The following is a 57,671-nucleotide window of genomic DNA, read 5'->3' as shown; positions in this document are numbered from 1 at the left end:
ATTTTTCCATCGCGTATGATTCGTGCCCTCCCATTTTCGAAAGGCTGAATATCCTGATAAACGGGTGGGGCGATGACCTGTCCTCCGGTGGAAACAAAACCGGTCATCCCGTTTCTAATCACTTTGATTCTTCCATCAAGAGGAGGCCAGACATGCTGATATTCACAAGGCACGACCATTAATCCATCCTTATCCACAAATCCAAATCTCCGGTTTTTCATCACCTTCGCCAATCCATCTTCAAAGTCCCAAATCTGATCATATTCGGCAGGTAAAATGATGCCCTTATCGAGATGATAAAGCCCGGTCTTCATATTCTGCAACACCCGTATGTAATTGTCCTTGTTTGGTGTCCAAACCTGGTCGAAACGACAAGGAACCACTATCCGGCCGTTTTTGTCCACCACCCCGATCTGTCCCTCATCCATCACCCGATAAAGACCGGGTTGCATTTCCCAGAAACGGTCGTACTTCCGTAAAACCGAATCGGCAGGTTCGCTTTGTCCCCAGGTACCAGTGACCACAAGCATCATCAGAAGAAAAATAATAATTCGTCTCATACACTCATTTTATAATGAATTCAACGTCAGCAATAGCAGAAGTGTATTTCTCAAAAATGAACCACTGTAACACCAACGGTCCACGGATATACCTCAGGACCTCTTCCCGATTCAATAAGTGGAGTCAGGTCGCATTTGGCAAACAGATTTAGCCATTTATACCCGGCCTTGGCCATCACCCCGTATTTAAATGTATTGATGTTATAATCGTCACGGCCTTTTTCCTTTTCCCGGTCTCCATTTTCAGTGTAAACAACCTTGGTGTGCGATCCAAGTCTAAAACCGCCGTAAACACCTGCCGAGATGAAGAAGTCTTTTTCACCGGAACGTGCTGGCAGCTGTAACTCCAACAATACGGGAACCGTGAGGTAACTTGTCACCAGTTTGTTTTTTTCCACATTTCGGTCTGTAACGCTAAAAGTGGTGATTCCATCATCATCCCTAACCAAAATATTCTGACTATCGAAACGATAGTTGTTTATGGTCCAGCCCAACCCGGTTACAATCCCAAAATTATTCTTTTCCTCTTGAAGTCCGATGCTATACTGCAGCAAATTCATGCCCACAGATACAGATTTCCCGGCATTCAGATCCATCCAACGTCCGTCTTCAGGCAATTCCGAGTCAAACGGGGTAGAAAAAAAATTGGTCAAACCAAGATTGAATCCGGCCCAGTGACCTTTAAAAGATTTACGTGGCTCACGAACCATCTGGATTCGTGTGTGATGCCCGGGCTTATCAATCACCTCGTAACGTCGTCTTCCGATGGTGATTTTGGTAATGGTATCACTCATTTCATCCACCTCTACATCTCCTCCGGGAAATTTCACACGGGTACGGTTAGGTTCCTCCTCGACGGATACAATTTCTTTGAATTTACCTGCCCGCTTTGTAGTATCTTGCTGTGCAGTGACGCTTCCGGGTAGAATCAATAAAAAAGCCAATGCAATGACACTGTATTGAACTATTGGTTTCATATTTTTAATTTTTAGTTTTATTAAAAGTTGTCTTCCTCCCTCTCTATTGCTTTAACTTATCCTATATATAAGACAGGTAAGATGTAAACAGGCTGAAAGCCTGAGAGCAATAGCTCAGGGCAACGCCCTGGGTTTTGAGGCATCCCTCCCCCCTCTCATTATTGGTCGCGTCGCGACCAATAATGAGAGGGGGCAATTGTTACAATTTCCCTGGGGCGTTGCCCCTGGCTATTGCTTAAAGACCTTCGGCCTTTTAAAAATACATCCGTTTAAGAAACACGAAATGATGAACATCTTTAGTTTATTGTTTGCAAACAACGATAAAAACAGGAGTCCTTCAGATCCGTTCTGTTTTTGAGACGAAGAGAAACTGTGAATTGTTACAGGAGAAAAAAATTTTAATGCTTTTAGTATCGCTGACGAATGCTGCGGTAAAGACTTTTGGCTTCTTTTATCTCATCACGACTGATGTGACCGGTTAGAAACAAGATAAATACAAACACAGCCACCACGCCGAGTTTAAGTAACATCCCGCTGAAAAACGGAAGCGCAAACAACTGCATTCCGCCCCATACCATGAGGCTCCAGATGGCAATAAGAAGAAGGTTCCGACCCGGAGAGAATTTAATCTCCTCCACTTTCCCCGCTTCACTGAAAAACCATATCAGTGCAAAAAGCTGGGCCACAACTGTAGAAACGGAAGCTCCCATTTTCCCGATCCAGGGCACCAGAACGAAATTGCCTGCCACATTAATCACTGCACTTAAAATTAAGATCAGGGATATTTTACGAGTGCGCTTATGTTTATTCAGGGGCAGTGTAAAAAGCTGCCGGAGTCCGGAGAAGATCATCCCCAACATTAATACCGGAACTATAATTACGGAAGTCTGAAAAAAGGCACTTCCCATGGATACAACGTAAATAATTTCAGGAGAAAACAATACAACACCCAGGCCTCCGACCGTTATGAGCACAGTAAAATAACGGACGATTCGCTGGTAAAAAAAGCTGCTATTTTCATTGTGCAGGGTTTTAAAATAGTAATTGGTAAACCCCGTAATGATGGATGCCACTACCACCACCTGAATAAGATTGGAGATTTTAAACGCCATGCTGTATCCAGCCACTTCACTTAAATTTTGATACTGATTGATGATGTGCCGGTCACTCAGCGTAAGAACGGTGGTAAGAATATTGCTGATGGCCAGTGGCAAACCGTATTGTAAAAGATTTCTGAGCACATCGGACCGGAACTTAAAGGAAAAATTTCGCCAAATAAGGGGCGTCATCGGCAAAAAAGTGAAAAAGTGAGCCACCATCTGCCCAAGGTAAATGCCTTTGAGTCCCATGTCGAAAAACTCCAGGAATACGAAAGAGAACAAAAGCACCAACACCACATTCATAGAAAACCAGCCGGTCTGTTGGGCTGCTTTCTGCTGAATACGCAACATAAAAAATGGAATATCGAAAAGTAACCTGAAGAGGGTTCCCAGCGAGAAGTAAAGGATAATATCGTTGGAGATATCGGTTTTAAAAATCGCTGAACTAAAAAAGAAGAGAGTCCCTCCAATTACTAAAACCGCCAGAAGGCTGCTGATTAAATTAAAAGAATATGCCGTAAAAAACAGCTGTTTCTGTTCCGTTCGTGATTTAAATTCATAATACCAGCGTGAAAAACCTGCCCGGATACCCCACCCTGAAAGTATCATGATAAATTGTGCAATGGTTTCAAAAAGCGAAACAACCCCAAACTCTTCTTCCGAGATGTATTTCAGATAAAGCGGAATCAGCAACACCCCGCTCAGTTTGGAGAGGATATTGCCAACACTGTAAATGGCCGACTGACGAAAAACAAAACGGGTTTGATGCTGCATAGTTCAAAATTAGCGAAGTCGCTGCAAATAACGGGCTATTTTAATTCTATTTACCAGTTGTCGATACAACGAAGGTCGGTAAAATTCACGAAACGCCTTGCTGATATAGCTGTTTTCATAAGCAGGATGCGGATTCAGTGGTCCGTCAGACAGTTGAACACGATATTTCCCGGAACTCTTCATGTGTGTTCCTGTTCCATCTGTCCCCAGATTCTTTATCAAAGATTTTACCGGATAGATATTGGTTTTCCCTTCCCTGAAACAAGCCTGGTTGAACCTTACAGCCCAGGAACCAATTTTTCCGGTTTGCTGCTTAAGCAACATCACCGGCAGGTCCTTCCCCTGAAGCGATAATTGTTTTACCGAGTTTTTATTGCTGATAAAACCATCAAAGTCTTTCACATCCCAGTCCACCCGATTCCATCGATTACGCCAGGTTCCCCAGCCCCACGAATTGATACGCGGAAAACGAAACGCTTCGGCCGGATAATCATCAGGAACGGAAACAGGCGGACAATAACCGGACACAGAAAAAACATCCGGATCATCAGCATACGAAGAAAGCCCACGGTTGATGAAATCAAGAAAAAATGGTGCTGCTTCCAAATCGTCTTCCAAAACGATACAGGCATCATTTTGTTCCAAAACAGCACTTACCCCGGCAATAACAGAGGCAGCCAGTCCTCTGTTGACTTCATTTTTAACAACCCGCACACTTTTAAAGCCCTCAACATTTTCAATAATCTTCCGAACCTCATCAACGGAAGCACTGTTACCCTCACCTGCAGGCCCGTCGGAAAAAAACCATACCTCAGTCTCTACCGCACCTGCATTTTTCTGCAAAGCCGCAATGGTCCGTTTTAAATGATCGGGACGGTTGTAACAAAATAGAGCAACAGGATAATGCATACTCATGATTTAAGAACAATTTGGTTCCAGAAACTGTCGCGTCGGATCTGGTCCAAACAGTCAGTTATTTTTTCCGAAAGAATTTCTTTTTCAGCAATCAGCCCTGACGCAAATTTATTCACATCAATGTCTTCAATCTCATGATGCTGCAAATCCATCAAATGGTGCCTGAGGTCGAAAAGCTGAACCAGGTGGCGGTATTTTCCTGCCCACCCGATAATCAACAATGGCTTGTGGCAGATGAGTGCATGAACGGCTCCATGATAACGTGCCGACACCACCATCCTGGCTTTGGAAATAATTTCAACTAAAGCTTCCACTGAATAGTCTGAATTATCCACAATCAATGAGTTGTGAGACACAGAAGCACTTATTCTTCTACACAATTCTTCATCGTCACGGCTGTGCCTCACAATTCTGACAACCATCGATTTTTCGAGAAAGCAATGAATCAACTCAGTAAACAGTCCAACGACTTTATCCGGTTCGGCAAAATTGAAAAGTTGTCTGTTGGGTATTACAATCACCTCCCGGCCTGCCTGAATTCCGGACTTCGGTTCTCTGTGCAGCACAATATCGGAAGAGAGCAGTACAGGATTCTTTCGGACAGACTGAAGGGCTTCCATACTTTCCGGCTCACGTGCAAATGCAAGAGTGGGATAATTGAGAAGATCCTGTCCCCACCATCTGAAAAGGAGTTTTTTTATTCCCCTGAAATTGAACGGTCCGAAACTCTGTGGAAGCAGCCACACCGGCACCCTGCTTTTCCGGGCAAGGTGAAACGGAAGCAAATAGGCCACACTCCACAACAATGGCTGATTATGTGAACTCAGGCCGTATCCACTAATATCAAACAATGCATCAGCTTTCCTAAACAGTCGTTTTATAGTATTTTCATCATCACTGATGGTTTTGCGACCAAAAAATATCTTTAGAAAAGGAAAAGAAATGCGGAAAAGAGTACGGACATGCATATTCACAATTCTGAAATCATAGTTCTCTTTTTCCACACCGGTTTTGACCGGAAACAAATCCACCAACACCGGATCATAATCGGAAAAGTGTTTCCGGATTCCATCCACGGTGGCGATCAACATGGATTCAGCACCCTTGTTGATGAAATTTCCTCCTATGATTAAAATTGTCTTCATTCTTATAAAACATTGATTGAAGGGCCTAATGGAATTCTCATGAAAGACTTTTACACCTGATGATTTGAGAAAATTCCCGGCAAGCTCAATCTATAAATAAATTATTCTTTCGGTTGATGAAATTCCAACAGTTCAGGGACTCCTTTCCTCACAGAACAGGCTACAAGGCCGGTCCCGGCTGCCTGCCCCATAGCTATCAGCATCACCGGCCGTTCGAACTTCTCCAGGGCAACAATCTTTCGCAAGGCTTTCTCCGGCGTCTTATTGTCAGGCCAGTTGATCGGACAGGAAGAAACACCCATACTTTCCAATGCCAGCATAAAATTCATAGAGGCCAGACTTCCGTCAATGTACATCAAATGACGGTCGCCCGGTGAGGGAGAGACGCTGGTGCTTCCCACAACTACTGCCAGTGAAGGGATACCTTCCGCAAATGAACGGGCACCTCCGGCCAATTTGCTTACTGCCACCACACTTTCCCTATCTTCCAATACGATAAACCGAAATGGCTGGCGATTACAAGAACTGGGGGCTGTGGCAGCCATACGTACGCCTTGTTGAATCTGATCCCGCGACGGGTTACTCCCCGGAACAAAGCTGCGTACAGATTTCCGGATATTCAAAAGCTTCTGAAAATGGGTAAAAGCATCCGCGTCGGGGGGTAACTTCACAAAAGGCAACTTACTTTGCCCGGGCAGACTCTTCGTATAAACAACACTACTGAAATACTGACAAGCATCGTGAATCACAGGAGATTCTCCCACTATCTTAAAGTATTCATTAAGGATGTCGAATGCCCAATCGTTCAGATCCGATGGTCCGGCTTCAGCCACAGAGGCTGAGAATTGCTGAACCGTTTGTCCAATAAAATCGAGTCCGAAAACAGGTTTCCGTTCTTCAGCCATCAGTCCCTTCTCCAAGCGGTGAACATTACGGCGCAACAAAGATTCATTAAAAACAGGTCCACGACTACGCTTCAAATAAAAATAACGCCCGTGAATATACTGACGCATCTCTGCACTAAAAGTAGAGGAAAAAAAGGCAAAATAAAAACGACGCAATAAGCCGGATTTTTTTAGTATTGGCAATACAACCAACAACTCGGCAACCTCCCTTAAATCCATCCATTTCAAATAGGCCTTTCTGGCATGCCCCAAAAGGCCTGCTTTTTGAAGAATATTCTGAAGCTGTTTTCCCATTTTCTGTTTATTCAAAAATCTCCCACAAAGATAAAAGTATTTAGTGGTTAGCGGACAATCCGTAGTACATCTCCTAAAATCCGGCTGATGTATCAAATCTCAGAAAAGTCATTTTCTGTTCAGATCCATCTTTTCCTCAATCAGGTTATAGCCTGTAACAGTTTCTGCCCCTTCTTTTATTATCGCTTCAAGTAAATTTTCGTAAAAAACTGTAACCCCATCATATTCATACTCACTCAGCCTGCAATTGTGCCACAGCAAAGTAAAAAGCCCGCCAAACTTCTGAGCTTCCCTTATGTAATGAAAAACAGATTTTCGGATCTCTTCAAAACCCTCCCGTCTGTATTGCAGCACAGAAACCTCCATCATCACCAGCGGAATCTCCAGAATATCCATCATCCGGTCGTTCTCAAAATCATACGGGAAAAAAGGAAAACAATAGCCATTGCGATAGCCGTCCTGTTCTGCAAAAGCCAGAGATGTGTCATATCTAAGCCCTGTATCCTCCTGGATTTGAAACGTTGAAGGATGAAAAAAACGCAGGTAGTGCTGACGAATGCCCACCGGAGCTTCTCCCAGAACTTTAGTGAGCTCATTCTTCTGTTTCAGCATATTAACTGCATCAGCTGCCGAGCGCATTGTGCCATGAAGTCCTACTTCAAATCCATCTGATTTAAGCCTATTAATCAGCGTATTTATCTTTTTGAAATGAAATTTATACAATGAATTATCAAACCGATCTTCCTGCTTCAGGAAAAAGAAAGTTGAGCGAATGCCCAGTCTTTTCTCCAATGCAGTAATCCAGTCAAAATTCCACCATGGGTCCTCTTTCCTGAAAGGATTGATTTGAAATAAAGCCCCTTTAAGCATCAACTTAAAAGTGACCTTACGACTGTTTTGCAAAGGGGCCAGGCCCAGCAACTGCTTTAACTTAAATAAAATACGAAACGGATGATGAAAAGAAATACGATCCACATCATGTGAAAGCAAAAATCCGAAATTTTCGAACAACCGTTCGCGATAAAAAGAGCGATTCTGCTGTTGTGCAAACACCTCAAGTCCCTGAACCATTATTTCCATATAGTAGTTCACCACCGGCAAATGAACACAGTTCATTTTTTTTTGCAAAGAATACGCAAATGGAAAACGACCATAACGGTCACGCTGAGAAACTTCCACCTCCTGTAATCCCGATAGTAAATAAAAAACTGAGGACAAAAAATCAAACCCGAAAATCAGATTCCCCCTCTCATCAATGCGATAAAGTTCCGATTCAGATGTGTTAAGTGGAAAAAGAACCGGTATCTCCTCTCCCATAAAAGAAACAAAATGCGGGGCAGGCGATTTGGCTTCAGACAGCAAAAAAACAACTTTATTTTTAATTGATCCAATGTCGCTGTCACATTCATTCAAAACGATATAAGACCCCTCTTTTAAAGCATTGGTTGAAACATGTTGTTTTAAATGAAACAATACATACTCTATTTTATTGGTAGAAAGCAACATAAAATCTCTGTTAACCGATCAATAATAACTACCTTACCCATAAGACAGGTAAGGTCTAAAAAGGCTGAAAGTCTGAGAGCAATAGCCCAGGGTTTGGAGGTATCCCCTATACCCCTCTCATTATTGGTCGCGTTGCGACCAATAATGAGAGGGAGGATTGATTTATTACAATTTTCCTGGGACGTTGCCCCAGACAATTGCTTAAAGACCTTCGGCCTTTTGTAAAACACAACAACTTTACAAAAGAAAAATAACTTACTTTTTGGAAGACTAAATTACACACAGCCACGCTATAAAACAAAGGTATGATTATATAAAAGTTATTGGTCATCTAACCAGAATATTTAATCAAAACTGCTTCACCACGCTACCAATGACCGATTAATAAAAATTAACGTCAGGATTTTAAGGGGCCTAAGGAATTAGCGTAACTTTGCAGTCAACCAAAACTTAAGCCAATGGAAATTTTCACAACGCAGTACTTCGGTCTCTTTGTCATCATCTGCCTGGGCTTCATCCTTGGAAGCATCAAATTTAAAGGCATCTCCCTCGACATATCCGCCATTATTTTTGTGGCATTAATTTTCGGACATTTCGGAATGACCATGCCACCTATTATTGGAAAACTCGGACTTATCCTTTTTATCTACACCATCGGAATGCAGGCCGGGCCCGGTTTTTTTGAGTCGTTCAAACAACAGGGACGCAATCTGGCCATCATTGCCACCATCATAGTAGCCTCTGCTTCGGCCATCGCTTTTGCTGCATTTTGGTGGACCGGAATTGAAATGCCCGTGGCCATCGGCTTGTTGACAGGAGCTCTTACCAGCACCCCGGGACTTGCAGCGGCCATTGACGCCACCGGATCACCACTGGTCTCCATCGGTTACGGTATCGCTTATCCCTTTGGTGTCATCGGAGTCATTCTGTTTGTCAGACTTTATCCCAAATTTGTGAAGGCAGACATCAAAAAAGCCGAAAAGGAGTATGAAAAACTGAGCGAATCAGGATTTCCGGACATAAAAAGCAAGACATTCAAAGTGGAGAATGAAAATGTCGAGGGCAAGTCCATTTCGGAACTTCGAATTCGCTCCATGACCAAAGCTGTAATCTCCAGAATCATGCACAACGGCGAGGCAGTAGTCCCCTCTCCGGACACCATCCTGCACAAGGGAGATCTTGTAAAAGCAGTAGGCACCGAAGATTCATTAAACAAAATCAACCTGCTGATTGGTAACGAAACAAAGGAGCAAATACCCCTGCATAAATCCTATGAGGTACAATCCATCCTTGTAACCAATAAAGAAGCCGTCAACCAAATGCTGGGAACCTTCAACCTTTGGAGTAACTACCAGGCAACCGTCACCCGCCTGCGACGAAGTGGAATTGACATTACCCCATCGCCATCCATGCGCCTGCACATGGGTGATAAGCTAACGGTTGCCAGCAGCCGTGAGAACATGAAACAGGTGGTTCGGATTTTCGGAAACAACGACAAAAAACTTTCTGACACCGATTTCTTTCCCATTGCAGCGGGAATTGTGCTGGGCATAATTTTGGGCGGTCTCTCCCTCTCATTTGGAGAAAACATCTCCTTCAACCTGGGATTAACCGGCGGAATACTCGCAGTTGCGATGATATTGAGCCGCATCGGACGTACCGGCCCAATCATCTGGAGTATGTCAGGTGCTGCCACACAGCTGTTGCGACAGATTGGTCTGATGTTTTTCCTGGTGGAAGTGGGTACCAAAGCCGGTTCCCAACTGGTGGAAACCTACAATCAATATGGCTCACAGTTGTTTGTCATTGGAGGAGTTATCACCATACTCCCTATGTTGCTTGCTGTTATATCTGCTCATTTCATGAAAAAGATGAACATACTGACCATGCTGGGAGCCATCACCGGTTCCATGACCAGCACACCCGGACTTGCAGCCGTTGACCCCATGACCGACACCAATGCGCCGGCCATTGCCTATGCCACCGTTTATCCGGTCGCCATGGTGCTGCTGATTATCTTTACGCAGCTACTTGCTGTCTTTTAAAAAGACAATATTGCGGATTAGTGCATAAAATAAGGATGAAACAAAACATAAAAAAAATAATTACCGGAAAACCCTTTCGCCGATGGATGGGGATTCCGATAATTTTTTTTCTTTTTTTATGCATTTCGCCCCCACAATTCCATAAACCATTATCCACTGTTATTTTTGCCAATAACGGATCCCTGCTCGGCGCCCACATTGCAGAAGATGGCCAATGGCGATTTCCTGCTCCCGATCATTTACCGGAAAAATACAAAACCGCTCTGCTTGCTTTCGAAGATGAATACTTCTATTATCATCCGGGAATCAACCCATGGTCACTTTTCAGGGCCACTTTTCAAAACATAAAACATAACAGAATAATTAGTGGCGGCAGTACGCTTACCATGCAGGTGGCCCGCATGTCGGCCGATGCTCCCAGAACCATCGGCAATAAATTGCTGGAAATGGTAAAGGCTTTACGACTGGAGCTGGGCCACAGCAAAGAAGAGATCCTGCTTATCTATGCCGCCAATGCGCCTTTCGGTGGGAATATTGTTGGTTTCGAAACGGCATCATGGCACTATTTCGAACGTCCACCTCAGCACCTCACCTGGGCCGAAGCTGCACTTCTGGCGGTTCTTCCAAATGCACCAGGATTGCTGCGCCCCGGACACAACAGCAACACCCTTAAAGAAAAACGCGACCGTCTTTTAAAAAAACTTCTCAAAAATGGTCACATCACCACTTCCGAATTTAACCTATCGCTTCATGAACCACTCCCTCCGGGCACACGATCACTGCCATCACTGGCCCCACATCTGGTCGATTATTACCTGAACACCCGAAAGGGAGAAATGATTTACACCACCCTGAACGCAAATTTGCAAAAACAAGCCAACGATGCGCTCCAACGTCATTCCGACCGCATGGCTTCCAACCTCATCCGCCATGCCGGAGCCATCATCGCAGATGTAGAAACCGGCCATGTGTTGGCCTATGTCGGCAACAGCGCACCTCGTAAAGACAAAACAGGCCATGCGGTTGATGTGATTAGAGCACAAAGAAGTTCCGGCAGCATACTTAAACCTTTACTTTATACTGATGCCCTTCAGGAAGGAACCATGCTCCCTCAAAGCCTGCTGCCTGATGTCCCCACCCAGTATCAAGGTTATAAACCATCAAACTTTCATCGCAAATATGATGGAGCCGTTGCGGCGGATGAAGCACTTTCCCGATCGCTCAACATACCCTTTGTACGGCTCCTGCACCGACACGGAGCAGAAAAATTTCTCAAAAAATTAAACATGGCCGGGATCACCACTATGGATAAAGGGTACGAACATTACGGTCTCAGCCTCATCCTCGGTGGAGGAGAAGTAACTCTTTGGGAATTGGCAGGAACTTATGCCTCTATGGGACGCACATTAAAGCACTATGGTGAGGACAACAGCAGCTACGGAAGCAACAACTTCCACCCGCTGCTGTTGGAACATTCAGATTCAGCCCCAACACAAACCACAGACCACCCAACTGTTTTTTCGGCAGGAGCCATCTGGTGGACGCTCGAAGCCATGAAGAGCGTGATACGCCCTCCGGAAGAGACAGGATGGGAACATTTTACCTCCGGACAGAATATTGCATGGAAAACCGGGACAAGTTATGGTTTCCGTGATGCCTGGAGCATTGGTATCAGCGGCCGATACGTAGTGGGAGTATGGGTAGGCAATGCATCCGGTGAAGGACGCGCTGGTCTGCTGGGGGGACTCACCGCCGGCCCCCTGATGTTCAGGCTTTTTGATCTCCTCCCCACATCATCATGGTATGATGTTCCGCATGATGACCTAAAAGAGCAGCAGGTTTGCAAAAAATCGGGTTACAGAGCATCACCGGTATGCCCTGAAACAGAAACGTTGCTGATTCCCCAAACCATAAAATCCAACCCTGTCTGTCCATACCATCACCTGATCCATCTCACTCCAGACAGACAATTCCAAACCCGAAAATCCTGTGAACCGGAAGGTAAAATCATCTCCGAACCCTGGTTTGTCCTGCCCCCTTTAATGGCTTGGTATTACAGCCGCCAAAAACCGGACTATCGGTTTCTTCCACCGGGGAAACCCGGCTGTTTTGAATCAGAAAATACTCCGATGGATTTTATATATCCGCCTCCCGGTGCAACCATCATGCGTCCGGTGGACTTTGATGGAGAACAGGAAAAAATTGTTTTTAAGGTGGTTCATTCCAATCCGGAGACTGAAATCTTCTGGCATCTTGATCAGGACTATCTGGGCAAAACCAGAGACTCCCATGAAATGGAACTTGAGCCGGAGGAAGGACAACATCTGCTAACTCTGGTGGATGACAAGGGCAATAAAATCATCCGAAAATTCACCATTAAAGAATAAAATCTCTATTCTCGTCAAACAAATTATTACTTATTCATCCCCTTTACTAAGTTTGCGAACATTAGTTCGCTTCGCGTACTGATATCTCACATTCATTAACCATTAAAAAACCCGTCAACATGAATTTAGTTTGTCCTAACTCACCCAAATGCCCCATCTTCAATGGCATTCTGGCCGGAAAAGAATACACCGCATCTGTGTATCGAAAAAAGTATTGTGAAGGTGGCGAAGTGGCCTTTAAAACCTGCAAGCGTTATATGGCGAATGAGAAGTTTGGGAGTTGTCCCCCCAACTTGTTGCCTAATTCCAGTCTCAGCCTGGGAGAGATCGGGGTAAAATACCATCTTGGCTGACAAGGGGCTAATCAACAAAAAACTGTAGCTCACCGCATGTCACGATGAGCCACGGTTCACATTGCTATTTTCTTTCTAAAATCAATTTGATGAAGCTTTGGTCGGTAATCGACCACCTATCTTATTTCTTAGATCTTCTCTTGGGTTTCTCCTTTTTGCGGACATAAATCAGCTTCAGCTGTCCTTTGGAGTTTTCCCGTTTTTCAATTTCAAAATTACTGATGGATTTAATCAGCGGTGTCAGCTTTTGAAATCCATAATTCCGGGAGTCGAAATTGGGCTGTTTCTTCTGGATCAGGTTCCCTACATCGCCCAGAAAAGCCCACCCATCATCATCAGCAATATCATCAATGGAGCTTGCAATCAATCGAATGACCTTTGGAGTGATCTTATCCACCGAGGCTTTAGGAGGCTTCTTATCTTCTTCTGCCTCATCATCTTCATCTGCAATATTCTTCAATATCTCGATGTAAATAAACTTATCACAGGCGACTATAAAAGGATCTGGTGTTTTCTTTTCTCCAATACCGATGACCTGCATTCCGGCTTCACGCAAACGGGTGGCCAACCGCGTAAAATCACTGTCGCTGGAAACCAGACAGAACCCGTTGACCCGCTCGGAATACAAAATATCCATGGCATCGATGATCATCGCCGAATCGGTGGCATTCTTCCCGGTGGTGTATCCATATTGCTGAATGGGAGTAATGGCATTCTCCAGAAGAATATTCTTCCACCGCGACAAATTGGGTTTGGTCCAGTCGCCATAAATCCGCTTAATGGTGGGATTGCCGTACTTGGCAATCTCCTCCATCATCTCTTTTACATACCCCGAAGGAATGTTGTCTCCGTCGATGAGCACTGCTAGTTTTAGATCCATGATGACAAATTACACATATTTTTTGAAACCTAAACGAATCTGCAAAATAGCAGGAAAAAAATTTGAAACACAACCAAGTCACACAATCTCCGTATAAACAAAAACGTTATAGATAAACTTTCTCACAACGGCAGTTCGAATACAGAACAAAGAAAGAGGGGAACGCATTACAATTATGACAAAATTTTCATTGACCAATATACCGGATTCTTTTCTGAAAAAGTGGCAGGAGATCGCAGATTTAGTTGCAGGAATCATAAACATTCCGGCTGCTTTAATCATGAGAACAGAAAACGAGATGATGGAAGTATTCATTTCCAGCCAATCTGCCGAAAATCCATATAATCCAGGAGACAAAGACCATTGGCATGGATTGTATTGCGAAACGGTAATAAAAACACAAAAGAAACTTCACATTCAGAATACACTGAAAGATAAAAACTGGGATAAAAATCCGGATATTAAACTTGGAATGATTGCATACCTGGGGTTGCCTGTCAATTTCCCGGATCAGCAGCCATTCGGCACCATCTGTGTCCTTGACAATAAGGAAAGAGTTTTCAGTCATGAAGAGGAAAAACTGTTGTGTCATTTCAAAAAAGCACTGGAACTGGATCTGGCGCTTATGGAATCCCTCCCAAAAGAAGAAAGTACTGATATAATTCAAAAACTGATTAAAAGCGCAAAAAAATATCGTGCTATTAATCAGGAATACCTGGCAACCATTCAAGAGCTGAAAGAAGCCAATGAGGAACTGATAAAAACACGACGTATCTCGGAAGAGAGCGATGAAAAAATGCGCAGCATTTATCGTGTAGCTCCTACAGGGATAGGAATCGTGACCCACCGGAAAATTAAAAAGATAAATCCCTGCATCTGTGAAATGACCGGCTACAGCATGGATGAGCTGATTGATAAAGATACACGCATCCTGTATCCGACACAATCAGACTACGATTTTGTGGGAAAAGAAAAGTACAGACAGATCAGGGATAAGGGGACCGGAGGTGTAGAAACACGCTGGCTAAGGAAGGATGGTTCAATCATCAACGTGCTATTAGCTTCTACTCCCATTGACGTCAATGATTATTCCAAAGGAGTCACCTTTACCGCACTTGACATTACTCAACGCAAAAGAACAGAGAAAGCGCTTCGCACAAGTGAAGCGATAAAAAACAAAATGGTCTCCAATATCGGAGATGTGATTGTGATTATCGATAAGAACGGGGTCAATCAGTATAAAAGCCCTAATATAACCAGTCTTTTTGGATGGAATCAGGAGGAACTTGTGGGTAAGAGTTCCTGGGATCATGTTCATCCCGAAGATTTGGCAGCCGGTAAACAATTTCTTCAAAACCTCTCCAAAGAACCAAATGCAAAAGGAACAACCGAAGTCCGATTCATGCGAAAAGACGGGAAGTATGTCTGGATAGAAATTACCCTTGTAAATCTTATACACGACACTGACATCAACGGTTTTCTGGGTAACTACCACAATGTTTCGGAACGAAAAAAAGTTGAACAATTGCTAAAAGAGAAGAATGAAGAACTACAAGCTGCCAACAATGAACTGATGACAGCCAAAGAAAAAGCCGAAGAGAGCGACCGACTAAAATCTTCTTTCCTCGCAAACATGAGCCATGAAATCCGCACCCCCATGAACGGAATACTCGGATTTGTGGATATCCTGAAAGAGCCTGAACTGGCAGGGAACCAACAACAGGACTACCTTGCGCTGATTGAAAAAAGTGGAAACCGAATGCTCAATATTATCAACGACATTATTGATATTTCGAAAATAGAAGCAGGCCTCAATACTGTCAACATCAGAGAGTCAAATATCAATGAATTAATAGAATACACCTATACTTTTTTTAAACCTGAAGTTGAATCTAAAGCAATGACGCTTTCCATAAAAAAGCCACTTGCCACAAAGGAAGTAGTCATTCAAACTGATGGTGATAAAGTATATGCCATATTGACCAACTTTGTGAAAAATGCCATCAAATACAGCGACAAAGGAACCATCGAAATTGGTTATTCAAAATCAGGCGAAACATTGAAAATTTATGTCAAAGACTCAGGTATTGGAATACCAAAAGAACGACTCAATACCATCTTTGAAAGATTTTTTCAGGGATCAGACCACCACAACGTAGATCAGCAAGGCGCGGGACTGGGATTGTCGATCTCTAAAGCATATGTGGAAATGCTTGGTGGCAAAATAGGGGTAGAGAGTGAAGTTGGAAAAGGTTCTGTCTTTTATTTTACGTTGCCTTATAAGGTGAAACCCTAAATTAGATGTAACGTTTTATGCAAAAAGCATAGAAACCACCCCCCCTTAAACAATCAAAGCCACCAATCAAATTTAGCGGCTTTGTGAAAACATCAATTTAAAGAACACTGCTAATTACTATATCATCATTAAACCGTCTTACAATCGTACTGAAATGTCTTTTTACTTTAGAATATTCATTGGGACTGTAAACTGCTTTCTTCAGAATATATTTTCCGGCAACAAGAATCTTCTTTTTCTCATTTTCCCTGTAATTCAACTGAATATCGGCCAGGTCATCAGAGATATTTAAATTGTCGGGTAAATCCTCCACTTCAAAACCTTCAGGAATAAGAATGGTCACCGTGAATGATTCCTCCCTGGCATATATCAAATCAACAGGATAATCGCGCGTCTTTTGCCGGAGTTTGTTCTCATTCATTGCCAGTTCAAGAAATGGGGAAAATACAATTTTGTCTCCTATCTTCTCAATATCCATTTCGCCCTCAACAAAAATCAGATAAGGATCCTCCGGCTTTTCATAATTTCTTGTCCGAACAGCATGTATCTGTGATATATCTTTTGTCAAGAGAAAATCCCTGATAGAGGTAGAATCGTCCTCAAATTCATCCTTAATCAGCATGGCTTCATAGCCATCGTAAAAAGATGAAATTCTTGTAGCAGCCTTTAGCGTTTCGGGGTTAGGACGAATGGTAATCTGATACTTTTTGGATGAAAGAACCGGATCTTTTAATTCCACCCAGTTTACCTCATCTTTTTCAACAACCAGTCCGGTTTCATTAATGCAACGTACAGGTATTTTAAAGAAAGGCAGGAAAACATTGGTGGCATCAACCAATATTGGTTTCTCCCGGCCAGCCATCACAACAACATAATTAAAATCTTTATCAAAGGGGTAATCGACATGAATCTTTCCGTTTTTCCGGGTACTCAGGATTACCGGCTTAGCATCAATATCAGCAGCTTTGAAAAGTGCCAGAAGAAATAGATTTATTTCGGCTGAGTTCCCTGACTTCTGTTTGACAAAATCAGCCGGGGATTTGGAAGCAAACTTAGCATTGTAGCTGTTCCATGAATAATTATCCTTCACATATTGTATGAGCGATTTTATTTTTTGAGTTTCGGTTTGTCCCTCAAGATCTATTGAATTTTTCAGGGTCCTTTTGGCAAAGCGACTACATCGTTTAATGTACTTTCCAAATTTATCATGATCGAGCAGTGCTTTATTCAACTTGGGCCAGGTTGTCATAATTTCATTATCCCCGCCACTGGGATAATAAACCTTGGAAAGCTGAAAATCAAGCTTGATAATGTAATCATTTATAGAGGTGATGAAAGACTCATCTTTAAAGGCAGGTACATTTCGCATGCAGAAAGTATGAATATTCTCATTATACTCCACGCCATTTCCTGTTGTTCCACCCAAATGCTCTGTAAGGTCACCCCAGATTCTCTTTTCACTGGACACTCTGGATGTTTGCATATCAAAAGAACCGGCCCCCTGAAGATTGAACACATATTCGTAGAAAGGTATAATTCGAACTTCATATTGGCTGAAAATCGTTGGAATTTTATCCTGGAAATTCCAGTCGGGAAGGTTAAAAAGAAACGGTGATTCCACCACATACCTCATTTCCAAAACAGAACCTTCCTGAACATCAGGAAAGACGAACTTTTTTCTCCGCCACCACTCATTTATGCGCTCCTCAAAGATATCAGACTCTTTAACCGGGGTACGGATTATCTTCCCATTTACCTTATTATAGGTATATGCTTCAATTGATTCCACAGTTTCAGTTTTCCCCTGTCCATCAACATAAAATGGGATAGAAATCTCAGCCTGATTTAACTCAGACTTATCAAATATTTTTATTCGTTTAGTTCTGGTAAAACGAATGTTGTAATCATAGTGTTCGTCAATAAAGCACGACTCCCCCTTATCATAAAGGACAACCGCTCCGGCATCCGGGGCTTTATCATAACGGGTTAAATTCATTTCAGCATCAGAAATCTCGCAAAATTTCCTGGAAAAATTCTGTGCTCCGGTCAGTTGAGTAATGACCAGAAAGAAAATAAAGAGGTAATGCTTCATGGGTTTAGTTTTTTATCAAAAAAATTATTGTTTGAGGTTTGTAATAAAGATTCTATTCAAACGGCTGAATGATGAATAAAAAATCTCCTCTGCATACAAACGGTCATTGAATGCTTATGATAATTCCTGCCTGATGGCCTGTTTTATCAATTTCGCTAAAGAAAGAGTAAAACGCCTCATAATCTTTAACAGGATACTCTCCCTGAAACAGTTGAAACTTATTGACTACAACAAGTTTTTTATTCTCTTTCAGATAGCGTGTTTCGTATTTCCCAAATGGTGTATCCAACGATGTGTCAGGAGGAAGTTGCACCTCCCAGTGATCAGGGATGGCCAGATTGTAAATGATGGAATCGGATTTGTGAACCGGAATGTGAACACGGATGGGATTTCTTCTCTTATCCGGCTTTTCAGGCGTGGAAATCTGCAGGACAGGCGGATGGATGATTTTCATATTCGCCACCTGTCGGTAAAGGTTTTTACCGGACGCTTCCACAAGAATATTAAGCTGATGGTCATCCCTGTCAGATGAGAGAAAAGAAAAGCTTTTTAGTTCCAAATAGGTCGTATTGAGACCATTTTTTATTTTCCGCTCCTGTTCCTGAAGATTTAATGACTTCTGAAGATATCTGTACATTTCAAATGTGCTTCCCCTAAACTCCTGGTCTATGGTTATTGCTCCATTCCCTCCTTCGTCCAAACGGAACTCAAAAACCCTTTCTTCATAAACATCATCAAGAGTCATCGCCGGAAGGTCAACCAGTTTGCTGCAATCTTCATCTACGAACAATGCTTTCCTGTTTTGCAAGGATGAGCCCACATAATTAAAAGGAACAGTACCGGATGTGTTTTCCAGCCAAAGAGTGTCATTTCCCGTTGGGACAGCCAGAAAAACATGGTTAAACTGTTGGGCGGGGAGTTTTTTGTTAATCCTCGGAACATCAAAACCACCACGGACAAGCACATAATTAGATGCAATGCCGACATAATTTAACAATGCCTTCATATAGGTGGTAAGTGCTTTGCAATCGCCATACTTTTTTTGGCAAACATACTGTGCCGGAAAGGATTTCAATCCACCAATATCAAGACGAACATTGACATACCTGACATTATCCTGTAGATAATGATAGAGCGTTTTCACGATTTCTTTTTTATCATGAATATCTTCAAGCAATTTATCAACAATCATCTTTTCTCTTACCGTCAACATAAGAGAACCCTCATTCAGTGAATCGAACCACGCTCCAAACGAAGCCCAGGAATCGGCCCGCCCTTCAACACCATACTTAAAATATTGCGGAAAAACAGAGACATGGGGGATAGTTTCGAGTACATGGGGGGCAAACATTTCCTTTTCAGGCTTTCTATAATCCCGGATCTCCCAAACCATCGTTTTCACATCCTCGTTCTCAGTCACCTTATATTGGAGCAGATCTGAAAAATCCATAGAAAGCGGATAATCAGAAGGGACTACTACTTGAAGTGAAGCCCTTTGAACAGAAACATCTTTGTCCACAAGAGGATACCAGTTAGCTACTGATACAAATTTATATTCAACAATCCGGTAGGCATATTTTATTTGATAAGGAAAATCGTTCCAGAAAAGCTCAAACTCCTTTACCACATCATCATTGAAGAAACTTTCATAAGAGAGATTGCTTCGGGTTTTTATGTCCCGCTTCTTTAGTTTTCGGACCTGCTCTCCATGAGAATCAAGAGCAGAAGCTTCCAACAATTTGAATTCCTGGGAGTTTTGGACCTCAATTTCTATATCCGCAAGATGTAGATCATCTCTGGAATTGATGTTAATTAAGAAGCTTTTTTCGATAATCTTCCGACCCTTAATAATTTTCACTTTAGTGTCATAACGAACAACCTGCGCCCGCGCAAAAAAACCAATACTAAAAAAGAGAAAAAGAAAAATATGAAAAAAGCTTATTCGGGGCATAGGGTTCTACATTAAAAAAAAGAAAAGCAACTAAATAGTATTTATAACTCTCTTGAAAATTCAAAATTATCATATTTTTAAACTTTTGCACATTTTTATGCAATTTTATTGGCTGGTATTTGATGAAAGGGATTAAAACAAAAAGTAACGCTATATAGCCAAATGGAAAATCGGAGATTGATGCAACCATGATTGAAGGTTGGATTCGGGATGTTGACAATGAAGGTGAGCAATCAGGAAAACTATTGCTGAAAATAGATTTCAGAATCCAAACCTTTTTCTATGCTCTTCTATTTTCCCCAAATCCGGATAATATTCGACATTCCCAGGCAGTGCTATTCTTTTATTTTTAAATTGCTTAATGCTGCAACCGGAACTCAAATCCTTCACTTGCCTATGCAGCAAAACAGTATAGTCGTCCGACAGGGCAATCATACCCTGGTCAAAGGCTCGGTGTAAATGCGGAGATAACGCAATACCGTTACGAATAGTATCGTCGAAGGATTCTGCAAAAGGCCTAATATGGCAGGCATCAATAAGGCCAGCTTTACCCTTAAAATCAATCTGCAAGCCACTTATGGCACAACGTTTATTATAGATTTCTAGAATGGCATTGCGGAAAATATAGCTTCGTACAATAACTTCTTGCTCCTTTAGGTCTTTGGGTAATTCCTTAAGTTTCTTCTTTATTTTTCGGGCATAATTCTCTGAACCGTCATAAACCATCTCCTTCCTGATATTAGCTTCGTAGGGAGATTTATGATATTGTACATTTCTGGTTTCCGGGAAGTAACGGTTAAGAATTAATCCTTTAAGCACCTCCCGCTCAACAGGATGAGAAATCGCCTTAAACAGAGAGCCGGACAAACGCGCTGCTGCCACAGAGTCCCTTAACGCCTTATAACTTTTAATAGAATTACTACGAGTCAACGGGATACTTCTCCCAGGAAATGGAATTAACTCCCAGATTCTGCTTTTCTCATTTTTTAAGTGAAAAAATGGAAGAGCAAAAGTAGGTGAATGATTCGTCTGAACTAATGTGGACCAAATGCTGCGAAACCGAACAACCAATGCTTCAGTCGGCTCTATCCAGTTTTGAAAGATCTCATTACTTTCAAACATATCAATAACAGCCAACAAAAGAACTGGTTTATGTGGAGCCGGGCCATAAACGGTTTCGCCCTGATTTAAAGATAATATGTCTTTTTGAAGTCTGTTCATTAATTCCAACCCTAAGATAATTAATTATGGGGGATTCTGATCACTCTTCGAGATGAAATTCATTGGTACATGACCTTTGTAAATAAAAAATCCACACTCAATACTCTATGGATTCCTATAGACCTCTTACTAAAAAAAGATTTCTCAGGTAATATGGGAGTACAACACTTGGTGTCAAAAAACAAAAGCACCCTGATAATCAGAGTGCCTTGTAGCCCCAACAGGACTCGAACCTGTATCTAGAGTTTAGGAAACTCTTGTTCTATCCCTTGAACTATGGAGCCTGAGTTCGGGTGCAAAAATAGAAAAATCATTCGTAATTAAAAAGGTCATTTTCCAGTTCCTTTCTTCATCTATGACCTGAAAGCTTCTTCTTGAGGTAAACGGACATTATTTATTAAATTTGAATTATGCTGCAAAACGCAGAAATCAAAAAAAATGTCCTCCATCTGAAAGGAGAAAAAAGCTATGTAAAACCTCAACTGGTAAAAAATATAGGGCCGGATTATATTGCTGAATTTGAAGTTAAAGTAAACGAGGATTCAAAACAGGAACAAGTCCTTTTCTCGTCCCATACAGGTTCTTTCAAAATAGTTCAGAACAAAACGGGCCAGGTAGGTTTCTCACGAGACGGCTTTGATTATTCCTTCAATTACACTGCCCCTGAAGATCAGTGGATAAAAATCAAGCTTATTGCCAAAGGACGCACCCTAAAGCTATTTTTTGACGGAGAAAAAATTGAAGGACCAACCCGAAACAAATATCCGGAAACAGCTCGTTTCAACACATTTATTTTACCACTTGAATACATTGGCCACAAAGACAATGCTTTAAACGGAGCATTAAGAAATTTGAAAATAAGCCGATAGAAAAAAGACTCCCGGAATTTATGCTTCCGGGAGTCTTTTTTTAAGCAATCAGGTTATAAGATTAATATGACGACAATCGCCTTGCCACTTCCTGTAGGTTTTCATCAGTACGCGCAAAATTAAACCGCAACAAATGTTTTTTCGATTTTTCGTGATAGAAAGCACTTACCGGGACTGTGGTCACTCCTGCTTCTTTTACGAGCCGGATGGCAAACTCCTTATCACTTTGGCCTGAAATATCATCATAACTAAAAAGCTGGAAAAAAGTCCCATGTGAAACGATGGGTTTAAATCTGGTTGCTGCCATCAACTCATTGAAACGATCACGCTTCTCTTTGTAAAAAGCAGCCAGTTGAAGATACTCTTCTTTGTATTCCAGAAATTCTGAAAGGGCCCACTGAAAGGGTGATGACACACTCTGCATCATAACCCGCTGGACCTTTCTTAATTCGTGCATCACATCCGCCGGACCGGCACAATAACCAATCTGCCACCCCGACACGTGATAAGTTTCCCCAAAGGAACTGATGATTACACTTCGCTCGGCAAGTTTCGGATATAGTGCCACACTCTGATGCGAATCGCCATTGAAAACCATGTGCTCAAAAATCTCATCGGAAAGAACTGTTATTCGGGTTCCGTTGATGATCTTCTGCAAACGAAGCATATCCAACTCAGAGAAAACCATTCCGGTAGGATTATGCGGCGAATTAATGATAATCATGCGTGTATTAGCAGTAATCAGCTTCTGAACCTCTTCCCAATCGATTCTAAAATCATTGCCTTTAAGCGGCACAAAAACCGGTTTTCCACCGTTTATTTCTATTGCAGGCACGTAGCTGTCATAGGCAGGTTCAAAAATCACTACCTCATCCCCCTCACGAATAAGTGCAGTTACGATTGTAAATATGGCTTGAGTTGCACCGGCAGTAATGGTAATTTCTGTCTCCGGATTGTACCTGTGACCATACAGATTCTCAATTTTTTCGGATACCCGTTCTCTCAGACTCATAACCCCATAAGCCGGAGCAAACTCATTAATTCCTTCCGAAATGTGCTTTTGTACAAGATCGATTAGCCTTGGAGAACAATGAAAATCAGTATAGCCAGTGGCCATATTTATCGCATTGTGGCTATCGCCCAACTCACTCATTGCATTTACAATACTGTTCTCAAGGGTAATAAGCTTGGGAGCTATCATGATAAAAAATAGTTTTCAAAGTCTGTTTAACCAAATATACTAATAATAGATGCAAAAATGCATCTTTTAATTCACATAGAACCTCGCCCGTGAAAAACACCCTTAAACAAGTGCTAAACAACAACTTACGCCCAATACGCTGAATCATGACTGTCAGCAAACACCTCCTTATCAGACTCTTCTCTAATCTTACAAATAGCTACTATTTTTGATATAATATCAACCTATATTTGACAGAAAGCCCTATTTAATTGACCACCTGCCCTACTGGAGAACTAACCGGCTCTATTCATAAAAAAAGACCGAAAAAACCATGCGTCATGTACTAATGAAACGAGCATGATATTTTTTAAACATAAATCACAAGAGAACATGTTTAAAAAATATTATGCGAGAGCGAAGCGGTTCCATTTGTTCTCAAATTTTTAATTAGTTTTTTATCAGATAATTACAAAATTTTAAACGAATGAAACGAGCATGGAAACGATTGTCTCAAGCCGCGTGTCACTGAAACAATAGCGGAAGCACAAGAGAATGTATATAATCAGCTATACAAATTCCATCAGACCAACAACTTAGACAAATTATCTACTGATGAAACATGCTTTGCAGCACCTCGAGGGATTTTAACGAACCAAAACTATTGGTGTGAAGCCGATAGAAATCGAGTAGTGAATTTAGAATTACATTTCTTTCAGAGGCATTTTTTGCAATCTCTTTCAGCGTAAAAACATCAACATCGAACAACCGATTAAAAAGTGCGGCTTTCCCGGGATTAAGAAATAGAGGATGGGCAGGTTCATGACCAGTGAAATCTCCGTTTTTCAAATCGAACCAATAGCGACTCCCAATAACATTATGGTTGGGATAAAAGCCCAGAAAATGCGTGAGTCGAAACAAAATAAAGAGATGAATATTTTCGACTCCTTCTACTTCAGAATCCAATAAATCCACTGAATGATCCAGAAAATCATAAAGTTCTAATGCCGGATCCTGCATTACCAGGATTTTGGATAAAATTTCCACCAAAAAAAAGGCCTGAGCACGAGTGCTCTGATAATAGGGTACGTTGACCAGAGGGCGATCCAAATAAAACTCTTTAATCCGGTGAAGATCTTTCTTTGGCGAATGATAGACCTCCAGTTTTAAACGGTTCAGGGGTTGAAGCAAAACTGTCTTCCGGCTTTTCCGATTGCCCCGAACACCATTCACAATATAATTCTGACGCCCCAACTCCCGGGTGTAAATATGAATAATGGCGCTGGTCTCACGATACAACACATGATCCAATATAATTCCGGAAGTTTTTATCAGTGTACTCATCAGCTTCGAATAATTCCTTTGGGTGTGCAAAGATAAGGGTAATTGAAGCACAAAAAAGGATTAAACCATATAAGAAAAACAGAATGGGTGTTAGCTGTTAGCTCATGGCTGTTAGCTCTTGGGAGGCAGGCAGCAGGACTGACCATCAGCAGTCATTCCTTTATCTGTTTCAGAACACTATCGAAGCATTAAAAAAGCGCAATAAATACCACATTGCCGATGTTTTTCATTTTAACCATAAAAAGTAATCAATTAATTCCGGAAATTTTGTTTGCAACACCAAAGGAATGTTTTATATTTGCACCCGCAAAACAATGATTTTGCAACCAGCAATGCCCAGGTGGCGGAATTGGTAGACGCGCTGGTCTCAAACACCAGTGATAGCAATATCGTGCCGGTTCGATCCCGGCCCTGGGTACTCAGAAAAAGCCTGACAAGTTGATTGTCAGGCTTTTTCGTTTTTATGCGATAGTGGATTGATAGCGAATTCTGAAATCATCATTCTTATTGAAAAACGTTTTTAAAAAAGCAATCATTCAATCTTATGTAATTTGGGTAGCAAATTAATCCTTTTCGATAAAATTACCACATTTTAAAGATTGATCAACCCACCCTTTTTTACGCAAAAAAGATTTTCTCCCCATATACCCCATTTTTTGTCTGTAAACTTGTAAACCTGTAAACTCAAAGGCCTAAATCCCTGATTTCCTGCTAAATAAAAGTTTACACCCGGTTTACAACGCCTGGAATTTAAAACCCACTATTGTAAACCAAATTCTTTTTTAAAAGAAAAAAGGGAGACCAATGCCTCCCTTTATAGAAATCAATAAGTTAAAGGCCGGGCCTTCAGATGATTATTATTCCCTGACCGTGCTCAAATAGCGGTATAAGTATGTATCATCTTCAAAAAGATCCATGCGTTGCACTTCACAAATCAGAAAGCTTTTTGACTTATCAGCTATATCATAATCAGCATAAAATTTATCTCCGGCCATCCGCTTTATTTTTATCCATACCCCGGCATAAATAGTCCGGTCGATACTTCCGGTTGAAGACTTGCGGTAATCAACCAGGATTTTGGCTTTAGTGGGATGTAACTTAAAACTGGTGAAATCATCCTTGTTTTCAAGAAACACATTCAGATCCATCAAATCAATTCCCTCACTATTGACGTCACTAACTATTAGGTTCTCTGTCTGATCTCTTAGTAAAGGCATCATATTACCATCCCACACTATGGGAAATGAGTTATTGTCAAAATCATAACTTCCAAATTCAAGCTTTACGGGCAAAACATAAAGTTTCTCTTCATCAAATTCAGATAATTCTTTTTCTAACTCCTCTTTCTTTTTTGACAAAAATGAATGGAATGAAAATTCATCCTGAAAGTTTGCTTTGTAAGTCTTTCTATCAAACCTGTACGCGTATTCTTTGGTTGTATTTATATCTATGACATCAAGTGTCTTTAGAGCTCCCAAAAATGCCTTCTTTTTAAGGAAAAACCGGGTTGTATCAGCCCAATAGTCCAGATAATCAGGACAAGCAACTTCTCCCGTCTGTAAAGCTCCATTTAAATCAATACCATAACCAAACATTTTATTTGTTAATGCAATAGTTCTCCCATCATCGTATTTCCGGAATTGTTTGATGATATGCGCTGAAAACCGATAATCAATTTCATCACCTTTATTAAATGTTTCTGCTGTGTAATATGCTCTTATGGGAGTCAAATTTTTGCCCATGTAGAAATGATGAAAAGTATTTCCATAGTCGGCAGCAGTGCAGAGAATTACTGTATCCCCAATATGATAGGTTTTTCCATCAATGGCAGTGAATGGATCTTTGCTTTTTTCAAAATTCTGGGCATTCGTCGAAAATGTAAAAATAAATGTAACTAAGACAAGGGTTAATTTGGTTTGAATTTTCATAATAGATTAATGATTAAGTGGTTGTTTCGTTTGAATATTTGGACATTATGAATTATTGGAAAAGAATAAATTCAAATAAGCATTAATAGCTAAAGCATTTGGCGGTTCTTCACAATCTGGGCAAAAAAGGCTTTCAATTTCCCGGCTGTGCTTGACCCGATGGTAAATAGGTTTTTTACATGTAGGACAAACGTCTCCTTCATATTGAAAGTCCGGAACCAGGTGTTTAAGAGGTTCCTCCCCGATAAGGTCCTCCATGTCATACTTTTTGTAGATTTGTTCGTCGGTGAGATCCGCTTTGATGTAATCTTCCAGAAGGCAAAGTGCTTCGTCTAATGGCATGTAGCAGATAAAAGGATGTAAATCCTCCTCGTGAATGATTTTTCTTTTTTTCATATGAGTGCTTTTTTAGTATTCACACCCATAAAACAAGGTGGGTGTGAACCCCCGCTTATAAAGACCCGAACAGGTACCACCAAGCACCCAGAGCAATCAATATAGAGCGAAAGGAACACACCCATGTCAGGTGCGTTCACTTTCTGGCCTCTCTTGCTCTGTTAAAATTGGTGGTTTTGTTCAGAAAGAGGCTTCAGTGACGCATTAATTTTTTAAGCATTACAAAAATAAGAAATCCTGCTTAACATTCATTCCCTTTCGTGGTTAATTTGAATGATTAACCACCTCTTCCCTTATGCCCAAAGTGGGAAAAGAGAAAAGGAGTTTTTGAGAAAAGGAGATTTTTATTTTTTTACTCAAGCAGAAATTAACAAAAAGAGAAAATTCTTTTTTCTTCTTCTTTTTACCCTGAAAACAAAGAATATATCCCGGTAAAAATCATTATTTTTGAGATTCTTGTTTAATCATATTTGTCTTTATGAAAGTTCAATATTGCTCAGATTTACATCTTGAATTTGCACAAAACGCACTCTTTTTGCATAAAAACCCTATCAAACCAGTTGGGGATATTCTTGTTTTGGCAGGAGATATTACCTATTGGGGCAAAAAGCATTTTAAACACTGGTTTTTTGATTATGTCTCCGATAATTTCAAGGCTGTTTATTGTATCCCGGGGAATCATGAGTTCTATACCGGAAAGGAAGTGCAGATTTTAGACAAGCCAGTATTTGAACCTCTGAGGGAGAATGTTTTTCTGGTAAACAACAAAGTTGTAAACATAGATGGCATTGCTTTATTTTTTACCGCATTCTGGTCACATATTCCAGATAATGAATCACTAATTGTTGAGCGAGGCATAAACGATTTTTACAAAATAAGGCATAAGGGAAAGAAATTGAGAAGTGGTGATTTCAACAGACTTCATGAAGAGAGTCTGGACTTTTTGAGTCGTGAACTTCACAGCTCTACTGCAGACAAAAAAATTGTGGTCACGCATCATGTCCCAACAGATTTATGTAATCCGGAACAATTCAAGAATTCAATGATTAATCCTGCTTTCGTATCTGAGCACCGGGATTTTATTTCGGGTAACCAGATTGATTATTGGATTTACGGGCATCATCATGTAAATATGCCGGAAGTAGAAATAAACGGGACAAAGCTTTTAACTAATCAGTTGGGGTATGTTCATTTGGGAGAGCATCATTCCTATCAAAATAATGCTGTAATTGAAATAAAATAAAACATTAATCCAAAGTAATGGCAGAATGTGAAGCAAAAACAGAATTTTAAAACTCACTTACAAAACTATTCACGTCACCTGATGGTGTTTCCCTAAAAAAAGATAGGCCTGCCGGCATTCCGACAGACCTATCTAACCTTAACCCTAACCCAGGCGCTAAAATATGCCAGATGTTTGATTTGTGCAAATAAGATTTTGTAAACTCTCATCAATCGTTAAGGCAGACCAACAACAATGATCTCGGATAATCAAAGTTCATTTCTCACTCAGGAAAGTTTTTGATAATTTCACATTTGATCTCTTAACACTTTATGCCATGACTTTGAAAGAACTATATACCAATACTACCTGGCCATCAGTCAGGGAAGAACTTTTTTCATTTTACCCGGATCTAAAAAAAAAGGAAACCGGCTATCAAAAAGTTTATGAACAAATACCATCTATTGAGCCACAGAAAAGCACTTCTGAAATTTTATTTACTTTCATTGCGGAAAAAGAGCCAGAATACGACTCTTATATCCACCTATCAGGGATAGAGACCAATTCAGATTCCAAAGATTCACATAGTCTGGAGCTCACTTCCTGGGAAGAGTGGATGGGAATGGCTATCAATCAAGTAACACTAAAAGATTTTACCCCTTCAGAGATCATGGCCCATTGTCTAATTGAAATGACATTGACCGGACTTGACCCAGAGACCAGAAAGAGAACTGAAGACGAGATGGTCAAGCGAAGCAAGGAAATAAGTAAAGGCAGTTGATTTGAAAATCTCTAAGAAAATAATAATAAACCATGGTAAGTTACTTAGGTTTTAAATGCATTTTTATGGGGGATGAGTTAAGGGTATAATTTGCCTACATCCGAGAGGTGCAAGAAGAGCTTGGATCATCTGACATAGAACTTGACAGGCTACTCGATGTCCACAGGGGAAATATTAACCAGATTTTTAATAAGAAGCAGGGCTTAACTAAATTGGAAAAGGCTCCATTTCATTACCTTTTTTATATTTGACATGATAATTTGTAAAAAATGCAAACCCATTGAACTAGGAAAAGAATTTTTAAATTGTTTAAAATGTAACGAAAAAATTAAAACATATATCCTACAAATTATAAAATTGGGTTTGTGCCAGTGAATATAATATTTAGGGCAGGTTAGGTCGTGAATTAGAAAGTGGACACATGAATTACGAAGCTTATTATTAATAATAATTTCTACAATAGATACCTGAAAACCCAGGCTGTTTTTAATGTTTTATTCCATTTGAGTAAACCGAATACAATAATCGTTGTTATAAAAACATGGAAATAAATCAGTTGATAATTAATTAAATGACAACTTTTTTCATATATTTGCCGTACTAAACAGGAAACAACACACATCTTTTTACCATGAAATATCGAGCTATAGATATTGCTTCTTTCTTTATTAAAAAAGGGGTCACTCCTTTGAAATTGCAGAAGTTACTATACTATTCGCAAGTATGGTATTTTGTAAAATATCGTAACCCCCTTTTTGGAGATGACTTGCAAGCATGGATATATGGTCCTGTTGTCTATGATGTTTGGAATAACCTTAGATTTATTAAAAGAAGCGCAATAATTCCGAATAATAAAGCTGTAGATGTTGATTTCACAAAGGATGTATGCACCCACCTTAATGACGTATGGGACTCTTATGGCAGTTTATCCGGATCTCAACTTGTTGACTTGACTCACAATGAATTGCCCTGGAAACAAAGTAGATATGGAGCATTGGACAATCAGCCTAGCACTAACCCCATATATATAAATTGTTTTACAACAAAGGATTTTAAACTAACATCCCAACAAAGGATTCCTAGAATCAATAAAGATGGAAATGCTTTAGGAAACTTTTCCAATGTTTAAAAATGGCTACAAGTGGCTTAATCTTCTCCATGAATTTTTATCCAAGTCCAACTTGTGAATTTATATTAAAAAAGAGGTATCGGTATGTTTGGCCCAAAGAAGGTAAGATAAAAACCTTAATTGATCTTGAGCTTTACCCAAGTAATATTTGCGTTGTTTCTTTTTTTCAAAAAGGGATGGGCAATGAAAAAACAAAATATAGTGTTAGAGCTAATCTAACTCTATCGCATGCCCTAGGTGTTTTAACTGCTTGCATCAAAGCTTTTCAAGAACTTCCCGGAAGTTATGCATTCGTTTTTTCTGCAGCTAATGATGTCGGGATTAACAAAGAATACAATGCAAGATATTCTGCGTATAATGCGTTCTTAAGCAGTCGCTTTCCAAATTACGATCAGCAGATTCAAAAAGGTTCGATTGCTTTAAACACTCTCATGCTCTACCCTCAAGATTTTCAATATAAAAAGGATGCTGATGATTTTTATGAAAGGTTCAAGGTGAAAACTCAAGAGAATACAATCTCGGCGAATTGATAAATCATTAAATTTCGCGTTTGGATAAAATAACCTAAAAAGGTTCAGAGCATTGCCATTAATCAAGGATCTTTGCCTTTGGGTTTACTCCATTATCGTTACAAAACAAATCCAAATCAAAGATCCCTTTCAAATAGGATTGGATATCCAAAAGAAGGTCATGATATTTTCCTGGTTTTTCTTTTATCCCAGAATTTTCAAAACTAGTGATTATATGGTTTATCTTAAAGTAGGATTCCATAAATCCAGTTTTATCCAAAATCATTTTTACTTGGATTTTTATAAAGTTTAATTGGCTTCGATCTGAGTAGTGGTGATCTTGATCAAATTCCATTATATCCTTTAAATGAATTAATGCACCTAACTGCAAAACCTCAGAATATGAATATTTGAGGTATAATTGCAAGGTGTCATCTTCTGACCTTCTTAAACCTCCAAGCCCTTTCTCAAGATAATAAGCAAGGTTTTGTCCAACAAAAGTTTTTGCAAATGAGTCAAAATATCTTTGATTAATTATGTTAACAACGTTTTGCATTCGATCATATCTCTCCTGAGCCGTTTCGTCATCCATCCTCTCAAATTGCTTTTTTATAGCCTTAAATTGCTCCTTATTCATGTCAATCTGAGCTCTAAAGGACAGAAATACAAGTACACTCCCTACAAGACTTAAAAACGGAGCGGTAACGCCTCCTATTGTATCTCCTATTTGCCCGGTTTTAGTAAAATCCCAGCTATCTATAGGAGCTCCAATTCCAGTTAAAATCCATGGTGCAAAAAGAGAAATAAGCCCAATAACCAATGCAGCAACAGCACGTCTATCGGTTTTTCTTATTTTCTTCTCGTATTGTTGTTGAGTTTCGTCCATAATTCACAATAAAAAAGGCCGGAAAAACCCGGCCCTCGCTTTGTTTATATGTTATTTGCTTTTACCTTCATCAATCAACCCAAATCTCTTTAACATCTTTGGTGTAACTGATGGAGACTCTTTAACAGTCACAATAATTAAATCTAAATCCTCCTTTTTAATGGAAGAAAATGAATTCTTCCAATCAAACTGGGCTTTAAATTTTTCTATGCCTATGGGTTTTATTTTACTACAATCCACATGACTATTATGGTCAAGGAAGTCATAATCAGATGCCTTAATGGGATATTGAACATCCTTCAACTCTTGGGGCAATCTTGCGTTTATTTTTGAATTAATTAGAAGAGCCCCAATAATTTTATTTTCATCAAACCCAATAACAACAAAAAACTTATCTCGTGTGGTTTCGCCTGGATTCTTGGGAGTTACCCCCTCTTCTTTTGAAAGAGTCATCTTAAATACGCTTCCAATACTAAGCGCTTGATTGATCTGATTGTCTCTTTCTTCGTTACTGTTTAAAAGGTCTCCAAGGGACGGACTCATAATTAACTCAAAATAGCGTTAATTTCTGATTGCTCTTTAATGTATTCTGACATTTCATTACTTACTCCGGCAGCTCTGGCAATATCCAGAATATCCATTTTTGAGGCTGGTTGTTGCTTCCATGCCCTATCCCATGCATAATCATGAGATTTATCAGAAAGTTGCTTAAAAGACAGTCCTTTATTTTCTTCAATAGATTTTTTCAGGCAGATCACATCAGACTTAGATAATTCATCCATATCCGGGGCTTGTTTCCCATAAATAACGTAATCTAAATCATCCTCTCCTCCAGTAGAAATTGAGTTTGCTAGTTCCTTTATTTCCTCAGTTTGAAATGCACTAATCTTACCCTGAGCCAATTTCACAGCATCATAAATCTTTGAAGGTACCGGGCCATTTGGTAAAGCACAAAATTCATCCTCAATTATTGGTCTGCCATATAAAGCAAGATGTTCTTTATTTGCAAAATACAAAATCTTGAATGCTCGCAAGATATCAACTCCCTCGAACGCAGACACAACATAGAGTAATGCAGCTTTCATTTTTAAGATATCGTCATTCATGGCCGAAGTAATTTAGGGGGTTACCTGTATAACGTATAGGCAATCAATAGATTTATTTTTAAACCTATTATTTTAAGCGTGCAAAAGTAATATAAAAATATTAATTCATTTGCATAATGCAAATAGCAAGCCAATTTATTTTAATACCCATTGAACATTTATTTCCAGGAAGTTCATGTTTGAACCTCCGGAATACCATTCAACCGTACCGGTTTTACTTATATATCACCTCACTTCTGATTTTCCTAATTTCCTTTAATGCGGTTTGTGCATAGTTGAATTCAAAACACCATTTATCGCACTGCTTTCGTTTTACAGGATCCAGATATCGGTCAAACCAATAAATATGTTTAACCATTGCATAATCTTCCTGGAAAATATCAATGTATTCAACCAGTTTATCTTTTTCAAACTCTTCCATCAGCATATCAATATGCTTTAAGACTTTTTCTTTGGGAGGATGATTATATGGTTGACTATTGATGTCTTTTAAATCTTCTGGTATTTTAAAACGCAGACGTTTCTTTTTGTTTTGCCTGGCTTGTTCTAAATATTTATGGAATTTCTCCTTATCCTGTTCAAATTCAATGTACTTCGCCAAGTTTATTTTCCGCTTTTTTATCTCCTTGTTAAGGGCAACCAAATCTTTCCTGTTGAAATAGTGTCGTTTCCCACGGGTAAAGTAATTTTTGAACTCGAATCTCTCTATGATAAACTTTCCTGCTCCATAAGGAGCTGACCGAATGATTTTCGATATTTCATCTCCGGGAATCCATTCCCCTCTCTCTGTTTGAAGTTTGCGGAATTCCAGAGCCGCCTTCTTTATTGCTTCTTTTGAGAATTGCTCTGTTTTTGGTAAGTCTTGAGTTCCAACAACCTTTGATAGTAAATAACGCAGCTGCTTGAGTTCATTAAAAAAATTTTCCTGATCCATAGCCTGTTTTTCAAATAGGTAATTCAGAATTTCTCTGAAAGAAAATTATTACTTAATCCAAACTTTCGCAAGAAAATGCCAATCCATTTCACTTTCGAATCACAAAGTACCAAGACAAACTATTTTCACACCTCCACATTCCGCGAAATACAGTTCAAAACCCCTCCCTCATTAGCGATTTTATTGCAATTGATGGGATGAGCTTGAATTAGGAAATAGCTCATTAAACCTGCTTAAAACGCCTTTATTCTTATTGAACTTGGGAACTATGATATTTTCACCCACCTGCAAAAAGTTAATATAAATCCCGTTTGCCTGTATTTTGCTATTATCGTATGGATTATATGGTATCTCTAGTAGTCAAGACCCGTATTGTCGAGAGCTAATTTAAAAGCTCTTTGAAAGGACTTTTTCTCTTGTAAAACTTTCAAAAAGAATTTGTATTATTGTGTTGATTAAAACCTAAATGGAATATGGAATTAAACTCTTGGTTTGAGCTTATTATTTATATTTTACTTACTGCTGGGATTTCTTTTCTAACTGCTTATGCAAAAGGGGCGGCGAATAATGTACACGTTAAGAGTTTACAAACCGATTTGAAAGAGGTTAGCCATAAACTTGACAATGAACTTGAAAAAAATAAATCCGACTATTATGTGAATGCAGAAAGGAAACGAAAAGTTTTTGAGGATGGAAAATTTGCACTTTACGAATTTAATAGAATCATAATGGAATGGTTCTACTCAAATTTGATTTGGGATCTAGGAGAGATTTTAGATTTTGACACGGATTTTAATGGTCATAAATACCTTGATTTTCATAAAACAACAATGATAGAACTAACAAAACAAAAATCTATTATTGAACTGGTTGTCCCTATAGATAAATCTTTTTCTGATGAATTTAGAGGTGTGTTAAATGAAATTTATGACGTTATGGTGAAGGTGTTATCTGCCACCGCTGAGGACTGGATTGATTTAAGCAAAAAAAGGGAAAATATTTTGTCTTCTTTTTCAGGGCCAAGATTAGAACAGGAAAAAGAAAAGTTTTCCCGAATTGCTCAACAAACGATTGACAAATGGCAAGAAAAACATAAAAAGGTTTTTCCTTTACATGAAAAATTCATTACGGCGGTCAATGATTATTTAAACAAACATTAATCTTTGTTGTGGTTCTGTTCAATATTATCGCTCATACTTATCTAATTTTTGCGGTATATAAATTAAATATTATATAACTCCCTATACCACTCAATCCACTTATTAAGTTTTTTATCGTTTACTAATATCGCAGAATCAATAACTTGTTTGGATGTATAAGAAGAAAACTTTTCATTATCATTTATTAGCTTTCTGTAATTATTCATCGTTAAATGTAATGACTTATTTTCCGGATGATGCACCACCGAAAAATAAACATGCTTGTACTTCCCTTGTTTCTCGAGCCCCAAAGCTAATAGCTGATTTCTCCACAGTTGATTCATGCCTCCTTTAAACGGACAGGGAGTATTATCATCCCCATTAGCGAAAAAATCCTTGTTTGATTCCGTTATATCCCAGTATCGATAATTCTTGACTCTGTGATAATAGCATAAATCTTTGTTTTTTAATATTGTCCTAAACGAGTTGCTCCTACAATTATCTTTTGTTTTATTGCCTTTTGATTTGTAGCCACCACAAGTTGTAAACTCTTTTTCTGTTAGTTTGTGTTCTATTAGCCATAAACACAACTCAGTCTTTTTGTTATAATAAGCAATGGCAATATCCGAATCTGTTCCTGCTACTTTTGTGTGGTCATTTAGCAATCCTTCTTCTTCATCTTTCCCATCCCAAAACTCAAGACGAAATCCATTATCTAATTGGTCTGTGGCCAGTTTTTCAAAATCCGGCTTCAATCCTTTCACAATATCATTTGTTTTTGTGTTTAGCAGTATAGGCAAAAACAGATTCACGTTAGCCGCTTGCGAGCTTGCCATGTGATTGAAGTGTTCGTGCAATTTAAAATCAAACTTCTTTTTATGCTTTTTCAATTGCATCAATACTTCGGGATATATTATCGGGTATTTTTCATGAACCGATTTTGGCAAAATAGCATCATATTCGTATGTTTTCTCCTCGCCTTTTTCGTCTTTTCTTTGGTAGCTCCCTACTTCTTTAGTTATACTTTGCCACTTCCAGTTAATCAAATGCACATACATTTTTTCCTGAAATGGCGTTAATGCGCCCGGAAGTTTATAGAGGTTTCCTTCAATAGTTTTTTCTATCATACCAACCTTAATTGTTGTTCTTGTTAAAAAATTCTGCATTATTCCCGGGCTTATATACTGATATTATTTGATTTTAGTTGAAAGGTAGTCTGGAGTATATTGAAACTTTACAAGCCTGTTTTTCTCCACCTGGATGGGCATATAATCTCTGGCCCATATGTCTTTGGTACCGTTTAACAGTTGATGGTCCATTCCGCACTTCTCAAGCAATTCAGAGAATTCCTTGTAGAATGCCGGGTATTTCGCCGGTAAAGTATCTGCCAGGTATAGTTTATTGGTGTTTTCGTCGTTTATCATTGCTACAGATCATTAGGTCGAGGAACATATTACAGAAATAACGAGCTTACCTTGTTTTGAATAGGTTATAATTCTCCTTTAAAGGCTTTGTCCAGGATGCTTTCTTTGAGGGATTTGAGATGGTTTAGCTTTGACTTTTGCTCCTGCAATAAACCTTCAATACTTTTTGAATAGGAATCAAGCTTTTTTACAATTTTCTCCTGAGAATTAAGCGGAATGACTGGAACCTTAGCCACTTTTTTAAAGAAAGTTGTCGTAGCTCTGGGCATTCGCGCCCCTGATGTATATTGATTAACTAGAGCAACGAATCTTGGACTTCTAAGGAAATATGCTAGAAAACTAGCATTTAATAAGTCTTTCCGTGTTTGAAAAGGCATAATTTCAGTGGTGGCTATACCATCAAAATCGGCAACATAGACTTTATTTAGATAGGGTCTTAGTTTGCCATACAAAACCGCTCCTCTTTTAAAACGGACTTTTGTACTTTTAATATTTTTACCTTCTGTTCTTGAAAAATTAATAATTCGACCAGTATTTGATTGAATGTTTTCCAGCCCGACATAATTATACTCTTCATTATCTATAGGTATTAAAGTTTCTTTACTTGGAGAACAAATCTCCAACAAAGGTAAAAACTTCTCTTGATCGATTTCGCCAAACACTTCATCCAAAGCACTGGCCATTAAAGCCTCCGTATGCTTTATATTTTCTTCCAACAATGCAATGCTCTGGTCTATTCGCTCAAAGAGGGCATTGAGGTTGGAGACTATGCGCTTTTGCTCCGGGAGTGGGGGCACTTGAAGACATAAGCTTTTGATGTCTCTTATTACTAAATTACGATTAGCAACACCTCTGGTTTTTCTTTGGGCTTGAGAATAAACATGAGGTGAGTTTAATTGATATTCAAAAAAAACACTATTAATCTTTGTGGAATCTGGCTTCAATAGTGCTAAACTCACGAACAGACTAAAGTCTTTTTCAGTATCTATTAGTTTTGCAATTCCAGTTGTGCCAACTTTTGTATAAAGTATATCATTTTTCTCTGGCTTACACCTTCTAATGAGTTCAAAGTGTTCTTCTTTAGAAATAAACCTAGTATCAGAGAAATCAATGAATCCCTTTGTAATATTTTTGACAGATAAGAAAGGAACCCCATCTTCTGTATAACGAGGGGTTTTATGTGCCCCATCTGTGACCAATCGACATAAGTTTTCGATTGAAGTTTCAATCCATCCTTCCGGCAACTTATCCATTCTTCCCCTCCTCCAAAATAGATTCAACTTCAGACATTAGATGGGCAATTACCTTATCATTCTTTTTGATGTTGGCAATAATCTCTTTGGGCGGCAGATGAACAGCATCGGTCTGATTATTGAGATTTCTGGCTGACATATCGAAGCTGTTTTCAAAAATGGTTTCTGCTTTTACCAGCCAGGAATTGTCCGATTCGGAGCGTTTTGGGAATAGCTCGACAAACTCCTTCAGATGTTCAAACTGGATGGGTTTGTTTTTGGTAAGCTTGTATGGAGGTTTGCACTCATAATACCAAACATCAGAGGTGGAGCCGGTGCGATCGAAAAACATTACATTGGTTTTCACTCCACTGTAAGGGAGGAAAACCCCTGCCGGAAGACTCAGGATGGTGTGTAAATTGAAATTTTCGAGCAACTCCTGCTTTACTTTGGCAAAAGAATTTCCCGTCTGGAAAAGCACACCTTCCGGAACCACAATAGCTGCGCGACCTTCCTGCTTCAGATACTTCATAAAATGTTGCAAAAACAACAACTCTGTGGCATTGCTGGCAATTGGGAAGTTCTGTTGAATCTGGGGCTTTTCTTTTCCGCCAAATGGAGGATTGGCCAGAATGACATCGTAACGGTCTTTCTCCTGTATATCCCGGATATTTTCTGTTAGGGTGTTTTTCTTGAACAGATTGGGGCTTTCGATGCCATGCAATATCATGTTCATCATCCCCATGATGTATGCCAGCGGTGTTTTTTCGTTTCCAAACAACGAATCCTCGTGAAGAAATCGCCACTGTTCGGTGTTTAGTTTGCCTTTGTAGCCCTCTTTGATGTCTTCGAATGCCTCAATCAGAAAGCCACAACTACCTGCTGCACCATCATAGATGGTTTCACCTGGGCGGATGTTCACACAATCGACCATTGCCTTAATAACCGGACGCGGAGTGTAAAATTCGCCGGAGTTACCACCATCGCTTCCCATGCCCTGAAGCAGGTTTTCATAAACATGCGACAGTTCAAACAATTCATCCTGCGATTGGAAATTAAGCTCATCAATGATGTCAAGTACTTCTCGAAGTGTATGGCCACTGGCTATGCGGTTGTCGAGATATTCAAAAACATTACCGATTTTATACTTCAGGGATTTTATTTCAAGGATGTTTTCCTTAAAACTCTTCAGGTAGGGAAACAGCTCTTCGTTGACAAACTTATTTAGGTCGTCACCTGTTTTTGCGTTCTTTTTATCGGGCTTGCCATTTTTATCTTTGGGACAGGCCCAGGCATTCCAGCGGTATTGCTTATCTATAACCCGTGAATAATTGGTGCCATTCAGCAATGCTTCACTTTCCTTTTCCTCTTCAAAATCGTCCAGGAATTTGAGAAACAGCACCCATGATATCTGTTCGGTATAGTGCATCGCTCCACTGATTCCATCATCGCGGCGCAATATGTCGGTTATTCGATTGATCTTTTGTTGTAGCTCCATTAATTTGTTTGTCTATGATGCGTAAAGTTGTTCCTGAACTTTGTAAAAGGCATCAATTAGTTTTTGAATATTTCCGAAAATTTTGGCTGCATCTTTGGTTGTTCCCAGATTGTTGAGCTCAACCAGATGGGCCAGCTTTTCGCGTTTCAATTCTTTGATGCCATCCTTTTCATAACGTTCGAGGACAAATTTAAGAAAATCCCGGGCCTTCAGGTTTTCATAAACAGAAAAGAAATCTTCGTTTTGTTTGGTAACTGATGCCCGTTCTTTACGCGTCATGATGTCGTTGGCGTACGAGATATGCATGAGAATGTCAAATATATCGCTTCCGGGTGCATCGAAAAGCTCTTTTAAGTTTTCCAGTTGTTCTTCATCCACCCCTGACACGGCCAGTTTTTGAAGTAAATTCTCACGGGTTTCCGGATTTGACCATATTTTTCTCAGTTGTTCTTCACTATCATACAATTCAGGAATAAAGCCAAGCAGCTTTTCCAAAAATTGTTTGGTGGTTAATGGTAAGCCGTTTTCGTCAATATATCGGGTTTCAACATCAATGACTTTCAATTTTCGTCCGTTGGAGAGTTCAATCACTACCTTTTCCGGCCGGGGCGGTGGCTTTTCTCCACCTTCGGTTCCGCCGGTATTACCTCCGCTTTTTCCACCCTGACCTCCGGTTCCTCCATCACCCCCTTCACCGTCTTCGCCCGCCGGAAGACCATCCCATGCCGGATCGTAAAACAGATCCGTTGCTTCTTCCGAAAAGTCGATAATGGTAAAAAAATCTTTCCCGTCAAAAAGACGGGTGCCGCGTCCGACAATCTGCTTAAACTCTACCATGGAGTTAATTTCTCTGGCCAGAACGATGTTTCTGACATTGCGTGCATCCACGCCGGTGGTCAGCATTTGCGATGAAGTAAGGATAACCGGAATATCTTTGTCATTGTCCTGAAATCGTTCCAGCAGGTCGCGCCCATCTTTACCCTCATCACTGGTTATGCGTACACAATAGTTCGGGTCACTTATCCTTTTGTGTTTATTGATGGCATCCCGCATATTCAGTGCATGCGATTGGTCAACGCAGAAGACAATGGTTTTTTCCATAAGTTGAGTGTTGGCCAGAATAGCTTTGGCTATCAACTCGGTATGGCGGGGAATAATAATGGTTTTGTTGTACTCTTTCTTCTTGTAAACCTTCTTATACTCAACCTCTCCTTCAAGCACCTTATCATCTTCTGTATAAATGTAAGAATCCAGGTTGGTACGTATCTTTTTGACTTTGTAGGGACTTAGAAAACCATCATTGATGCCTTCTTTCAGAGAGTATTCATATACCGGTTTCCCAAAATAATGATACGTGTCCACATTGTCTTTTCTCTTTGGCGTGGCGGTGAGTCCCAGATGGACGGCTGTACCAAAATAGTCTAGTATATCCCTCCATGAACCTTCTTCATTGGCACTTCCCCGGTGACATTCATCAATAATGATTAAATCGAAGAAGTCAGGAGAATACTGTTTGTAATATCCGCCAATATTCTCTTTCTCGCTTATGGCCTGATAAATGGCAAAGAAGATGTGTGCATTGGTGGGAACCTGTCCGTTTCGGGCCTTTATCTCGGAGCCGTCAATCTTAACCAGGTCTTTTTCAAACGGGTCATTGAATGTATTGATGGCCTGGTCGGCCAGAATGTTCCGGTCGGCCAGGATTAATACTTTTGGTCGGCGTTCAGCACCATCAGGATTCCAGCGCTTCTGAAACAGTTTATAGACAATTTGAAAAGCAATAAAAGTTTTTCCGGTACCGGTGGCCAGGGTTAACAAAACTCTGTCCCGGCCGTTGGCAATGGCATCAATGGCATTGTTAACGGCATTTTCCTGATAATATCGGGGCTGTTTGTCTCCGGTAAGGTAAAAGGGAACTGCCAGAAGCTCCTCTTTTTGTGGAGTAAGATTCTCAAACGACCGTTTGTAAATTTCATCAGGTTTGGGAAAATCATCAATGTATTCTCCTTTGCCGGTAAGAAGGTCAAACTCATAAAGTTGTTTGCCATTAGATGAATACACCAGATTCACATTGAGCTTCTCGGCATATCCAATGGCCTGTTGAAGCCCTTCGGTGGGGTGCTTGTCAAATCGCTTGGCTTCGATAATGGCCAGGTTAACGTTATTGTATTTCAGCAGATAGTCCACAAACAGACGCTTGCCTCGCTTACCGCCAATCAGCTTTCTACCATCGGTGAAATAATGCTCACGAATTACATAATCTTCCCATCCGGCATCCCGGATTTTGGGGTCGATAAATTTTGCTCTGGTATCTGCTTCACTTATGTGCATTTCGTGTGATTAGGTTGAGTGTTTGAAGATAGTGAAAAGGTTTGGGAATGGGATAGACATTAATTAGAGAATAATTCCGGACATATTTTCTTTATCTTTCTCTCGGCTTTTTCTAACGTTATTGTTTTATCCATTTCGATGAAACATTTTAATTTAAAATTTCTGTAAGAATAGTGGAAGTTCTTTAATTCAGTCTTATTGTAATGTGAGTTGTCTTCGCTTAAAATGGAAATCTTGGCTTCTACTTCTTTAATAATTCTTTTTTTGTGAGTTGCCTGAAAAAGAAGAAATAACACATTGAAGATATCCGAAATGGGAGAATTGTATTTTGAGCTTTCAAACTCGTCGCTTAATGAAATATCCAATAATTCCATCATGGATGAGAGTAGATAGTCCGCTTCAAAATATTCTACTTTAATAGAATCCAGGAAATTTCCATTCTCATGAAAACGGTCACTTAACGGTCTTTTCTTATCTTTTAATTCGGATATGAATATTTTCATTGCTACTTCAGGCTTAAGGGGAAGAAGTTGAACTGACACTCTGTTAACATCCATTTTAAGATTCTTCATATTTCCAAGCAACCAATCTGATGCATAACCCGGATCATATGAGGCGATATATTCAAATAAAGACCAATCAATATCATGACTTTCCTTTATGAGTGAGAGATAATTCTTTAATTCATCATTATATTCTCCCTCAAATTTGACATACAAGTGAAAAGCTCTATTTCTTGAATGACTACTTATTTTGTCGCAAATAATATATTTTTTCAAATCATTCTTGGTCTGCCGCAATTCGTTCTTATCTATAATATGGAGAAGTTCGTCTAAGTTAAAAATGCGACTTACATCACCTGATTTAATGAGATTAACTACCTCCTGGTTAAAAACAGTCTCTCCCAGAATATTTTTTATCCAATTCGTAAAACTTAAATCTTCTTTATTTCGTGGTCGAATGCTTTTTAAGAAACCTAAATGCTTAATTAACTTAGCACAATTCCAGTGAGATGGGGGAGTGTTAGAAAAATAACTTAACGTCACGAAGAAAAGAAATAATTCATTAACTGTACACCCTCCCTCGGTATAATCAATTGGTGATTCAAAATTAATCCTGTTCTCATTTTTAATGCACCAGTTTTTTATCCATCTCAAGTTCGCAGGAGGGAGTTCTCTATGGTTAATAATTTCAATGTAGTTTTTTTTCAAAAGCCACTCCCAGAAAGATTCGTTTTCAAACCATTTAATTATTTCTCCTTTTGAAACAGAATCATTAGCATTTAATTGCCCTCGCAGAAAGTCTAAGGTTATTTCAACCTTAACACTTGGTGGCCCTTCCTTATAAAACCTATTACCGAAAAGATCTTCGTATTCCACCGGGTCATTAAATTCGTCTAATCCGGTTTTTATTATGGATATGAATTTGTCTTTTTTCAAATACGCTTTAAGAGACAAATTCAGCACCTCTCTATCATGATCTTTCCATGGATCAGAAGGAATTTGAGATAAATTTTCTCCAAAGGCATAAACCAATACCGGTTTTAGCCTTTCCTGTTCTGTTTTTTGTATTTTAGAAAGTGATCGTTGAAAAAGAATAATGGTGTCTGTTGAAATAAGCCCTTCACCCAGCAGCTTTATTAATAAGTCATTATGTTCTGCTTCATATAATATGGCCGCAATAAACCAATTACGTTCATGAATTTTCTTTTCTTCATTCTCCAGAAAATCCAATTTGATAAGTTTTTCTTTATCAGAACACGTCAATAAAAAAACCTTTGCTCTGTTTAGTACGGTAATATCGTCTTGATAATTATCTAGTTTGTCTCCAATAAAATCAATAAATTTAGAATAATCATATAGTGATTCCTCACGAGCTGGCATTAAAACTTGAAATCTTTCAGTTACAGCTTCAAATACTTTCTCCCACAAACCAACTCTGCGATAGTGATATATTTTTTTCTTCCTGTCCTCCTCTTGTTTTATTAGTAAATGGATAAATTCACTTAATGTATTGTCCTGATTTATTAACTTTAACAGCTGAATCATTGAATCAGTACCAGTTAAATACTCACTTTCAAATACAGCGTTCAACACTTTTAACAAATATGAAGCGCTTAATTTACTGAAATCTGACTCGCTAATATAAGTGAACAAGATGTCATGGTTTTTTATTTTGTTCAAATCATAGGCCCCAAACACTAATTCTTTTAGTATTTCATTATCATAGAGTTTCCATTTACTAAAGGCTCCAATAATGATATTGCCCAATGGTTGATCATAAACGGTTCGATATAGTTTTAAATATGTTTGAATAATTCTCTGTCGATAATCACCCGGGTTCTTTAGCTGATTTATTAAATCGACAGCATCCAGCCTTGTTTCTCTTGAAAGCTCATGATGCTCCAAATAGGTTAGCAAATAGCTTACGAGCTCTGTATTATTATCTATTTCTGCAAATCTTCCTAAATCTTCTACAGTAAAACCCTGCCCCCATATATGCGTTTTGGTTTTTTGATGCTCCTCAAAAATCCAAATACAGACCTTGGTTTTTATTTCTAAAGGTATTTTATCAGATTCTATTTTCACAAGGGACTCTTTGTCATTATCTACCAACTCCTCCAATAGTTTGTTAACTTTTTTAGAAGTTGGTTCTGCTATGGAGAAATAAAATGCGACCACATTCAACCAGCGTTGCCGTAACTTTTTAAATTTAGATATGAAGAGAATTTTACTTAATTTTTTCCATTCTAATCCCGCTAATGCTTTTGCTGCAAAATATTCCTGAAAATTCAAATGTTTAAAATGCCATGTTTTACAATCATCTGTTACAGGTTCTAAAAACAGCCGTTTTAGTAAATCCAAAATTTCAGGATTAGTAACAATTTCCTGAAGCTTAATTTCATCAATCTTACTTTTGTGTGCATATTGCATTAAAAGTGCGATTCTTTTTAGATGGAGAAGTATGCTCGCCCGATTGTTCTCAATTGATCTTTTAATAGTTACGGGTTTTTTCTCTTCGAAAGCAAATCTTTTTTCAATTAGCTCCTCCAATAATTGAATTCTTGTTTGAGGAAAGTCATTCCGTTCCTGAAAAATTTCTATTATTTCGTTTAAATAAAATGGGGTTTTTATCAGGGTGGCAAAATTAGATTTCTTTATTCTTGAAAGAAAATCTTCACTTTTTGAACCGACCTTCTTTTGGATGTATTTTTTCCGATCCTCCTCACTAATAGTTTTAAGGAAGTAAGGAGTTATTGAAAAGGTATCATCCTGCCTATCATGGATATTCAGAGGAAAAAAGTTTGTACGGCAAGTGGTTATTACCTGAACTTCTGATTTTGGTGAATTAAAATTCGCTATTTCATTAAAAACCTGATTAAATTTGGAGCCTTCAACTTCATCCAATCCATCCAGAATAATAATGAGCTTTAGCCCCTTGTAATAATTCTGCCAGTTTGGACATTCAGTTGAAAGGAGATTCTCTAGGGATGAAGTGTAGCGAATTAGTTTGACCTTGATACAAAAAAATTTCGGGTCTTCCGCATACTTATTTGCTATACTGTTGATATAAGTACTCTTTCCTTCTCCGGCATTAGCCAACAAAGCAATATTTCTATCTCCTTCCGAAAAAATGTCTGCTGTAGTAGAATGATAACCTTCATTATCAATAGAATCAACAACCCTGGAAATAAAATTTGTTGCATCGAAATTATAAGCTGTTTGCGTTGGTCTGTCTTTTATGCCATTTACTATCTTTTCAATCCTGCCTAATTTAAGAGTATCTTCAATTTTGATAATTTCTTCTGTCAATCTGGTGAAATCCCATAGATTATCTACGTTAAATAAAATATTTTCAATCTTTTTTTTGCCAGAAACCGAATCAATTTCCTTTGGAATGTCACTTTGCTTTAGTCCAGCAGGTATGCCTGTGGCAATGAAAAGATGAATCTTACTAATCTTTTTTAATTCTATAAATGGTACTTTCTCACTGTTATCGTAAAAAGATTTTAAGGTCTTCCTGATTTTTTCCTTCGAGATTACCCTATCATTAGTAATAGTGATTTGCCACCCGATTCCCTTTCTTGTGTCTGCCAAATCAATTGAAGGATAGTTCTTTCGTAGGAAATTGAGGTTTTTGAGATTTGTATCAAAAACAACATTCAACAGCTCTTGAAGATAAAGCTCAATAATGAAGGTAATGGAACTTTCACCTTGGTCATACCTATGCCGAATAAACTTCTGGATATCTTCCAAGCCACTTCGGATAGAACTTATGTATTCTTCTTTGGGGATGCGCATTTGGTATATTTTGAGGTTAGGCCGTTTTTCAAATGGTCATAGTGAGTTTACACTTTTTTGATATTACCGAAAGATCCTTCTTTTCGCAGGATTGTGATATAACAATGGTAAAAATACCAAAAATTAGCCTCTTAACCATACAATATGGTATAGCCATATAATATGGTTACCCCATACGCCTGCATAAAAATTTATCGAACCGTCTTAAGCCATGGCACCCTTTCCCGTTGGCACATGAAACCCGGTCTCTCCGATTTTCAAAATGCTGCAAGCAAAAAATCTACTGATAAAGAAAAAAGGATGTAAACCATTAATATTCTAAAAATCAATGATTAGCAACTCGCCTGTAAACCAATGTAAACTAACTGTAAACCTATATAGGGCTAATAATTAAAGTCTTAAAGCAACGGTTTACAGGTTTACAATAAGAAGTGGAAAATATTTAATACGGTTTGTTTTGAGAAGTATTGTTGTCAGGTAGGTATGTCCCTTATGGTTGGTATGTTGATTATGGCAAGTATGGTATTAGAACCAAAAAGGAATCATGTTTTTCCGGACTCTTTCCGGAATAGTATTCTTACTTTTTCCGGTTCAGAGTAGTTTTTTATGTATAAAGAAAGAGCTTCATCTATGACCCGGCCAATAGGCTTTCGGTCGTACCAGGCAATCGCTTTTATTGTGTTAAGGTTTCTCGAATTAAAATAGTAAGTCGCCTTTTGCGAACCTCTTTCTTCTGTTTTTTCTTTATCAGTAATCTTCGGGTTTTCAATGTTTTCTTTCGTGTTTTGGATTAAGAAATCCAGCCCTTGCTTGAAGTCTTTTTTCGCCATCAGTATAGTCTTTTATAGATTGATAATTTCTTTGGTCAGAATAAGGTAATCTTCAGCACCATTGCTCTTTGGTGCGTATTGAAAAATATCCGTTCCGGAACTTGGAGCTTCCGCGAGAGATATATTTTCCCTGATAACAGTATTAAGGAGCTTTTGCCCAAAGTGTTCTTTCACAACCTGTGCAATATCCCGGTGGAGTACTTTGCGTTTGTTGTATTGCGTCAATACGATACCACCCATTTCCAGATTTGGGTTTAGTCTCTTTTTTACTTTATCAGTTATTTCTAATAGTTTGGTTAGTCCTTGAATGCTTAAGTGGTGTGGAAGTAGCGGGATGATGTAGAGATCTGCTGCCGTCAATGCATTTATCGAAACAAGCCCCAGGTTAGGGGAACAATCCAGAAGAATGTAGTCATATTGATCCAAAATGGGTTCCAATAATTCCTTTAGCAAATATTCTTTTCCCGGCTCTGCAGACATTTCCAGTTCAAAAGCGCTCAAGTCAACCGAGGCAGGGAGAATAGTCAGGTGTTCATCTAATTTGATAGGGTCAAGTTCAATTTGACCTTTTAGGGTATTGTAAGTATTGACCTTGAAGTCAGTAATGCCAAACGAGGTTGTCAAATTGCACTGAGCATCCAAATCAATGGCCAATGTTTTTAATCCTGATTGAGCCATGCCAGAAGCAACAGATGCTGTTGTGGTTGTTTTTCCAACCCCGCCTTTCTGATTGATAAAAGCGATTATCTTTCCCATAAGTTCAGATTTAAATTGATTTTTTGCGGATCAAAAGCATAAGCGCTTCCGAACCCCTTTACAGTAACACTATTGTTGCGGCCTTTCATCCATGATGGAATGTAAGCCGGGTCATTTTGAATAAGACGAAGGAGGTCGTTCTTTCTGGCTATTTCTCCGTCATGAGTAGTGGCATTCTTCAGATACAGCCGGTGTAATAAATCCAATTTCAAAGCGATAAACTCTTGTCCGTCTGTTCGGGTGGCATAGGCATAATGAACTCCCTTTTTAATTTGTCCGTCAGATTTGAGGAAATCAAGTTCGTTCCAGAATTTATTGACCCGGCTTAACCCAACTATTTCAGTATCCTGGTTGGCAATCAAATTTCCAAGGCAATTAAATAATTCATCGTAGGAGAAAGGGAATCGAAGCACACGGTTTAACGACTCGTAAACTGCCAGAAATAAGGACAAGTGTTTAAGTGATCGTTCTGATAATTTGCTGTATTCACTATTAAGTTTCAGTTGAATTTCAATCTGTTTCAAATTGCTTTTGAACTCCCTGATGAAATACTCTCTTTTCGACAATATGTCTTTTACCACTTTCCCAAAACCATTCTCTGCTTCGTTCCTTAGTTTATTATAGGCTTGAATTTGTTTCTGAGAAAAGGAGTTTTTTCGGAAGTCTAAGACAATCATCCTACTCAGTAATGCAGAAGTTTCTGACGGCATACTATTTCCATCGAGTATGACTGCAGAATTGAAAAAAGTGTCGTGAGTTTTATTATCATTGGTAGTTTGGGCTCTTGAATATCCAACACCTTCATAACCGGTCTTCAGCATCCCCAGAATGCCTTTATTTAGATTGTTGTCAAACTCTTTCAAGTAAATCAAGCCATTCCTTATTTTATGTACATTTCGGGCAATAGCTTTAGCAGATGATTGCCCCTCAAGGGAAATTCCTTTGTAGTTTTTGTAAAGTAATGCCAAAAGGATTTCAGAGAATGACGTTTTACCAACACCGGCATCACCAAACAGAAACAGGTAAGGGAAAAATTCCAGCTCTCGGAATATCTCATCTCTAAACAAGGCTGATAAAAGAAACATAACCCCTACCATTCCCATTTCGCCATAGGCATCCGTAAATAATTCACTCCACTGGTCAAAGGAAAAGTTTCCCTTACGGAAGAGGAATTTCTTTTCCTGCAGATATGCTTCCGAATGATTGTTTACTTTGGCAAAAGCCGGCAAATAAAAGTACCCCTGAGGCAACTCAACCACCCCGTATTTGTTGATTTTATGAAAGCTTGTTTTGGTTAAAATACCATTTGAAAAGGCATCGAAATTTTGCTTTGGTTGATATCCAAGGATTAATATCTCTTTTGCCTCTCGCTCTTCTTTACAAATATCTTCCAGAATACGATCCAGGTCTTCGACAGTTCCCCTGAATGAAAAATTTCCTTTCGACCTTATGACAGCCTTAAAATCAGGCAGCTTAAGAGCCTTCGCTGAAATTGAAACCATTTCTGTTTTTCCGGATTTGTTTTGGAGATAAAAAATTCGTGAAGCATCATCCGTTCCATCGGGAAAAAAGTAAAGGACATCCATTATGAAATTTGAGATGCAGCGCTCAACAGATTTCCCCTTATTGGTTGTCTTCACCCAAAAACAATGATTGCGTTTAAAAAATCCTTTTTCTTCAAAATCAGAGATTTCATCTTTAGAGTTTTCAAGAAGAACTGGATGCAGCTGTTGGTAATTCTTAGAATCTTCAAGAAAAGAATTTAGGCTTCCATCGGAAAGAAGATTGTTTAAGTCTTTGTCTTTAGGTAAGAGCAACCTTAAAACAGGTTTTTCAGTGAGATCGTGGTCGGCTATTAGATTTAAAAACCCTTGAGTGATTTTTTCTCCCGCTTCATCCCCATCGAATGCGAGAACTACAGTCTTGTCTTTTAGATAGTGCTGAAGTTTTCTGTAGTCAGAAAAGTTATTGTCTGCACTAAAAAATGCCAGACTTGATTGTTCAGGAATAGATAATGAATTAATACATCCCTCTACAAGAAAAATCCAGTCTTCTTCAGGCTTAAAAAGACAATCGTATAAAGAATTGTATAGTTGTCCGGTGTTCTTGTATTGCCCCTTCTCGTTATTAAGTTTTCTATCATTTATGAGCCGTTTTTGACTGTCAAAAAAAACAATGCTATTAGGAGTTCCATCAGCATTGTTTGATTGATGGAAAGAGCCAGCTGGCAGTTTTTTTATATCAATTCTTCTGGATTCAAGATATTTTCCGGCATCTTTTTTTGAGTTGTTTTCGATAGCAAAGATCCTTTTCTGAAAGCTGTTAAAGTCCTTTTTTAATGCAGTTGGCTTCCGGGGGGATACGAAATCACCAACTATATTGTTAAGGGCGTACTTTAAAGCGTCCGGTGTATCACAACCTAACTGTTCCTCTGCGATATTCAGCCAATCCAAAGCCTTTTGACCAGTACCGAAATTTTTTATCCAGTATTTCCCATTATCCAATTTAAGAGTGCTGCTGGGTGTTTTTTCATTATGAAGCTTAAACTTTTTTCCGGTAGTTACTTGCGGGAAAAAGTGCTTTATAACTCTTAACTGGAATTCCGGATTCTGATTGATTAGATTTATGCCATCGACTGATGGAAAATCATTAAAAAATGACTTATCTTTGTTACTCATAAGCATTAAGTATTTTAAAAGATATTTTAATGAAGAAGGTGGATGGGCGTCCACCTTTTTTTGTTACAAGCCAATTCCACGGTTTCTTCCTTTGTTTTTTTTCTTTTTCCCCTTTTTGGGTGGTTCTTCATTATCATTTTTCAGGGAACCATCCGATAAAACAGAATTAGAAAGATTCCCAACCCCGATACCAATCCGGTCATCAGTGCCAATGCCATTACTTTTACGTTCAGTAGTAACTTCATCCTTTTCAACTCCGATGTTTTCTTTTCCAGAAAAGCTTGCTGTTGTTCCATTGTTTGAATGCCCGTGGTAACCTTGACTTGTTGTTCCTGAAGGTTGACTGTTTCCTGCCGTAAAGCGATGATCAGTTTTTGAATATCCCCGGTGATTGGGGCCAAAGCTTCTTTCAGTTCCTGAATGCTTGTTATATTGGTTTTCTGAAGATTTTCTACCTGCTGATTCAACATTCTCCTCCTTTCCTCGATTGACCTCTTGGCTGCTTCTTCGATTTCTTTCATAATTGGATTTTAATTGGTTATCTATTTTTGTCCAGGAATAACCTTTCCCAAGACCAGAGCCCTTGAATACCTGATCCTCAAGCATAAAACTCACTCCAAAGACTTTTTCCTGGTTATCTCGGTGGTATTTTATTGATACTCCACTCTCTGCAAGCTTCTTTTCAAATTCGTTAACAGAGCTTGCTTTCCGCATTGTATCTCTAAGTGCCACCTGTATTTGCTTTTTGGCAGGGATTGTCCCGGTTCGTCGATACAATTCAACTTGTCCTTTGGAAAGGCTAGCTTCCTGGCTGTTTGTTGAATCCAGGACTGGTGACAAGCCATACTTGTTCTCCAATTCCCGAATTGCATTTTCGCTTCTCCTGTAATCCCATTTATCGCTAACTACCTTCCCCTCCATATCAATACGATTAGCAATTAAATGGACATGAGGATGATCTCGGTCACTATGCCTGTACATCACGTATTGTGAGTTCCCAAACCCCATTTTTTCTAAGTATTCTCTGCCTAATTGGATAAACTGTTTGTCTGAAAGTTTTTCTTCCTTTCCGATGGCCAATGAACAATGGTAAACTGCCTTTTTCAAATCCGGCTTTTGACTTCTAATAATGCCAAATTCTTTGGAAAGATCCTTTGCAGTTTTACTCATCATATTTGAGTCGAGAAGTTGACCTACGCCCTCCTTTACTTTTACCTCCATATATGCAAGGACGCCTCTAAAACTAGCTCCTTTAGTCTGCTTGCCTATCATTTATTAAGAGTTTTGTGATTTTCTCAAGCAAGGTGTTTGCCTTTTCTATCTCTGTTAGAATCTTCGTATATCGACCTTGATTAAGCTTCTTGGTTATCTGGTTGATGTTGTTTGACATTCCAACCAACTGCTTATAATATGCGCGATGCATAGGAGTGGTTTCTGGCAAGATTAATGAGCGCTTCGAGAATGCTGCTTTTCTCACCCAAGTAGTAACAGATAGATTTGCTAACTTCGCTTGCTGGATAGCATATTCCTTTTCTGCATCAGTCAACCTGACAGTTATTTGATTTATCCTTACTTCTTCTATTTTCTTCCTAGGTCGAGCCACCGAGACTTAATTTAAAGCGATAAAAAATTAGAGTAACCGATAATTTTTGGTTTTCGAACTCTGGTTTTCAGAGGGCGGAAACATGGCTTGCTCCCAACCCTATCTTACTGATTCTTGAGCACATCAATAATTTCACTTTTCAAGAGATACTTTTTTCTTCCCAATGAGTATTGCTTGAACTTTCCTTGTCGGATCAACTTGTATAGGGTCGGCAAAGAAACACCTATGAGATTGGCCGCCTCAAGCTGACTTAATCTTTCCTTATGAGATGGATCGGAATTGTCATTTTTCCCTTCATTTAGGACACGAGTATCCAGACCATTTTCTCTAAAAAGCATTTGTAACTCTTTGCGAATAACCGTTGTCAATTCCTCTTTGGTTGAAAAAATTCTAATTTCTGTTCCCATATCTTTTAATTATTATGTTATTTCATGCCACAATAATAAAAATTGTTTACTGTTTTTTAGCTTGTTTTATTAGCTTTTACAAGCTTTTCACTAACTTTACTGTCTGTTTAATTTTTACTTTAGTTAAATTTTTATGGAAAACTTTGGCAAAAAAATTAGAGATCAAAGGAAAAGCATGGGGATAAAGCAAGGAGAGCTAGCTCAATTCATTGGAGTAAGTCAGGCAGCTCTCAACAAAATTGAAATGGGAAAAACAAGAGATATAACTCTTGAAACAGCAAAAAAAATAGCGGAAAAGCTGGAGGTGTCGTTCATGGATTTTTTTGAGGTTGAAGATCACAAGAGAATGCAGGCTGAAGACAGAACAAATGCTAAGGAATGGATTCTGGATGATTATATCGAAAATATTAAGGTCATTCAGACCAATGTACTTGACCTGTTGGGAAAATATGCCGAAAATCTTTCCATCCCAGTTTCAGTCTTATTTGAATCAGCAAACCTACTTGATCATAACTATTCAGCCATCGCCGAACTGGAATTTCGTTGGCAGACTATAAAAACCAGTGGACTTGCAAACGAAGAAGAATTTAAAAAATTCGTGTTTGACCATATGATGAAATACCAAAAGTTATTTAATTGGTTTCAAAATCATAGAATGAATAAAAATGACTTAAAAAAATATATCCCTAAAAACGAATTAGAATCATTAGATTATTCAAGTATTTTATCTCTGGTATCAGCCCGTAATATACTTCAGGGAAAAAGAGAAAACTAAATTATATATCCCCCCAGGCATTGAGTAATTTCTGACGCTTAAAATCATCCGCGATTTTAAGATATTTGTCAAAAGTGGAATCCTTTTTATGGCCAGTAATTGCCTTTATTATTTTTACGTCCAACCCCTTCATGAAACCAATGGTAATAAATGTTTTCCTTGCGGTATGAGCAGTTATTAATTTAAACTTTGGGAAAACCTCTTCAATTACTTTATTTCGCCGGTAACTAATTTTCACCGTCAGACTGTCAATTCCTGCGATTTCACAACACTCTTTGATATAATCATTGAATTTTTGATTCGAAATTATCGGCAGAGGACTATAACTCTCATTCTGATATTTTTTCAAAATCTCCTGAGCTTGCGGTAACAATGGGATTATATCATACTCAGTGGTTTTATTAATATTCTTATGGATCGAGTCCTTCTTAATATGCGCTCTTTGGAGTGTTTGCATATCCGAATATCTTAATCCGGTTAAGCAGCAAAAACAATACAAATCCCTAACTTTATCCAACCGGGATTCTTCAAATTTAAAATTGTACAGAGCTCTAAATTCCTCCGGCGATAAACAAACTACATTCTTGTTTCTTTCGGCAAAGGAAAATTCTTTGTAAACCTCATTGTCATGATACTTCTTCTTTTTACCCCATTTCATGAAAGATTTGAACTTTGCAACATATGTTGCAAATGCATTATCTTCCAGCTCTAATACCTCAAATGAAAAATCGTAAAGTGCTTCAAAAAACTGAAGATTAATATCTGAAAACTGAAGTGACATTGTATTGTAGACCTCAAACTTTTTAATAAAATTTCGAGCCGTTTTTCTGGATCTATATGTGTTGTAAGCATTGTTTTTATAACTGTATTCAATAAATTCATCGAAAGCGTCATTGAAAGCCTTTTTATCGGGTTCAATATTGAAAAAAACATTTTTAACATCCTCCCTTCGCGGAGCCTCCAAATAATTACTAAAGCGATTGAAGCGCGACAAATTATCCGACAATCTATCCAAAAGCGAATTTATTTCAAGGTGTCGGTTATTGGGTTCATTTTCCCTGTTTTTAATGACCCTTTGCCTGGTAAGATTCCAATATCTTGGTTTAATCTTATCAATTTGAAAAGGATAGTTTTTAGTTTTAATGGTAACCTGCCCATAGATCGGAACTAACCCCTTTTTATTCTCTCGGTTTTTAGCGATGTAAAATGAAATGTTGTATCCCATAATATTTGATAGTTATTTGATAGCGATTTTTGACAAAACTAGATAAAACACACTCAAACTACCAAATAAAAAATGGCATAAAATCCTGATTTACTAAGACTTACTAAAACCAGCTAAATCGAACTAAAAAATCAAATATCCCGGCCCTGGGTACTCAGAAAAAGCCTGACAAGTTGATTGTCAGGCTTTTTTGTTTAAAAACAGAGTGAAAAATAATAACCAAATCCAAAGCACGAGCCGAAATTCTGTCCACACAATCTGTAGAGCATTAATTTCGAAGGCAACATTTCCCTAAATTACCCGAATGTGCTATTTTAGCGGAGTAATACTTGCAAATGACACAGAAACCAACCACCAATATCAGGGAGTTAGCATCTAAACTCAACATTTCAGTAACTACTGTTTCGCGGGTGCTCAATGGAAAAGCAAGGCAATATCGCATCAGCAGGAAAACAGAAAAAGAAGTTCGGGATGCTGCCAGGGAATTTGGTTATTTTCCCAATCAGTTTGCCAGAGGGTTGAAACTGGATAAGAGTGATACCCTCGGGGTTATTGTTCCTGATATATCGAATCCTTTTTTTGCTGAAATCGTCATGAGCATTGAGCAGGAAAGCAAGAATAACGGGTATTCGGTCCTAATTGGAAACAGCGGGGAAGATACGGATCAGGAAAAGACATTAATTAATCATTTTATATCTAAAAAGGTGGACGGAATTGTTATTGCTCCGGTGGGAATATCCAGTGAGCATATTGAACGCAGATTTCTTTCAGGCATTCCTTTCGTTATCGTTGACCGAACATTCCCGGGCCTTAATATCCCTACTATAACTTCAGATAATTATGGAGGCGCATATACAGCGACGTTGCATTTACTGGAGAACAATCATCATAAAATTGCCTGCATTCAGGGACTCAATGAAAGCCAACCAAATATTGAAAGGGTACGCGGATATACTGATGCAATGCGATCTTACAATATTCCGGAAGAAGATTTGATTATTACTGGGGATCGTTTTAGTATTGAAAGTGGCTATAAACAAGCTCATCAATTATTAAAAGGTAAACCTCGTCCTACTGCTTTTTTTGCTTTAAACAACCTTATTGCATTAGGCATTTTAAGGGCTGTAACTGAATTTTCGTTATCAATTCCTGAAGATATTTCATTGATATCATTTGATGAACAAACGTATTCGGCTTTTTTAAATACCCCAATGACCACCATTGAGCAGAACAAACAAGAAATAGGAAAGATTGCAGTTGAGAAACTGATCATGCAAATGGATAAGAAAGAGATGGATAGTCAATTGTTTTTGCATGTGCAAACAAAATTACTTAAGCGACAATCAATTAAAAATTTAAAAGAATAGAAGGTCAAATATATTTTTTTCATAAATTGCGCAAACGTTTGAGCAAGGTTCTACTTAATTCTATTTTTTATGGTTGTTATCAATTCGTATGCCTGGGCAGTCGTTCTTACAGTAATAACAATGCTTTGCTGGGGATCTTGGGCCAACACTCAGAAACTGGCTTCAAAAAAGTGGGCATTCCAGCTCTTTTATTGGGATTATTCCATCGGTGTTTTGCTTCTGTCTTTGTTACTTGCCTTTACAATGGGCAGTACAGGAACCGAAGGGCGCCCTTTCACAGCCGATATTTCCCAGGCCGATTTTAGTGCATTGAGCTCGGCCTTTATTGGCGGCGCTGTTTTTAACATTGCCAATATTCTGTTGGTGGCAGCGATCGCGATTGCAGGCATGGCCGTTGCATTTCCAATTGGAATTGGCCTGGCACTGGTGGTGGGTGTGGTCGTTAATTATTTAGCAACCCCACTCGGAAACCCGTTTATTTTGTTTATCGGTGTGGCCCTGGTTACTATTGCAATCGTTCTTGATGCTTTGGCTTATAGAAAACTTCCTTCATCTACAAGCAATTCAAAGGCCAAAGGGATCATCATATCGCTTTTGGCCGGTGTGCTAATGGGCTTCTTTTATCGTTTTGTTGCGGCTTCTATGGTGAGCGATTTTGCCAACCCCGAAGCCGGAAAACTCACCCCTTATACTGCCTCTGTCACATTTGCCCTTGGGTTATTTGTATCCAACTTTTTGTGGAATACAATCTTCATGTATAAGCCTTTAGCGGGTAAAAAAGTTACTTATACCGCCTATTTTAAACAGGGCACACCCAAATTGCATTTAATCGGGATTCTTGGTGGAGCCATATGGAGCCTGGGCATGACGTTCAATATCATTGCGGCAGAACAGGCCGGATTTGCTATTTCCTATGGCTTAGGCCAAGGCGCAACTCTTATTGCTGCACTTTGGGGCGTTTTTATCTGGAAAGAATTTAAGGAGGCAAAAGGAGTGAAAGGGCTGTTAACAGCTATGTTTCTGTTGTTTTTCTTTGGCCTGGCACTGATAATAGCTTCCAGGCTTTACTAAAATAAATATCATGAAGGAATTACACCTCTGAGAAATCACGGAAAAAGAATAAAACACCCCCCATGAAACGAGCATGATATTTTTTAAGCATAAATTTCACAAAAGAATATGTTTAAAAAATATTATGTGAGAGCGGAGCGGTTCCATTCGTTCTCAAATTTTTAATTAGTTTCCTGTCAGTCAATTACGAAATTTTAAACGAATGAAAAGACACTATATCATATTCAGCATATTACTAACTTTTGGCTTATTTGCCAATTCATGCAAATCCAATAACACAAAGCCGGATACACTGGCCAATCCTGAATTTAACTATGTCGCAATTAAGCCTGATTCTGCCATGCATAGAATTTCCCGGACAAAATATTACGAACAGCTTCAGGGATTTTGGCTGGGGCAATGTATTGCCAACTGGACAGGACTGGTGACTGAAATGGATAAGATCGGGAACGCGGGGAACATCAAAACAGGCGAATTCTATACACGAAACGACTGGGGAAAACCTGATCAGCCCAGCATCTGGGGTCAGGGCGTCCCCAGTGCTCTGTCTTCAACAATCGATTTCGTTTTTGCAGATAAGGATGAAATTTGGGGAGCGGATGATGACACCGATATTGAATACATCTACCAGCATCTGCTCTATACAAATGAAACGACAGTTTTAACCGCAGAACAAATCAGGGAGGGGTGGCTGAAACACATCTACTCTCAAAAAGAAGAAACTCCTTTCGAGACGGATCCCGATGGAAATTACGAGAATTTCCTTTGGGTATCGAATCAGAGGGCTTATAACCTGATGGAAGAAAATGGTTTGTTGCCCCCGGCAACCGGCAAGCCGGAGAATAATGAGCACTACGACATGATCGATGCCCAGCTCACGACAGAGATCTTCGGACTTTTCGCACCTGCACGCCCGGATGTTGCCCTTCGAATGGCGTATTTGCCAATTCGTACTACAGCCGATGGTAATGCCGCATGGATTTCAGAGTTTTATGTCACAATGCACGCCCTGGCATCGGTGAAATCGGATGAGATTCCTCTAAAGGAACGCATCATGTGGATGGCCAACGAAGCACGCAAACAATTGCCCGGCGAATCATACGCTGCAAAAATGTACGACTTCGTATTGAGCCGGTTTAATGCAGGTGTTTCCTGGGAGCAAGCACGCGATGAGATCTATCTGCGTTACCAGATTGAAGAGAAGGATGGGTACGACCTTACCTCCCGCAACTTGTATTGCAATGGGTGCTTTGCAGCAGGGATCAACTATGCGTCAAGTCTGGTTAGCCTGTTCTGGGGCGAAGGCGACATTAAAGAAACCATCAAAATTGCCGTGCTGGCCGGTTGGG

Annotated in this window: 46 protein-coding genes and 2 tRNA genes (2 of these 48 only partly in view); 15 read left to right on the top strand and 33 right to left on the bottom strand. The window is 39.1% G+C overall.

Annotated elements, in window-relative coordinates; genetic code table 11:
- From W7W_RS0103180 to W7W_RS0103150, 7 genes are all read right to left on the bottom strand, one after another.
- Positions 1 to 560, bottom strand: partial view of a WG repeat-containing protein gene (locus tag W7W_RS0103180; RefSeq protein ID WP_010662403.1) — the 5' end (the start) only. 928 nt of this gene lie to the left of the window's left edge; only the first 560 of its 1,488 coding nucleotides appear in the window; the start codon lies at positions 558 to 560; its stop codon lies beyond the left edge, outside the window.
- Positions 561 to 610: 50 nt separating this feature from the next.
- The gene (locus W7W_RS0103175) at positions 611 to 1,537 is read right to left on the bottom strand and encodes a porin family protein (RefSeq protein ID WP_010662402.1); all 927 of its coding nucleotides are present in this window, start codon (positions 1,535 to 1,537) and stop codon (positions 611 to 613) included.
- Between the two features lie 407 nt (positions 1,538 to 1,944).
- Positions 1,945 to 3,411 carry an oligosaccharide flippase family protein gene (locus W7W_RS0103170; protein ID WP_010662401.1) on the bottom strand — a complete coding sequence of 489 codons (1,467 nt, stop codon included), beginning with the start codon at positions 3,409 to 3,411 and terminating at the stop codon, positions 1,945 to 1,947.
- Positions 3,412 to 3,420: 9 nt separating this feature from the next.
- Positions 3,421 to 4,326, bottom strand: coding sequence for a glycosyltransferase (locus tag W7W_RS0103165; protein ID WP_029510279.1), 906 nt, complete (start codon positions 4,324 to 4,326; stop codon positions 3,421 to 3,423).
- Positions 4,323 to 5,471: a polysaccharide pyruvyl transferase family protein gene (locus tag W7W_RS0103160; protein WP_010662399.1), complete on the bottom strand. Its 1,149-nt coding sequence runs from the start codon at positions 5,469 to 5,471 to the stop codon at positions 4,323 to 4,325. Before W7W_RS0103160 ends, W7W_RS0103165 begins: the two co-directional genes overlap by 4 nt.
- A gap of 101 nt (positions 5,472 to 5,572) precedes the next feature.
- Positions 5,573 to 6,670: a nitroreductase family protein gene (locus tag W7W_RS21600; RefSeq protein WP_010662398.1), complete on the bottom strand. Its 1,098-nt coding sequence runs from the start codon at positions 6,668 to 6,670 to the stop codon at positions 5,573 to 5,575.
- Between the two features lie 108 nt (positions 6,671 to 6,778).
- Positions 6,779 to 8,176, bottom strand: coding sequence for a polysaccharide deacetylase family protein (locus tag W7W_RS0103150; RefSeq protein WP_010662397.1), 1,398 nt, complete (start codon positions 8,174 to 8,176; stop codon positions 6,779 to 6,781).
- Between the two features lie 458 nt (positions 8,177 to 8,634).
- On the opposite strand from W7W_RS0103150, the gene W7W_RS0103140 reads away from it, so the two are divergent.
- The 3 genes from W7W_RS0103140 to W7W_RS0103130 all read left to right on the top strand — a co-directional run bounded on the left by W7W_RS0103140 (position 8,635) and on the right by W7W_RS0103130 (position 12,961).
- Complete coding sequence (locus W7W_RS0103140) at positions 8,635 to 10,221, top strand: aspartate:alanine exchanger family transporter (protein WP_010662396.1); 1,587 nt, start codon at positions 8,635 to 8,637, stop codon at positions 10,219 to 10,221.
- 35 nt (positions 10,222 to 10,256) lie between these two features.
- Positions 10,257 to 12,608: a penicillin-binding protein 1C gene (gene pbpC / locus W7W_RS0103135; RefSeq protein ID WP_010662395.1), complete on the top strand. Its 2,352-nt coding sequence runs from the start codon at positions 10,257 to 10,259 to the stop codon at positions 12,606 to 12,608.
- Positions 12,609 to 12,727: 119 nt separating this feature from the next.
- The gene (locus W7W_RS0103130) at positions 12,728 to 12,961 is read left to right on the top strand and encodes a hypothetical protein (RefSeq protein WP_010662394.1); all 234 of its coding nucleotides are present in this window, start codon (positions 12,728 to 12,730) and stop codon (positions 12,959 to 12,961) included.
- Positions 12,962 to 13,082: 121 nt separating this feature from the next.
- On the opposite strand, the gene W7W_RS0103125 is transcribed toward W7W_RS0103130, so the two are convergent.
- On the bottom strand, positions 13,083 to 13,841 hold the full coding sequence (locus W7W_RS0103125) for an NYN domain-containing protein (protein WP_010662393.1): 759 nt from the start codon (positions 13,839 to 13,841) through the stop codon (positions 13,083 to 13,085).
- Positions 13,842 to 14,016: 175 nt separating this feature from the next.
- On the opposite strand from W7W_RS0103125, the gene W7W_RS22740 reads away from it, so the two are divergent.
- On the top strand, positions 14,017 to 16,137 hold the full coding sequence (locus W7W_RS22740; RefSeq protein WP_010662392.1) for a PAS domain S-box protein: 2,121 nt from the start codon (positions 14,017 to 14,019) through the stop codon (positions 16,135 to 16,137).
- A gap of 97 nt (positions 16,138 to 16,234) precedes the next feature.
- On the opposite strand, the gene W7W_RS0103115 is transcribed toward W7W_RS22740, so the two are convergent.
- The 4 genes from W7W_RS0103115 to W7W_RS0103095 all read right to left on the bottom strand — a co-directional run bounded on the left by W7W_RS0103115 (position 16,235) and on the right by W7W_RS0103095 (position 21,685).
- Positions 16,235 to 18,229 (bottom strand): DUF3857 domain-containing protein, encoded by a 1,995-nt coding sequence (locus W7W_RS0103115; protein ID WP_010662391.1) that lies wholly within the window; start codon positions 18,227 to 18,229, stop codon positions 16,235 to 16,237.
- Positions 18,230 to 18,332: 103 nt separating this feature from the next.
- The gene (locus tag W7W_RS0103110; protein ID WP_010662390.1) at positions 18,333 to 20,180 is read right to left on the bottom strand and encodes a DUF3857 domain-containing protein; all 1,848 of its coding nucleotides are present in this window, start codon (positions 20,178 to 20,180) and stop codon (positions 18,333 to 18,335) included.
- A 261-nt stretch (positions 20,181 to 20,441) separates the two neighbouring features.
- On the bottom strand, positions 20,442 to 21,401 hold the full coding sequence (locus W7W_RS0103100; RefSeq protein WP_010662388.1) for an HNH endonuclease: 960 nt from the start codon (positions 21,399 to 21,401) through the stop codon (positions 20,442 to 20,444).
- A 212-nt stretch (positions 21,402 to 21,613) separates the two neighbouring features.
- Positions 21,614 to 21,685 (bottom strand) — tRNA-Arg (locus W7W_RS0103095).
- A gap of 126 nt (positions 21,686 to 21,811) precedes the next feature.
- On the opposite strand from W7W_RS0103095, the gene W7W_RS0103090 reads away from it, so the two are divergent.
- Positions 21,812 to 22,270 (top strand): LamG-like jellyroll fold domain-containing protein, encoded by a 459-nt coding sequence (locus tag W7W_RS0103090; protein ID WP_010662387.1) that lies wholly within the window; start codon positions 21,812 to 21,814, stop codon positions 22,268 to 22,270.
- A 61-nt stretch (positions 22,271 to 22,331) separates the two neighbouring features.
- Here W7W_RS0103090 and W7W_RS0103085 read toward each other — a convergent pair whose 3' ends face one another.
- Positions 22,332 to 23,471, bottom strand: coding sequence for a methionine aminotransferase (locus W7W_RS0103085; protein ID WP_010662386.1), 1,140 nt, complete (start codon positions 23,469 to 23,471; stop codon positions 22,332 to 22,334).
- A gap of 588 nt (positions 23,472 to 24,059) precedes the next feature.
- Positions 24,060 to 24,794 (bottom strand): DNA repair protein RecO, encoded by a 735-nt coding sequence (gene recO, locus W7W_RS0103080; RefSeq protein WP_010662385.1) that lies wholly within the window; start codon positions 24,792 to 24,794, stop codon positions 24,060 to 24,062.
- A 334-nt stretch (positions 24,795 to 25,128) separates the two neighbouring features.
- Here recO and W7W_RS0103070 point away from each other — a divergent pair.
- Positions 25,129 to 25,212, top strand: a tRNA-Leu gene (locus W7W_RS0103070).
- A 439-nt stretch (positions 25,213 to 25,651) separates the two neighbouring features.
- Here the strand turns inward: W7W_RS0103070 and W7W_RS0103060 are convergent.
- The gene (locus W7W_RS0103060; protein WP_010662384.1) at positions 25,652 to 26,722 is read right to left on the bottom strand and encodes a DUF4852 domain-containing protein; all 1,071 of its coding nucleotides are present in this window, start codon (positions 26,720 to 26,722) and stop codon (positions 25,652 to 25,654) included.
- A gap of 45 nt (positions 26,723 to 26,767) precedes the next feature.
- A complete protein-coding gene (locus W7W_RS0103055) occupies positions 26,768 to 27,118 on the bottom strand; it encodes a hypothetical protein (protein ID WP_010662383.1) in 351 nt (116 codons plus the stop codon).
- 478 nt (positions 27,119 to 27,596) lie between these two features.
- Between W7W_RS0103055 and W7W_RS0103045 the strand changes: the two genes are divergently transcribed.
- The 4 genes from W7W_RS0103045 to W7W_RS0103030 all read left to right on the top strand — a co-directional run bounded on the left by W7W_RS0103045 (position 27,597) and on the right by W7W_RS0103030 (position 30,780).
- Complete coding sequence (locus tag W7W_RS0103045; protein WP_010662382.1) at positions 27,597 to 28,361, top strand: metallophosphoesterase; 765 nt, start codon at positions 27,597 to 27,599, stop codon at positions 28,359 to 28,361.
- Positions 28,362 to 28,677: 316 nt separating this feature from the next.
- Positions 28,678 to 29,121 (top strand): DUF6557 family protein, encoded by a 444-nt coding sequence (locus W7W_RS0103040; protein ID WP_010662381.1) that lies wholly within the window; start codon positions 28,678 to 28,680, stop codon positions 29,119 to 29,121.
- A gap of 631 nt (positions 29,122 to 29,752) precedes the next feature.
- Positions 29,753 to 30,250, top strand: a complete 498-nt coding sequence (locus W7W_RS21590; protein WP_010662380.1) for a Panacea domain-containing protein — start codon at positions 29,753 to 29,755, stop codon at positions 30,248 to 30,250.
- A gap of 2 nt (positions 30,251 to 30,252) precedes the next feature.
- Positions 30,253 to 30,780, top strand: coding sequence for a hypothetical protein (locus W7W_RS0103030; RefSeq protein WP_010662379.1), 528 nt, complete (start codon positions 30,253 to 30,255; stop codon positions 30,778 to 30,780).
- Positions 30,781 to 30,838: 58 nt separating this feature from the next.
- Here the strand turns inward: W7W_RS0103030 and W7W_RS0103025 are convergent, their stop codons facing one another.
- The 4 genes from W7W_RS0103025 to W7W_RS0103010 form a co-directional block, all read right to left on the bottom strand.
- Positions 30,839 to 31,645 (bottom strand): hypothetical protein, encoded by an 807-nt coding sequence (locus tag W7W_RS0103025; protein ID WP_010662378.1) that lies wholly within the window; start codon positions 31,643 to 31,645, stop codon positions 30,839 to 30,841.
- 51 nt (positions 31,646 to 31,696) lie between these two features.
- Positions 31,697 to 32,188, bottom strand: coding sequence for a hypothetical protein (locus W7W_RS0103020; RefSeq protein ID WP_010662377.1), 492 nt, complete (start codon positions 32,186 to 32,188; stop codon positions 31,697 to 31,699).
- Positions 32,189 to 32,190: 2 nt separating this feature from the next.
- Positions 32,191 to 32,751: a Panacea domain-containing protein gene (locus tag W7W_RS0103015; RefSeq protein WP_010662376.1), complete on the bottom strand. Its 561-nt coding sequence runs from the start codon at positions 32,749 to 32,751 to the stop codon at positions 32,191 to 32,193.
- A gap of 214 nt (positions 32,752 to 32,965) precedes the next feature.
- Positions 32,966 to 33,685 carry a hypothetical protein gene (locus W7W_RS0103010; protein WP_010662375.1) on the bottom strand — a complete coding sequence of 240 codons (720 nt, stop codon included), beginning with the start codon at positions 33,683 to 33,685 and terminating at the stop codon, positions 32,966 to 32,968.
- 473 nt (positions 33,686 to 34,158) lie between these two features.
- Between W7W_RS0103010 and W7W_RS0103005 the strand changes: the two genes are divergently transcribed.
- Positions 34,159 to 34,845, top strand: a complete 687-nt coding sequence (locus W7W_RS0103005; protein WP_010662374.1) for a hypothetical protein — start codon at positions 34,159 to 34,161, stop codon at positions 34,843 to 34,845.
- A gap of 62 nt (positions 34,846 to 34,907) precedes the next feature.
- Here W7W_RS0103005 and W7W_RS0103000 read toward each other — a convergent pair whose 3' ends face one another.
- The 12 genes from W7W_RS0103000 to W7W_RS0102945 form a co-directional block, all read right to left on the bottom strand.
- Positions 34,908 to 35,990, bottom strand: coding sequence for a PGN_0703 family putative restriction endonuclease (locus W7W_RS0103000; RefSeq protein ID WP_010662373.1), 1,083 nt, complete (start codon positions 35,988 to 35,990; stop codon positions 34,908 to 34,910).
- A 24-nt stretch (positions 35,991 to 36,014) separates the two neighbouring features.
- Entirely contained in the window at positions 36,015 to 36,248 is a 234-nt protein-coding gene (locus W7W_RS0102995) for a hypothetical protein (RefSeq protein WP_010662372.1), read from the bottom strand.
- Between the two features lie 65 nt (positions 36,249 to 36,313).
- Positions 36,314 to 37,501, bottom strand: a complete 1,188-nt coding sequence (locus W7W_RS22735; RefSeq protein WP_010662371.1) for a restriction endonuclease subunit S — start codon at positions 37,499 to 37,501, stop codon at positions 36,314 to 36,316.
- Positions 37,494 to 38,978, bottom strand: coding sequence for a type I restriction-modification system subunit M (locus W7W_RS0102985; RefSeq protein WP_010662370.1), 1,485 nt, complete (start codon positions 38,976 to 38,978; stop codon positions 37,494 to 37,496). The genes W7W_RS22735 and W7W_RS0102985 overlap by 8 nt, the downstream gene beginning before the upstream one ends.
- A gap of 12 nt (positions 38,979 to 38,990) precedes the next feature.
- Positions 38,991 to 41,309, bottom strand: a complete 2,319-nt coding sequence (gene hsdR, locus W7W_RS0102980; protein ID WP_010662369.1) for an EcoAI/FtnUII family type I restriction enzme subunit R — start codon at positions 41,307 to 41,309, stop codon at positions 38,991 to 38,993.
- Positions 41,310 to 41,368: 59 nt separating this feature from the next.
- Positions 41,369 to 45,610 carry an SMEK domain-containing protein gene (locus W7W_RS0102975; protein WP_010662368.1) on the bottom strand — a complete coding sequence of 1,414 codons (4,242 nt, stop codon included), beginning with the start codon at positions 45,608 to 45,610 and terminating at the stop codon, positions 41,369 to 41,371.
- 542 nt (positions 45,611 to 46,152) lie between these two features.
- A complete protein-coding gene (locus W7W_RS0102970) occupies positions 46,153 to 46,440 on the bottom strand; it encodes a hypothetical protein (protein WP_010662367.1) in 288 nt (95 codons plus the stop codon).
- Positions 46,441 to 46,452: 12 nt separating this feature from the next.
- Complete coding sequence (locus tag W7W_RS0102965; protein ID WP_010662366.1) at positions 46,453 to 47,196, bottom strand: ParA family protein; 744 nt, start codon at positions 47,194 to 47,196, stop codon at positions 46,453 to 46,455.
- Complete coding sequence (locus W7W_RS0102960) at positions 47,184 to 49,874, bottom strand: toprim domain-containing protein (protein WP_010662365.1); 2,691 nt, start codon at positions 49,872 to 49,874, stop codon at positions 47,184 to 47,186. The genes W7W_RS0102965 and W7W_RS0102960 overlap by 13 nt, the downstream gene beginning before the upstream one ends.
- A gap of 63 nt (positions 49,875 to 49,937) precedes the next feature.
- Complete coding sequence (locus W7W_RS22730; RefSeq protein ID WP_010662364.1) at positions 49,938 to 51,146, bottom strand: relaxase/mobilization nuclease domain-containing protein; 1,209 nt, start codon at positions 51,144 to 51,146, stop codon at positions 49,938 to 49,940.
- Positions 51,127 to 51,477 (bottom strand): plasmid mobilization protein, encoded by a 351-nt coding sequence (locus W7W_RS0102950; protein ID WP_010662363.1) that lies wholly within the window; start codon positions 51,475 to 51,477, stop codon positions 51,127 to 51,129. The genes W7W_RS22730 and W7W_RS0102950 overlap by 20 nt, the downstream gene beginning before the upstream one ends.
- Positions 51,478 to 51,581: 104 nt before the next feature.
- Positions 51,582 to 51,884 (bottom strand): helix-turn-helix domain-containing protein, encoded by a 303-nt coding sequence (locus W7W_RS0102945; protein WP_010662362.1) that lies wholly within the window; start codon positions 51,882 to 51,884, stop codon positions 51,582 to 51,584.
- 133 nt (positions 51,885 to 52,017) lie between these two features.
- Between W7W_RS0102945 and W7W_RS0102935 the strand changes: the two genes are divergently transcribed.
- Positions 52,018 to 52,659, top strand: coding sequence for a helix-turn-helix domain-containing protein (locus W7W_RS0102935; protein WP_010662361.1), 642 nt, complete (start codon positions 52,018 to 52,020; stop codon positions 52,657 to 52,659).
- Position 52,660: 1 nt separating this feature from the next.
- Here W7W_RS0102935 and W7W_RS22725 read toward each other — a convergent pair whose 3' ends face one another.
- Positions 52,661 to 53,884 (bottom strand): site-specific integrase, encoded by a 1,224-nt coding sequence (locus tag W7W_RS22725; RefSeq protein WP_010662360.1) that lies wholly within the window; start codon positions 53,882 to 53,884, stop codon positions 52,661 to 52,663.
- 335 nt (positions 53,885 to 54,219) lie between these two features.
- On the opposite strand from W7W_RS22725, the gene W7W_RS0102925 reads away from it, so the two are divergent.
- From W7W_RS0102925 to W7W_RS0102915, 3 genes are all read left to right on the top strand, one after another.
- On the top strand, positions 54,220 to 55,251 hold the full coding sequence (locus W7W_RS0102925; protein ID WP_010662359.1) for a LacI family DNA-binding transcriptional regulator: 1,032 nt from the start codon (positions 54,220 to 54,222) through the stop codon (positions 55,249 to 55,251).
- Positions 55,252 to 55,320: 69 nt separating this feature from the next.
- Positions 55,321 to 56,322: a GRP family sugar transporter gene (locus W7W_RS0102920; RefSeq protein WP_010662358.1), complete on the top strand. Its 1,002-nt coding sequence runs from the start codon at positions 55,321 to 55,323 to the stop codon at positions 56,320 to 56,322.
- A gap of 202 nt (positions 56,323 to 56,524) precedes the next feature.
- A protein-coding gene (locus W7W_RS0102915) for an ADP-ribosylglycohydrolase family protein (protein WP_010662357.1) crosses the window boundary here: on the top strand, positions 56,525 to 57,671 show its 5' portion. The gene runs 287 nt beyond the window's last position; 1,147 of the gene's 1,434 nt are visible here — the first part of the coding sequence; it begins with the start codon at positions 56,525 to 56,527; its stop codon lies beyond the right edge, outside the window.

Source organism: Marinilabilia salmonicolor JCM 21150, assembly GCF_000259075.1.
Classification (GTDB): domain Bacteria; phylum Bacteroidota; class Bacteroidia; order Bacteroidales; family Marinilabiliaceae; genus Marinilabilia; species Marinilabilia salmonicolor.
Note: the sequence above shows the minus strand (reverse complement) of the source record. Positions and strands in the feature narration are given on the sequence as shown.

Excerpts from the sequence above, each read along its gene's own strand:
- W7W_RS0102960 (WP_010662365.1), bottom strand. The coding sequence starts at position 49,874 with ATGAGTAACAAAGATAAGTCATTTTTTAATGATTTTCCATCAGTCGAT.
- W7W_RS21590 (WP_010662380.1), top strand. The coding sequence starts at position 29,753 with ATGAAATATCGAGCTATAGATATTGCTTCTTTCTTTATTAAAAAAGGG.
- W7W_RS0103025 (WP_010662378.1), bottom strand. The coding sequence starts at position 31,645 with ATGGACGAAACTCAACAACAATACGAGAAGAAAATAAGAAAAACCGAT.
- W7W_RS0103060 (WP_010662384.1), bottom strand. The coding sequence starts at position 26,722 with ATGAAAATTCAAACCAAATTAACCCTTGTCTTAGTTACATTTATTTTT.
- W7W_RS0103100 (WP_010662388.1), bottom strand. The coding sequence starts at position 21,401 with ATGAACAGACTTCAAAAAGACATATTATCTTTAAATCAGGGCGAAACC.
- W7W_RS0103000 (WP_010662373.1), bottom strand. The coding sequence starts at position 35,990 with ATGCAGAATTTTTTAACAAGAACAACAATTAAGGTTGGTATGATAGAA.
- W7W_RS0103140 (WP_010662396.1), top strand. The coding sequence starts at position 8,635 with ATGGAAATTTTCACAACGCAGTACTTCGGTCTCTTTGTCATCATCTGC.
- W7W_RS0103085 (WP_010662386.1), bottom strand. The coding sequence starts at position 23,471 with ATGATAGCTCCCAAGCTTATTACCCTTGAGAACAGTATTGTAAATGCA.
- W7W_RS0102925 (WP_010662359.1), top strand. The coding sequence starts at position 54,220 with ATGACACAGAAACCAACCACCAATATCAGGGAGTTAGCATCTAAACTC.
- W7W_RS0103115 (WP_010662391.1), bottom strand. The coding sequence starts at position 18,229 with ATGAAGCATTACCTCTTTATTTTCTTTCTGGTCATTACTCAACTGACC.
- W7W_RS0103030 (WP_010662379.1), top strand. The coding sequence starts at position 30,253 with ATGGCTACAAGTGGCTTAATCTTCTCCATGAATTTTTATCCAAGTCCA.
- W7W_RS0103170 (WP_010662401.1), bottom strand. The coding sequence starts at position 3,411 with ATGCAGCATCAAACCCGTTTTGTTTTTCGTCAGTCGGCCATTTACAGT.
- W7W_RS22725 (WP_010662360.1), bottom strand. The coding sequence starts at position 53,884 with ATGGGATACAACATTTCATTTTACATCGCTAAAAACCGAGAGAATAAA.
- W7W_RS0103165 (WP_029510279.1), bottom strand. The coding sequence starts at position 4,326 with ATGAGTATGCATTATCCTGTTGCTCTATTTTGTTACAACCGTCCCGAT.
- W7W_RS21600 (WP_010662398.1), bottom strand. The coding sequence starts at position 6,670 with ATGGGAAAACAGCTTCAGAATATTCTTCAAAAAGCAGGCCTTTTGGGG.
- W7W_RS22735 (WP_010662371.1), bottom strand. The coding sequence starts at position 37,501 with ATGGATAAGTTGCCGGAAGGATGGATTGAAACTTCAATCGAAAACTTA.
- W7W_RS22730 (WP_010662364.1), bottom strand. The coding sequence starts at position 51,146 with ATGATAGGCAAGCAGACTAAAGGAGCTAGTTTTAGAGGCGTCCTTGCA.
- W7W_RS0103160 (WP_010662399.1), bottom strand. The coding sequence starts at position 5,471 with ATGAAGACAATTTTAATCATAGGAGGAAATTTCATCAACAAGGGTGCT.
- W7W_RS0103090 (WP_010662387.1), top strand. The coding sequence starts at position 21,812 with ATGCTGCAAAACGCAGAAATCAAAAAAAATGTCCTCCATCTGAAAGGA.
- W7W_RS0102970 (WP_010662367.1), bottom strand. The coding sequence starts at position 46,440 with ATGGCGAAAAAAGACTTCAAGCAAGGGCTGGATTTCTTAATCCAAAAC.
- W7W_RS0103110 (WP_010662390.1), bottom strand. The coding sequence starts at position 20,180 with ATGCCCCGAATAAGCTTTTTTCATATTTTTCTTTTTCTCTTTTTTAGT.
- W7W_RS0102985 (WP_010662370.1), bottom strand. The coding sequence starts at position 38,978 with ATGGAGCTACAACAAAAGATCAATCGAATAACCGACATATTGCGCCGC.
- W7W_RS0102975 (WP_010662368.1), bottom strand. The coding sequence starts at position 45,610 with ATGCGCATCCCCAAAGAAGAATACATAAGTTCTATCCGAAGTGGCTTG.
- W7W_RS0103020 (WP_010662377.1), bottom strand. The coding sequence starts at position 32,188 with ATGAGTCCGTCCCTTGGAGACCTTTTAAACAGTAACGAAGAAAGAGAC.
- W7W_RS0103015 (WP_010662376.1), bottom strand. The coding sequence starts at position 32,751 with ATGAATGACGATATCTTAAAAATGAAAGCTGCATTACTCTATGTTGTG.
- W7W_RS0103055 (WP_010662383.1), bottom strand. The coding sequence starts at position 27,118 with ATGAAAAAAAGAAAAATCATTCACGAGGAGGATTTACATCCTTTTATC.
- W7W_RS0102945 (WP_010662362.1), bottom strand. The coding sequence starts at position 51,884 with ATGGGAACAGAAATTAGAATTTTTTCAACCAAAGAGGAATTGACAACG.
- W7W_RS22740 (WP_010662392.1), top strand. The coding sequence starts at position 14,017 with ATGACAAAATTTTCATTGACCAATATACCGGATTCTTTTCTGAAAAAG.
- W7W_RS0102965 (WP_010662366.1), bottom strand. The coding sequence starts at position 47,196 with ATGGGAAAGATAATCGCTTTTATCAATCAGAAAGGCGGGGTTGGAAAA.
- W7W_RS0102995 (WP_010662372.1), bottom strand. The coding sequence starts at position 36,248 with ATGATAAACGACGAAAACACCAATAAACTATACCTGGCAGATACTTTA.
- W7W_RS0103150 (WP_010662397.1), bottom strand. The coding sequence starts at position 8,176 with ATGTTGCTTTCTACCAATAAAATAGAGTATGTATTGTTTCATTTAAAA.
- W7W_RS0102920 (WP_010662358.1), top strand. The coding sequence starts at position 55,321 with ATGGTTGTTATCAATTCGTATGCCTGGGCAGTCGTTCTTACAGTAATA.
- W7W_RS0102935 (WP_010662361.1), top strand. The coding sequence starts at position 52,018 with ATGGAAAACTTTGGCAAAAAAATTAGAGATCAAAGGAAAAGCATGGGG.
- pbpC (WP_010662395.1), top strand. The coding sequence starts at position 10,257 with ATGAAACAAAACATAAAAAAAATAATTACCGGAAAACCCTTTCGCCGA.
- W7W_RS0103010 (WP_010662375.1), bottom strand. The coding sequence starts at position 33,685 with ATGGATCAGGAAAATTTTTTTAATGAACTCAAGCAGCTGCGTTATTTA.
- recO (WP_010662385.1), bottom strand. The coding sequence starts at position 24,794 with ATGAGTACACTGATAAAAACTTCCGGAATTATATTGGATCATGTGTTG.
- W7W_RS0103045 (WP_010662382.1), top strand. The coding sequence starts at position 27,597 with ATGAAAGTTCAATATTGCTCAGATTTACATCTTGAATTTGCACAAAAC.
- hsdR (WP_010662369.1), bottom strand. The coding sequence starts at position 41,309 with ATGCACATAAGTGAAGCAGATACCAGAGCAAAATTTATCGACCCCAAA.
- W7W_RS0103040 (WP_010662381.1), top strand. The coding sequence starts at position 28,678 with ATGACTTTGAAAGAACTATATACCAATACTACCTGGCCATCAGTCAGG.
- W7W_RS0103125 (WP_010662393.1), bottom strand. The coding sequence starts at position 13,841 with ATGGATCTAAAACTAGCAGTGCTCATCGACGGAGACAACATTCCTTCG.
- W7W_RS0103005 (WP_010662374.1), top strand. The coding sequence starts at position 34,159 with ATGGAATTAAACTCTTGGTTTGAGCTTATTATTTATATTTTACTTACT.
- W7W_RS0103175 (WP_010662402.1), bottom strand. The coding sequence starts at position 1,537 with ATGAAACCAATAGTTCAATACAGTGTCATTGCATTGGCTTTTTTATTG.
- W7W_RS0103130 (WP_010662394.1), top strand. The coding sequence starts at position 12,728 with ATGAATTTAGTTTGTCCTAACTCACCCAAATGCCCCATCTTCAATGGC.